Here is a 52,084-nt window from a genome sequence, read left to right as displayed (position 1 = left end):
AGGAAGGTCTGCGCCCGACCATCGAGCGCGTGCGCCAGAAGATCGGCAGCGGCTCGCCCAACACCGTGAGCCCCATGCTGGAGCGCTGGTTCGCCACGCTCGGCAAGCGCCTGGACAGCCATGGCGCCAACATGGCCGATGGCGAGGCGCATCAGTTCCCGCTGGCCATCGTCCAGGCCGCCAAGCAGTTCTGGGACGCCGCCCGACGTGAGGCCGACCAGGTGCAGGTCCAGAAGACAGAGGCCGCACGGCGCGAGTTCGAGCTGCAGCGCAGCGACCTGGCCCAGAAGGAAGCCGATCTGCAACAGCGCGAAAGCTCTTTCGAGCAGGCACGCATCGCGCTCGACGAAGCCCTGGCCTCTTCGCGCCAAGCGGTCGCGGCCATCGAGACCCAGATGCACACGCAGCAGCAGGAATCTGCTCGCCTGCTCGGCGACACTGAAGCCGAGGTGCGGCGCCTGCGAAAGGCCTTCGACGAGGCCGTGGCCAGCAAGGAAGCCCTGCGCGAGAAGGCAGCGATGGAACTCGGCGCCAAGCAGCGCGCCGCAGAAGAAACCGAGGAGCGTCATCTCGCCCACGAACGTCGCCTCCTCTCGGAGGTTGATCGAGAGCGCATGGCCACGCGCCAAGCCAGCGCCGAACTCGCCAAGGTGCAAAAGGCCCATGCGGCCGATGCCGAGACAGCTCGCTCCGCTCTGGGCGCTGCGCAGCAGGCGCTACTGCACGAAAAGACCGCACACATCGACGCTGCAGCGGCCTGGTCGCTCCAGCACCAAGCGGCTCAGGTTGAATTGGCCACTCTGCGCGAGCGCGCCGCCGGCGCCGAACAGCGGGCAACCGACCTCGCCTCACAGCTTCAGCGTCTGCAGATGCAGTCGGAGCGCGAAATCGCCCAACTCCGAGAGAGCCATGCTTCGACGACGGCCGCGCTGCGCCAAGTAGAGGCAAAACTCGTACAAGGCGAAGAAGAACCACGCGGCCGCGGCAAGAAATCTTCCAAGTAGCCGTCTTGACCAACGGGCCCCTTCGCCTATCGAGCGAGCACGGTATCCAGCAAGCCGTCATCGCCAGGCCGCCAGGAACTGCGCCACATGCCGCGTCGGCGAATCGCTGCGCCACACGGCCGATAGCTCGGAGCGAGGCGCGCTGATCAGCCGCGCGTAGCACACGTCGTCTGCGCGCAGCCGGCGCAGGTGTTCGGGCAACACACAGACGCCTTCGCCCGCGGCGCACAGGCCCAGGCCGGCCTGAATCTGCGTCACCTCGATGTAGTTCAGCGTGCGCGTGTTGCCACGGTCAAGAAATGATCGGTACCACTGGTGTAGCCGGGGCGAGAGGCGCAGGTCGGGCAGGATCAGCGTCTCGCCCGCCAGTTCGTCGATGTGCACCTTGGTACGGCCGGCGAGCGGATGCTCCAGGTTGAAAGCCACGTACTGGACGCGGCTCGACACCACGCGGGCCCTCAGCAGATCGTCCGAGGGCGGAAAGTAGGTGAACCCCACCTGCACGCTGTCGTCGGCCACGCGCTGCGCGAGCGAGGCTTCGTCCACCTCCACCAGTTGGTACACGATGTCGGGGAAACGCTTGCGCGCCGCGCGGATGCGGCCAGGCAGATCCTCGTAGAGCACACCAGCCATCCCGCCGATGACGAAGCGGCCGGCCGAACCGGAGCGCACGGCCAGGGCCTGGCGCGCGATCCAGTCGTACTCGGCCACGATGCGGTTCGCGCTGGGCAACAGGCGCCGGCCATTCTCGGTGAGCGTGGTGGCGTGCGTGGTGCGGCTGAACAGCGCGGCGCCAGTTTCACGCTCCAGTTGCTGGATCAGCCGCGTGAGCTTGGCTGGCGCGATGTTGAGCCGCTCGGACGTTCGCCCGAAATGCAGCAACTGCGCCAAGGTGACGAAGGCACGCAGCATGGCGGTGTCGAGGTTCATGGCGAGAGTATTGCAGTTTCTGAAATACCAGTGCGAATTCTGGAATACCGAGTTTCCCCGGAGCGGATTTAATTGCCCCGTTGCAACGACGCTTCGCAGGAAAACGCATGAAGGCTCTTATCGTAGGTGGTGGCATCGGAGGCCTGACGGCGGCTTTAGCGCTACACGCCCAAGGGTTGCAGGTTCAGGTGGTGGAGGCTGTGCCCGAGCTCAAGCCGCTGGGCGTGGGCATCAATGTGTTGCCGCACGCCGTGGGTGTGCTGAGCGGCCTGGGGCTGGGCCATGCATTGGCCTCCACAGCGATCCAGACCAAGGAGGTCGCCCTCTTCAATCGCCACGGTCAGGCCGTTTGGCGCGATGGGCGCGGCTTGGAAGCCGGCTACCCGTTCCCGCAATACTCGATCCACCGCGGCGAATTGCAGATGCTCCTCTACCGCGCGGCCTGCGATCGTCTGCCCGAGGGCGCGCTTCGCCTGGGCCAGACGCTGACCGGCTTCACGCAGACCGAGGATCAGGTCACTGCCATCTTCAAGGATCGCGAAGGCGGCACGCAATCGGTTGGCGCCGACATCTTGCTGGGCGTGGACGGCATCCACTCGGCCGTGCGTCGACAACTCTACCCCAACGAGGGAAAGCCCAAGTGGAGTCGCATGATTCTCTACCGCGGCACCAGCATCACGCCGCAATTCCTTTCGGGCCGTTCCATGGTGCAGATGGGCTACAAGGATCTCAAGTTCGTCTGCTACCCGGTGAAGCGCGACCACTACGAGCGGGGCGAGTCCTTCACCAACTGGATCGCTGATGTACGCGTGCCAGACGACGAGGAACTCCGACCCGAAGACTGGAACGGCCGCGCGGCGTCTGAAAAGTTCGCCTCGCTGTACTCCACCTGGAAGTTCCCATGGCTCGACGTGCCCTCCATCATCGCCACAGCCACGGATATCTTTGAGTTCCCGATGATCGACCGGGACCCGCTTCCGAAATGGAATCACGGCCGAGTCTCACTGATGGGCGACGCCGCGCATCCGATGTACCCGATCGGCTCCAACGGAGCTACCCAAGCCATCATGGACGCCAAGTCGCTGTCCGAGGCCTTCGTCCGCCATGGCGCTAGCAACTGGCCGATGGTGTTCGCCGACTATGAAAAGGAGCGCCTGGCCGCTACCACGGCGCTCGTGATGGCGAACCGCCAGGAAGGCGGCCTCGATGGCCTGCTGGATCTGGTGGACGAGCGAGCGCCCCATGGCTTCCAGAAGATCGAGGACGTCGTTTCCGAAGAGGAAATCAAACGCATCGTGTTCGGCTACAAGGCCATCGCAGGTCACCAGAACGTGCCGGGCGTTTCTCGATGAGCACCCTGCCATCTTCCCTTCTCTGCGCGCTGATCGACGCCCTGGGCACCGACGGGGTGTACACCGGCGACGCTATCGCCCCGCGCCACCACACCGACTGGAGCGGTACCGAGCCCAGGCGCCCGCTGGCCCTGCTGCGCCCGAGCCACACCGCGCAGGTCGCCCAGGCGCTGCGCCTGTGCCATGTCCACGGCGTGCCCGTGGTCCCCCAGGGCGGCATGACCGGCTTGGCAGGCGGCGCCGTACCCACGTTCGGCGCAGTGGCGCTATCACTCGAACGCATGAACGCTATCGAAAGCCTGGACGCCACGGCAGGCACCCTTGTGTGCCAGGCTGGCGCGACGCTGCAGGCGGTCCAGGAAGCGGCCAAGGCAGCAGGCTGCGTCTTTGGGGTGGACCTGGGCGCTCGCGGCTCCTGTCAGATCGGCGGCAATCTCGCCACGAACGCGGGCGGCAACGGCGTCGTGCAGTTCGGCATGATGCGTGAGCAGGCGTTGGGGCTCGAAGTGGTGCTGGCCGATGGCACCGTGCTCGACATGATGCGGCCCATGCTCAAGAACAACACGGGCTACGACCTCAAGCATTGGTTCATCGGCTCCGAGGGGACGCTGGGCGTCATCACTCGCGCGCTGCTGCAACTGCACCCGGAGCCCCGCGCACGCGCCACCGTGCTCGCCGCACTGGCCGACTATGCGAGTGCGATGACCTTGCTGACCCGCCTCAAGGCTTGCTTTCCCGGCACGCTGGCCGCCTTCGAACTGATGTGGGAGGACTTCCAACGCTTCGCGTTCGACGCAACTGGCACGCCGAGTCCCTTCACTCAAAGCCATCCATTCACGGTGCTCGCCGAGGTCAGCGGAAGCGACAACGAAACGGTGCAGGACGCGCTGCAACATGTGCTGGAAGTGGCGATGGAAGATGGCTTGGTGCTGGATGCTGCGCTGGCTCAGTCCGAGGCGCAGGCGGCGGCGCTGTGGCGCATACGCGAGGCCACTGCGGAAATTCCCTCGCGCATGCAGTCCATCAATTTCGACATCAGCTTGCCGTTGCAGGCCATGGGCGACTTCGCCGAGCGCTGCGTGCAGCGCCTGTCCGAGCGCTGGCCCAGCCAGCGCTCGGTGCGCTTCGGCCATCTGGGCGACGGCAACCTTCACCTGAGCACCGATGCCCGCTCGCTGGGTGGCCTGCCTTTCAAAGAAGCCGAGCGCGAGGTCGAGGCTCTGGTGTACGGGCTGGTCGCTCAGGCGAATGGCAGCGTGTCGGCCGAGCACGGCATCGGACTCCACAAGAAGCCTTACCTGGGTGTCAGCCGCAGCCCGGCTGAACTCGCGGCCATGCGCGCCATCAAGCATGCACTCGACCCACTGGACCTGCTGAATCCCGGCAAGGTGTTCGACCCCGCCTGAGTGTCGGTCCAGCTATCGCACCGATTTTTTCCCAATTCCATTTAGGAGATCCTTCATGAGCATCATTCACGCGCAGCCTCTCACCGGCCCCGCCGTCTGGAAAGGCCCCGATTTCGATGGCGATGATTCCTGGATTCACCGGCTCACACCGGAAGCAATTTCGATGCTCGATGCCGCGCTCACGCAGCTCAAGTCGCGAGGGCTGAGCTTCCCGAACTTTGCCAAGGACGACTTTCCGATCCACGCACTGGCCGCAGACTTTCAGCGCTACGCGGATGAACTGGAGAACGGCCGGGGCTTCCTCCTGCTGCGTGGCCTGCCCGTGGACCGCTACACCGAGGAAGAACTCAACTGCATCTACTACGGTCTCGGGCTGCACATTGGCACGCCCGTGCGACAGAACCCGAGGGGAGAGCTGCTCGGCATCGTCATGAGCGTGGGCGATGTGACCAAGAAGACGACACGGGTCTACGAAACCAACCTGTACCTGCCCTATCACGCCGACCCCTCGGATGTCGTAGGCCTGCTCTGCGTGCGCAAGGCCATACACGGCGGCCTGAGCAGCTTGGTGAGCGTCGCCGCCATCTACAACGAGGTCCTCGTCCGCCGCCGCGAGCTCTTGGGGCTGTACTACCGCCCCATGTACTTCGCGCACCTGTGCGAAGACCAGCCCAGCCTCTCGCCAATATTCAGCTACCACAACGGCAAGCTCAGCTGTCGCTACCTTCGCCAGTACCTGGAGCTGGGGCACGAGATCCGCAACCAGCCGTTGTCTCGCGTCGAGGTCGATGCGCTCGACCTGTTTGACGAAATCATGCATGACCCGAGCATTCGTCTCGACATGATGCTGGAGCCCGGCGACATTCAGTTCGCCAACAACTACGCAGTGCTGCATTCGCGCACCGAGTTCGAGGACGACCCCCAGATCGCGCATCGCCGCAAGATGATCCGACTCTGGCTCAAGATGGCCAATGCGCGCGAACTGGCTCCCGAGTTTCCCGGCCGCAACGGGTTTCCCGCCCCCGCCGATGCGAATGCATGACGACCCCTTGAGAAAGCTGCCATGACGATGACTCCTCCCCGCGCGCTCCGCCGCGCCTGCTCTCGCACCCTTCTCGCCCTGGCCGCCGCCGCGCCATTGTTCGCGTTGGCGCAGGACGCGACCCCCATCAAACTGCTGGTCGGCTTCCCGGCCGGTGGCAGTACCGACGCAATCGCGCGCAATCTCGCCTTGGGCATGGAGCGAGAGCTCGGCCGGCCCGTCGTAGTGGAAAACCGCGCCGGTGCCGGCGGCCAGATCGCAGCCCAGGTACTCAAAAGCGCGAAGCCCGACGGCGCCACGATATTCCTCACGAACAGCCACACGATCACGATGATCCCGAACACAATGAAGAATCCGGGATACAACGTGGCCAAGGACTTCGCACCGATCAGCCTGGTGGCCACCAATCCCGACGTATTCGCGATCAGCGTGGCTGCCACTGGCACCCCGCCGGCGGGCTTGAGGGAGTTCAACACCTGGGCCCAACGAAACCCAGGACGAGGCAACATCGGGGTGCCTGCGCCAGCCAGCATGCCGGACTTCGTCGTGAACATGCTGGGCAAATCGCTGGCGAGCGATCTGAAGGCGGTGCCTTACCGCGGCGATGGGCCGGTGGCACAGGACCTGATGGCCGGCCAGATCGTCGGCGGAATTGGCTCCGTCGGCGTCATGCTCCCTCATGTCGTCGCCGGCAAGATCAAGATCCTCGCGGTCAATGGAACGCAGCGCGTTGCTTCCATTCCGAACGTGCCGACTTATGCCGAACTGGGCCTCGTGGGCATTGATGACCAGATTTTCACCGCCGTCATCGCACCGGCTGGCACGACCCCGGACATCGTCCGTCGCTACAACGCCGCCATCAACAAGGTCGTGGGAAGCGTGGAAATGCGAGAGAAGCTGAGCAGCCTCGGCATCACTCTGACGGGCAGCACACCGGAAGCGTTGAGCCAGCGCATCGAGGCCTCCACCAAGGCCGCTGCCGAAATCGTCAAGAACGTGGGATTCACTGTCCAATAATGATGACGGCTCGGGACGAGGGGCGATGCCCCTTCAGTCTGATCGACTTCCAAACAAATCCTCGAAACGATGGATGTGTTGGTTGGAGAGGTAGGCCAACCACCCCATGGTGAGCGTAGCACCGACTCCATCCATATGCCCGCATCACCATCTTTTCGTCCGGATCGACACGCTCAGACCAGATCATTTCGCTTCAGACACTGAGAGGAATTGCCGGCACCAGCGTAGCCTACTTCCACACCTCCACACCTCCACACCTCCACACCTCCACAACTTCACACCTTCACGCCGCCGCCGTTCAGATCGTTCGGCGTGGATTTGTTCTTCGTCATCAGCGGTTTCGTGATGCACATGATCGTGCAGCAGAGCTAGTGGACAGCATCGAGGTGCACCGGCACGCCCGGCGGGCCAAGACCGACCGGCTCGATGGCGACAAGCTGTTGGCGATGCTGCTGCCAGCATCGCGGCGAGCATGTGTGCTTAGTGGTGCATGAGCCCACTCCCGAGGATGAAGATGCCCGCCGCACGCACCGCGAGTGCAGAAGATCTTCGAAGGAATCACCAACCAGTTCTACGTGCTCAGCCATCCCAAGGCGCTAGGCAACGTGAAGAGCCGGATGGTGGTCATCGTCTCGATCGGCATTTCGGCAGTTAACCCATCCCGTCATCGCAACTCTCGCAACCCTCGCCCTGGCAATGACTCCCGATGCCCGTCCGAGATCCTGGCGAATGGGTCATCTCTCCGCCCAAAGTGGACAGTGCCCTACGCATCGGGCACACGCACCACAGGAGGCTGCCGGTGCAGTCGTCGGCCGAGTTCCGCGTACCAAGGCCCGCCCATCCGCGCTACTGGCACGAAGCGGGTGGACTCCAACTTGCCGTCTACCATATGAGGCGATCAACGAAGGGGGCGAAGGCGTGGCGGCCTTCGCAGTATCGGGTTGCGTGGGTGGCGAGCCGGTGGCTGTTTCGGTGGCCGGCCCTACCGATCGAATGCTTGAGCACCGCGACCGATATTTGGAAGTTCTGCGACAAGTTCAGGCCAGTTGGCTGCAGTAACGCGGCCCACCAGGGCCGTGCTGAGCAGTTCGATGGCTTCCTTGCCTTCAACGAGCAAAGCCTGTGCGCTGGGTGCAGGGGGCGCCAGACGTGGAGCGAGCGCAGCTGCGTCCAGATTCACATAGTCGGCGGATCATTTTTCGGGTCGGCGTGGCCGACGTCGGCCTTTTCTCCTTAGGTCATGGTGGGTCCGATAGCGGCTGCGGATTCAACCGGTCGATGCAACACACTGATGCCGGCACGCCCTGCACAAGGCTTGCCTGCGGGTGTTCGACGACCGCCGGCTCTACTCGCGCTACGACACCCGGTCGACCGCAGCCGATAGCATGCAGGCGACCTTCGAGGCCGAGGCCGCGGCGGTGGTCATGGGCCACTACATGAAGCACAAGCGAACCATCAAGGGGAACTACGCCGGCGCGGATCGCGCCTTTCGTCGCGCCGGTCGATTCGCACCTGGACCTGGCCGACACCCAGAATCGGCGCGACCAGGCGAGGACCGATCCACAGATCACACCGGCCCGGCGGATGTGGACGGCTCAGGCGAAGCACCCTCTGCTCCGACTGGCGAGGCGCCGACGGCCGGATGACTCTTGCCGCCGGGCACGAGGCCGCTCGCCTGGCTGCCGGCGCGGCGGTCCGGGGACCTCATGGAACCAGACCGGCTCGGACCGACCCTAACCATGACCGCTTCTCCAAGGTCGACCACCGACCTCTTTCGCCGTCCCGTTCTCCGGTGGGTGATGCCAGATTCGTCGCGACCTCCTGGTCGTCACGACACTAAATGTCACGCGACACCAATCCTTCAATTCGCTCATGAGACGCGACAGGAGCTTACGCGGCTTCAGTGACGCAGGTGATTGCGATAGCATTTGTCCGCTCAGCCTGGGTTTGCGACACTCAAAGCGCCTTGAGCTCCCTACCCGAAGGTTGGATGCCCTCGCGCCTCGCCGCGCGAAGTCCGCCGGGCGTGTCCCCTTCGCCCTTGTCGACCTACAGAGACAGCCGTCGGCGCGCGTACTGGAACTTGCTGGCCAAGCGGTGCCTGGTTGCGGACTGAAAGCTCGCCATACGCCGTAGGCGTTGTAGCGCCTACGCCGGCGCAGCCGCCCACGCTGCTACCTGCGGAGACTGCGCGACGCAGGCCAGTCGCCGCAGCTTCTGCAATTCGGAATCCTGAAACTGGGAGGACTGCATACATCCGAAGGCCTTGGCTTCATCGGCAAACCGGTCGGCCGCATCCGGCAGCGCGTCGCGACCTTCGAGGCGAAACGAAACCGGCGCAAGCGGCCCGAACAAAAGGGCACGCCGAAGCTGAGGCCAGCGCCGCGGATCGGGCTCCACGCCCGCGGCACGCGCAAACAGCAAGGCCATCAGGTTCATCTTGGTTTTCTGTGGCTCGCCACTCGCGCGGCACTTGGCAACGCCCACGTGCATCTCTTCAAGCGTCGGCGCTGCGATGGCGCCGCTCCACACATAGGCAATCCACCGGGCCTGCAACTCGATCGGCGGAAACATCGGGCCCGACTGATCCCAGATGCCCACGAATGCAAGCCCGGGCAGCTGTGGATGGAAGGTGTGCTGGAAGAGATCTAGCCGCTGCGCGTCGAGGTTGAGCGTGCGGCGGATCGGTTCACCGAGGAAGGGCATTTTCAGGTTGAAGCCAGTGCCGAACAAAATGCCGTCGAAGGTCTCCGCGCGCCCGTCGCTGAAGCTGACCCGCGTGCCTTCGACCCTGTCGAACCACGGCCGCACCTCGATGCGACCCTCGGCAACCAGCGGAAGAAAATGCTGGCTCAATGTCAGGCCCGCATCGAGAATGCTGTCGGCTGGCTTCGGCGCACCGAACTGTTCCGGACTGCCGCCCCAGCCCACCACCAGTTCTTTCAGCATCTCGCCGAATTCGCTGCGCGACAGCGACTCCTCCGCCAGCGCCTGGAAGCGCGTGAACACGCGATGGTCCGAGGGCACCCCGGCCACGAGCTTCGGCAACACATAGCGCTGCCGACGATGGCACACGACCACCCTTGCCGCGCCGAGCATGCAAAGATCGCTGGCAATCTCGAGGGCACTGATCGCGCAGCCCGCGACGAGCACGCGCTTGCCGCGGTACCGCTCGGGATGCTTGTAGGCGTTGGTATGCGCCACGCCATCGTTGCCCGAGAACGACGCCAGCCCCGGCACCTCGGGAATCCGCGAATGCTGGAAGCGGCCACAGGCGACCACGGCTTTCTCGAAGATCTCTTCGTCGTGCGCGTCATGGCGCACGGCCCATCCCCCGGGCACCGCCACAACCTCGCGCACCTTGGTGCGCAGACGTATCTGCTCGGACAGGCCGAATCGGTCCGCATAGCGCTGCAGGTAGTCGCCGATCTCGCGATTGGATGGATAGACCGCGAGGCCCGGCGCATGCGGCAGGTCGCTGAATTGTGTGAGCACGCGGCTGGTGTTGGTGCGCATCGATGGCCATACGCCACTGCAGATCGCGTCGCCGCTCCACTGGCCGCCGGGCAATGGCGCCTGCTCGAACAACACGGGCTCGAAGCCTTCAGATTGCAGGTAGCGCGCAGCGATCAGGCCGCCCGGCCCGGACCCGATGATGGCGACTCTTGGCATCGTTGGAACCTCCATCCTGATCGGGATCGGCACGCGTGCCGAGCGTTTCAGGGGGTTTGGCCTTCGCCTTCCTCACCCCATACGAACTGCCGCCCACTCGCCCGAATTGCGGGGCCGTCGACATGATAAATCTCTTTACCCTCGTTCATCCGAGCGCCGCCGTCGAACTCGGATCTCCCTCGACGATGACGGCGAAGGTCACGTCTGACTCCGGCCATTCGTTTCCCGCCGACGACCACGGACGGACGATCCAGTGGAGTCGTTCGCGCCCGGCGCGCCGGAGCTCAGGTCAATGAGCATGCCTACCTCGACCCCTCCGACAGCACGGGACGCGCGCGTCCTCGTCATCCTTGTACCTGCCGAAAGGCCGAGCGATCGGACTCGTGCTGGACCCATTCGCGCAGACCGCGCCGAGATCGGCACGAGCGCCAGGGCTTCGTCAACGCTTCGCTCGGCGAGCAGGCGCTGCAGCGGATTGCTGTGCTGTACGCAATTGAAGCCAGAGCCCACTGATCAGCGAAGGTGCGCGCCCGGCATGTCGCGCTCGCTAGTCACCAAGTCGTAGTCGGCATCTTCCGGAATGGCCGGCACGGTGCTCACCCACTTCCGGTAGGCGGAACGCATGGCATCGAGCCGGGCCGGCTCGTCCACCGCGCGATTGGCGCGCTCACGCTCGTCGTCGGCAAGGTCGAACAGGTACTCGTTGTCCTCGATGCGCAGGTACTTCCAGGTACCAACGCGCACAGCCTCCTGGGCCCGGTACTTCATGCGCCAGAACAGCGGGCGTTCCCGGAGTCCGGACGCCTCGCCGTCGAACAGCGGGAGCAGGCTGACACCATCCATCGCGTGCCCAGACGCTTCGGGCACGCCGGCTGCGGCCAGCATGGTGCGCGTCCAGTCCATCGTGATGACGGGTGCGTCGCTCACCACGCCGGGCCGAATCCGCCGCGGCCAGCGGGCGATGTACGGCACCCGGATGCCGCCTTCGGTCAGGTCCATCTTCCCGCCGATGAGCGGCCAGTTGTCAGAAAAGCGTTCGCCGCCGTTGCGCAACCACCTGTCCAGCATCTTCCTCGATGAATACGAGGCCATGCTCGGACTCGAGGCAGACATTCTGGTATCGCATGAGGCACGGCGGCGGCGCCGAGCCATGCCATCAACAATCGGCGAACAGGTGCATTCCTCCTTCAATGGCCGGACCGGGCCCGAGAGCCCGGCAGTGCTGCAAGGAGGATGCAGGTCAGGGATCGTCGGACCAGCCTGCACGGGGAGCATCCGGTTGAATTCGATGGAACGCACTCGCTGGTTCACGATGCACCTCCTCCGACGGCTCAGGCATCGCTAGCGACGAACCCCCTCATTCACGCTAGCACTTGGCCGAGAGCGCTTCTTCCTCAACTTTGATGACGGTGGTGTCGGATTCGTGAGCCCGGGAGGCGCGCTATGGCATCACGAATATGGCTGCTTTGCGTCGCAAGTCGCCTCTCGCGGCTTGCTTTGGAAAGCTGCGGAGGCTACTCTTCCGACCAAAGGACTCGGCGCGGCCAAGGTGGCGGACTGAGGGCAAAGAAGCACCAACTGGAGGAGTCGATGATGGGTTCATCTCGGGCGGCTTTGACGGCCGCGGTTCTTTCTTGCGTGGCGTTTTCAGTGTGCGCCGAATTCGAGCTTCCGCCGGACAGTGATCCTGGATACAGCAATGGCCAAGCATGGGTCGACGTGAACGGCGACGGCCGCCGCGATTTCTGCCGAATCATCGGCAAAGACGGTCGAGACGGGATTCTTGCCTGCACGCTCGATGACGGCGCTGGTCGTGCCGGCCCGACCCCAATGTCGCCGGAGTTCGATGCGGGAGCGCGCGGGGAAGATCGTCTCATCGTCGATCGCTACCGCGGCGACAAGCTCATGGAGTTCTGTCGAACGATCGGCGAAGGCGGTGTCTGGCGCGAGGTGTGCACGGAATTCAAGCCGGTCCAGAAAGACAACCAGTGGTCCATTGTCTTTGGGGGCTCCTGGGAGCCCTATGGGATTTCATTCCTCAAGGTTTCCAGCCAGGACCTCCCTCGCGTTCTTCCCGGGGAATGGATTGACGCCCGAGGGATTGAGTTTCGCGCGGAAGCCACCGTCGCGCCATGCGAAACGGCGCGCCTCGAGGTCGAGATCGTCCCGGCAACCCACGACTTCACAGGCCAAGCCAGTCACGTGGGGAAAATGAAAACCTGCGGCACTTCAGCCTGTTTACCAGCCGAGCTTCCGCCGGTGTATTTCGGGCCGGTGGCGGGGCGCTCCTACCATGCGAAGGTCCGGATGTATCTGTCTCGACAGACGCACGACCTGGACAACGGGACCGTGTCTTGTAAGGGTGTACCAAGGGCTCGGGAGACGCCTTGGCTCCCATACACGGACTTCATACCTGAAGCGAAGGGGCAGTATCCGTTCATCAATGTGCGCAGCGAGTGGTTGGCGCCGAGTGACTATCCCCGAGACGGACGCGTCGAAAAGGGCTCATCTTCGGACGAGATGTTCAATCTTTCGCAGGAGGACGGACTCTGGTACGCCGTCAAGAGCACAACGACCGCGCCCTACGAGGTGGAATGGTTCACCTCGCTCACGATCGCCGACATCGACAATGTGGCCGACGGCACGCTGGCCATTCGATCCAGGAGCACCGGGGCCGCGTGTCATCAGAAGAAGTTGGGCAATCGCACGGCCTTAACCAGAGACAGTGGATTGTTGTGAACGAGGAGATCGTGGCCGCGACGGCGGCTTCGAAACTGGTTCCGATCCACGCCGACCTGCGAGGATTGCTCTTTCCGTGGATTCAGTCGCGCCAGCGACCTGGCAGTCTCGGTCTGAGGGTCACCTGCACGGGCGGCGCGCCGTTTGTTCACGGATTCGATGTCTTTCGCTTCGGCTATCGAGTGCTGAGTGGTGCAAGGACCAAACTCAATGCGTTTGATGAAGGCATAGGCAATGCCTCCGGCGCAGAAGTGAAACGGTAGCCGGCGGGCCCGAAGGGCCGGAAGGGTTCCGAACGCCCTGCCGAGCCAGGCATTGGTGGCTCGTCTGCCTGATCGGAGTCATTACCGAGGTGAGCTCTGCGAACGGCAGGATATTTCGCAACGCCTCCGACATCGGCGGGCGCATCATCGGCGCGACCCCGCCACCCAGGCGCGACCAGGCGGGCTACGGGCATGCGCGGCGCGAAGGTGAAATCTGCGAATGGCTCACCGCGAACGGCGGCGTCGACCAACCATGGGTGGCACTTGACGATGCTGAGTGGCAGTTTGACCGACACATCGGCCGCCTGGTCGCATGCAGCTCGTTCATTGGCTTCGACGATGAAGCGTACGCCGCGCTGCGCGCGCACTTTGAACGATCGCTCCACCGAGAAAAATCCGGCCTCTGCCTTGCGCGATTCGACTGCAGTTCCCCATACTGTTTTCATCACCTCGCATCGAAGTTACACCGTGAATCAAACACCTACTGCCGCAGAGGACGACTCCAGTGAAGCCGCCCTCCCTGAACTCCTCTCCGCGGAGCAATGGCGCGCCGAAGCCTCCCGCCTGTTCGGGCCAGATGCCCTGAAATGGCGCTTCGTGTGCCCGAGCTGCGGCCACGTCGCGGCTGTCGAGGATTGGAGGAACGCTGGCGCTATGGACACGCAAGCCGCGTTCTCCTGGGTCGGCCGCTACATCGGCGCCGACGATTCCCATACCTTCAAGAAGAACGAAGGGCCGTGCAACTACGCCGGCGGCGGCCTGATCGGCTTGAACCCGGTCTCGGTGCGTGGCGACAGTGGGGCTGTGACCCGCGTGTTCGCATTCGCAGACGCCCCCGCTGCCACCGCCTGAACGACAGTCGACTATGTCCCTCGCCATCCCCAAGAAGCTGATCGAGGCCTCGACCTCTGAAGGCCTGGCCAAGTTCCGCGAAGACGCGATGAAGCGCACCTACGGCGATGACACGCTTGTCGACGTCCGGCTCCTTCGGGCCGAAGACCTGCTCGACCCCAAGAGTCTGGCCGAATCCTCTGGCGAGCGAAAGACGGCCCGCGCCATCGATGCGATCCTGACCGCTCGAGGCGGTCAGTTCGGCAAGCCGCTGCCCAACTTCGGCGCCGCCAAGGGAGTGCTCGATCTGTTCCTTCGCAAGGACATCATTGACGGATGGATCTACGTCGTAGCCGCCGACGGCAAGGCCTACCCGGAGCTCATCACTGCTGTAACGTTCGACGACGGCAAGGCCCAACGTGGGAACGGCACGCCGAGGTCACGATCTGCACGGCCTTTGCTGGCATGCAGTATCGGTCCGGCCATGGCGGCTCGGGTCTGCAAACCGACACGCACACGTTTTCCCCCCAGGAACTGACGAACCGCCGGATYGGAGACGCGCTCGCGGCGCGCGGCATCTTCAAGGAGACGCACGAGCTGCGGGAGACCTACGTGACCGCGCTCGAGCGGCACAACAAGATCATCCGTCCGGGTTTCGCCAAGCAGTTCCGCTTCACCGGCATGCCGGCGCGCTTCGAACTCGAGAACTACCGGCGGCGCGACGAGACAACGCCGTTTTGAACGCCTTCTGCGAAGTCGTCCGGGTTCAGAATGTTGTTCGCATCAACGAAGGAAAGTTGTTCTGACCTTGGCCTGTGATTCGAGAGATCGATCCCTTTAGGGAAGTACTGCCTGAGCAAGCCATTCGTGTTCTCGTTCGTTCCGCGCTGCCAAGGATTGTGCGGATCGCAGAAGTAGACTTGGATGTCGGTCGCCAGGGTGAATCGCTTGTGAGCCGCCATCTCCTTGCTTCGATCCCAGGTCAGCGATTTGTACAGCTCCTGCGGCAGCTTGCGAGCGTTCTTGATCAGCGCATTGACGACGGTCTCTGTGTCCGTGCCCCCAAGTTTCACCAGCATGACGTAGCGTGTTTGACGCTCGACCAGGGTGGCAACCAGTTCACTCCGCAATGCCTCTGATGCCGCGCGCGTCTCCGTCAGCGCCTCCTCGATGGCAGCGTTTGTTGCTACCCGTTGTTCTTCCCGCCTCGCTTGAACCGCGGAAAGCTGCGCCTTGCCCTGCTCCAGCGCCGTGCGCTCTTCCAGCAACGCCTCGTTCGCTAAGGTGCGCGCCTCATGTTTGGCGTGGTTCCACGCGTTGCGCAGGTTGGGAGGAAGGTCGTCTTCGGTCGGCACGGCGACGCCCGCGACACGGGCGGAGAGCCGCTCGAACCAGACGTCCAGCATGGGGCTGATGGTGTTGGGCGAGCCGTCTCCCAGATGCTGGCGCACGCGCTCGATGGTCGGCTTGAGCCCTCGACCAAGCAACGCGTCGGCTGCCTCGACAACTTCCTCCAACTGTACACCGCGCGGCCCTCGCCGCCGGACCGGGATCCGAGATTCGGGCGCCGTGGCGCCCATGGTGCCAGGATTCATCGACAGCCTCCGAGCCCTCCCGTCTGCCGACCCGCGGGCGATGCAGATGCCGCCGCTGCCCGGCACCTCTGCAGAATCTCGAGCCGAACTTGAGTCAGCGGCTGCGGAAGCTCGTGCAGGCATCGCCCGCGACGGCGACGGCGCTATCGTCGACCTCCGCGGCGCCGCCCACCTGACGTCCGCCTCGCCCGAACTGCAGCGTGACTCCGACAAGCTCGCCATCTACGTGGGCGAGGGCCGTCTGGTCACTTTGGAGTGATGTCGCACATTGGAGTTGATGCCGAATCAGGACTCGTCCACTCGGTAGTTGTGACGGCGGCCAACATCAACGACGCGACCCAGGTCGGCGCGATGTCGCACGGCGCGACGGTGTCGCCGAGCACCGCCGCTGAACTCGACACGTGCCGTTCTTCCCAATCATGAAGGGCGCAGGATATCTGGTAGCGAAATCGTTGAAAGTTATGCATGACCGAGAGCCAGCAGCCGCGGTCGAAGAAAGCCGAGAAGGCGGAGCGGATCAGCGCCGGGTCGGGGCCGGGGTCGAGGTCGAGGAGGTCGTCCAGCGTCCGTCGCTCGAAGCGTCGTAGGGACGCTCTGCATAGTTCCTTCTTTCCGTCATCGCAATGGCCCAGCAGGAGCTGCAGCGATCAGATGCAATGCGAGCATCGTGGGCAATTTGGCCGATGAGCGGGTGACAAAGGCAATCGCTACCGCTGATCACCTAGTCACAAGTCCAGTACCATGCGATCGGAGCGGCAGCGTGAAACGCATACCATCATCGACTTCTGCGCCGCCTTTTGCGCGCCGCTGAGCACGCTGTCGCGGTGTTCCGCCTCGCCTTCCAGAATACGGGTCTCGCAGGCCCCGCACACGCCCTCTTCGCAACTGAACTCGATGTCCACTCCGGCATCCAGGAAGGCCTGCAGTGCGGGTTTGTTTTTTGGTATCTCCATGGTCACTCCGCTCTTGCGCAGTTCCACGGTGCAATGACCCGTCAACGCCAGTTTCGGACTGGCGGGTAGCTCGGCCTTGAAGCGCTCGACGTGTACATTGGCAAATCCCAGCTCCGCGCAAGTGGACTCAAAGTTCGTGAGCATGGGTGACGGGCCGCAGCAATAGAAGTGATCGTGCTGCTGGTGTACCGCCAAGAGCGAGCGAAGGGACGGCGGGGCGCCTGCTTCATCGTCGAAGTGCAAGTGCAAGGTGATGCCTTGGCTCGTCAAACGCGTCAGCTCATCCAGAAATGGTGCACTGCTGCGACTGCGCGCGCACAGAATGACATGGGCGCCGCGCCCCAGTTGCACCAGTCTGCGTACCATCGACAGAATAGGCGTGACACCAATGCCGCCTGCCACAAATACTGAGTGTGCGGGTTGCTGCTCGTTCAACGCGAAGAGATTGCGCGGCGCGGAAATCAGGATGTGATCGCCCGCGCGCAGATGTTCGTGAATCCAGCGCGATCCGCCTCGACTGGCGCTGTCGTTGAGTACGCCAATGACGTAGCGGTTCTTCTCGCCGGGCGCGTTGTGCAGAGAGTAGGTGCGCACCATCCCGCCTTGCAAATGCAGGTCGATATGCGCGCCCGCCTCAAATGCCGGGAACGACTCTCCCACCGCAGCGGGACACAGCTCGATGCTGACCACGCCAGAGCAGACAGCGCTCACCGCATTCACCAGTGCCGTGCAACGCCCTGGTTGGGGCTTCGTTGGAGGAGACGCAGCGGCGGCGGGCGAGAGTTGGCCGGTGGAGTTCAGCGCCTCAATGGTGTGTTCTTGTGCGACCGAATGCATGGTCATGATGGTTTCTCCTGGGCCGTCGCAGGCAGCAATATGCGACGACCCGGTCATGGATCAGTGATGAGGGTGAATATCTGTATGCGTCACTGGCGCTTCTTCGGAAAACGCCGTTGCGCGATGCGCCTCAGAAGATGCGGTGCAAGCTCAGTCTTGCGGCACTTCCAGCATGATTTTTCCGATATGCGTGGACGACTCCATCAGCACATGTGCCGCACTGGCATCAGCCAGCGCGAACACCTTGTGGATGACGGGGCGCGCCTGGCCTCTGGCAAGCAGCGGCCACACTTTGTGCTGCAGCGCCTGTACGGTGCGCGCCTTGTCCTGGGGGGAGCGAGGGCGAAGCGTGGAACCGGTGTAGGTGAGCCTGCGCGTCATCAACGACAACCAATCCACATCTACCTTGGAGCCTTGCAGGAAGGCGATCTGCACCAGCCGACCGTCCAAGGCCAGGGTGGCGATGTTGCGGGCGATGTAATCGCCGCCCACCATGTCAAGAATCAGATTCACACCCCGCCCATCTGTCAATTCGGCAACAGCTTTGGCAAAGTCCTGCTCTCGGTAGTTGATGGCCATATCGGCCCCGACAAGCTCGCAGGCGCGCGCCTTCTCTGCATTGCCCACGGTGGTGTAGACCGTTGCCCCGCGCGCCTTGGCGAGTTGAATCGCTGTCAATCCAATGCCCGATGAGCCACCATGCACCAGGACAGTCTCGCCCTGGGCGAGCTGACCGCGCTCAACCACGTTGCTCCAGACGGTGATGTAGTTCTCTGGCAGCGCAGCGGCCTCCAGCATCGACATACCCTCGGGCACTGGCAGCACCTGACCTGCAGGAGCCGCCACATACTGCGCATAGCCGCCACCGTTGGTCAACGCGCATACGGCATCGCCCACACTCCATTGACTCACCTCTGAGCCGACGGCAGCAATCACACCGGAAACTTCCAGACCTAGACCCGGCGCAGCGCCTGGCGGAGGTGGATAGGAGCCGCTGCGCTGCAACACATCGGGCCGGTTCACACCCGCGTACTGCACGCGGATCAGGACTTCATCGGCCTTGATGGTGGGTGTGGGCCCGTTCCTCAACTGCATCACGGTGGGTAGGCCACCGTCTGCATGGCAGATGCGGCGCATGGTTGCGGGCGTGGACATCAAATTCTCCTTGAGCGAATTTCAAGATCCAAAGCGCCGTGTCAATTCAAGTTGCACCTAGTCATGCGATGCGGCGCTCTGGGTGTGTCGTGATCAGGATTGCGTGATCGCGACGCGAGTAGGCCGCAGCGCCCGCCGTTGCGTCAACACCTCGCGCCAAACATCCACATGGTGAGACCTGCACTCCGTTCACTGCATCACGGGAGCCATCAACCGCTGGCCCACATGCTCCTGCAACCATTGGCCTTGATGCAGCAACGCATCATCCGTTCCGCGCGCAGCCACCACTTGCAGGCTCACCGGCAAACCATCGATGAGCCCGGTTGGTATCGACAAGGCGGGCACCCCCACGAGCGAGAACGGCAACGTCTGCCCCAGCACCGCTTCGCGTACCGTCATGGTGCCGCTCTCCACCTGCACCTGGGTCTGGCCGCGCAAGGGAGGAACGACGGCTGCTGTCGGCAGCAGCATGGCATCGCAGCCGGCCAGAATGGCATCGAGTTCAGCGGCGATGGCAGCGCGCGTATTCAACGCACCGATATAGTCACCCGCATTCAATGTCTGCCCACGCAGAAGAGGAGGCATCACCACCTCGGAGAACCCCACGCCACCGTGCCCCAGCGCATCGCGATGCACCCATGCAGCCTCGGCCTGCACGATGTCGGTGAAGCACTGCGATGCGCGCGGCAACTGCGGCGTGGCAACCTCCACCAACCCCGCCCCCAACGCAGCCAGGTGCTTGAGGGTCTGCTCGAAATGCGCGCGCACTTCAACGGACAGCCGACCGCGCAGCCAAGTCGCCGGCACTGCAAAACGCGGTGCTCTGGCTATGCGTTTCATCTCCACGCGGCGCGCAGCCAATACCTCGAACAAGAGAGCGCAATCGGCCACGCTGTGCGCCAGAGGGCCTGCGTGATCGCAAGTCCAGGAAAGGTGCAAGGCGCCCTCCAGCGGAATCGCTCCATGCGTGGGCTTGAAGCCTGTCACACCACTAAAATTAGCGGGAATGCGCACCGAGCCACCCGTGTCGCTGCCAATGCTCGCCACACCCACCCCTGTGGCCACTGCCACGCCCGATCCACTGGACGATCCACCTGCTTGACGCAGCGGATCAAAAGGGTTCTTCACATCGCCTGTCCAAGCGTTTTCGCCGGTTGATCCCAGCGCGATTTCGTGCATGTTGGTTTTGCCGAAAATGATCGCACCCGCAGCACGCAAACGGCCGACCAGTACGGCTTCGTTGGTTCCTGTGGGCATGACATTGGAGGGCAATGCGGCGCGGGTTCCGGCCCTGGTTGGCATGCCGAGAACCGGGTACAAATCCTTGATCGAAATGGGAATCCCCCTCAAGACACCGCGTGTATTTCCTGCGGCCATGGCCGCATCGCGCTGCACGGCCAACGCATGGGCGGCGTCCCAATCCACATAGGCCAAAGCGTTCAAATCAGCCGATCGAGTAGCTTGTTCCTGTGCGTTTTTCAGGAGCGAAACCGCGGTGGTGGTGCGTTCGTCTAGCTGGCGCACGAGTTCAGAAATGGAGTTCATGTAGGGCGTCCGAAAAAAAGCGGCGCACACGTTATCACGCGAGTTGAACGTCTCATGATGTGGGCAATTTCACGTGCCGCTTTGCGCTGACGAGGGGCTGTGAAAGACTCCGCTCGCCTTCAAATACAGGAACTGCCTAGATGCTTCGCCCCATGTTTATCAAGCTTTCCGCCAAGCTCTGCCTGGCGTTCTCGTTCGCGGTTTCCGCGCAGTTCGCGACAGCTCAGACCTACCCCAACAAACCCGTGAAGATCGTTGTCGGGTATTCCCCAGGTGGCCCCGTCGACATCCTGGGTCGCGTGCTCGCGCAGCGACTCTCCACTACGATGGGCCAGTCCTTCATCGTCGAGAACAAGGGCGGCGCTGCCGGAGCGATCGGAGCGGAGCAGGTGGCGCGCTCGCCCGCCGATGGCTACACGCTGTTGACCACCGTGCCCAGCGTGTTCACCATCGTGCCGCACACCTTCGACAAGGCGCGCGTGAAGGCTGAAGACTTCGCACCGGTGATCCAATTCGCGGAATCGCCGCTTGTGCTAGCTGTGAATCCCTCCGTTCCGGCCAACAACCTGAACGAGTTGATCGCGCTGCTCAACAAGCAAGGCTCCAGTCTGTCCTACGCATCGGCGGGTGATGGCACATTGCCTCATCTGGCCATGGAATTGCTGCTATCGCGCACCGGCGGTCGACCCGTGCACGTGCCCTACAAGGGAAGCGGGCCGGCGGTGCAGGATCTCGTGGGTGGTCAAGTGGATATCGCGCTCGAAGTGCTGCCCACCATTCTCCCTATGATCAAGGCGGGCCGCGTGAAGGCGTTGGCAGTGACATCCCGCACGCGAGTGGTTGAACTACCTAACGTGCCCACCGTGTCGGAAGCGGGTGTAAATGGGTATGAGGCGGTGAACTGGTTCGGCGTGTACGCGCCCGCCGCTACGCCCAAGCCCATCATCGAGCAGTTGCGCTCGAACGTGGAGAAAGTGGTGACCGACAAGGAAATGCAGCAACGCTTCAGCGAACTCGGAGCCGTCGTTGCCGTGCAAGGCCCTGCTGAAACGGTCGAGCGCCTCAAGCGCGAATCGCAGCAGTGGGGATCGTTGATCCAGAAGCTTGGACCCAAGTCGAAGCCGTGATGTCGCGATCGTTATCCCGGTCACAATAGCGCCGTCGATCGGCCTTGCCCTCTCATGGAGATCCCTATGTCGTTCTCGCAAAAAGACCCCCAGGCTGGAACACAGAGCTTTCGACGCACCGTGCAGCTTCTGCGCGAGCTTGCCCGGGCGGGTGAACATGGTGTCAGCGCCGGTGAGTTGGCCGAACGTTGCGAATTGACGCGCGCAACTGCGTATCGATTGCTCGGTGCGCTGGCCAACGAAGGCCTGGCCGTCCACGCGATGGGCGTTCGACGCTATTTTCTCGGCCCCTTCGCGTACGAGCTAGGGCTCAGGGCGTTCCCGCGCCTGGGCCTGCGCGAGCTGTGCGCAGGTACGGTGAGCAACCTGGCCGAGAAGACCGGCGAGTGCGTCTTTCTAGTGATGCGCAGCGGGCTCGATACGGTATGCCTTGACAAGCAGTCGGGCGAATTTGCGGTAGAGGAGATGCCAGTGGACATCGGCTCACGGCGACCGCTGGGCGTGGGTTTGAGCAGCATTGCCATACTGGGTGCGCTGCCTGAATCCGAGCGCGAGGCCATCATGCGTGCCAACGGCATGCGTTACCGAGAAACCGGCTTGCTGGCTGCAGAACGCATCCGCCTGATGGTCAAGCGCACTGCGAAGGACCGCTTTGCCTTCACCGCCAGCGATTACATCGACAACGTGGGCGGCTTTGCGCTGCCCATCCGAAATCCTGTCGATGGCGTGGCGTTTGCCGCGTTCAGCATCGCATCGGGCGTGCAGCGCATGACTCCGCAGCGCGGCAAGGAAATCGTCCCGTTGCTGGAGACAGCGGTACGCACGATCGAATGTCGACTGTGAACATAAATCACACCCGACTGCGCCCGCACCTGTAGGTGCCTGGCCCATGGTGTGTGAATCCCACGCCGAACTCCACACATTCCAACATTCCCAAACGCGCTCGCAGACTCTGTCGTCCAGCGCACCGGATGCACTCGCCCCCATGAAATGAAGCGCATATGAGGGGGCGGCGCACGACTCATCGAGGCACCTCATGGAAACCCAACAGAACAACGCCCCCCAGACCCTAACGTCCTTCTATGCACACGCTTGGGAAGATCTGCTCTCCAACTGCACGCGCTGCGGCAAATGCGTGGAGGTCTGCCCGGTGGTCCCCTTCGATGCCACGTTGTCCGCCGCCAAACCGGTGGACGTCGTCACCGGTGTGCTCGATTTCATGCAAGACAGCAGCCAGCCGATGCGCGAAGATTCGGCGTTGTGGACCTACCAATGCAATGGCTGCTACGAGTGCATTTCCTCGTGCCCGGTCGACATCAACCCACGCCGCATGCTCATGCTGGCCAATGCGCAGGTGTCTGCAAAGACACACCCCACACCGCACATGTTCCATAAAATGGCACGCGCCATCCGCATTCTGGTGGCGATGCAACTGGTTCCGGAAGACGCCGCACGCCTGCTCAAACTGAAGAAGCCCAAGGACGTGGACGTGGTGTTCTTCACCGGATGCAACCCTGTGCGTACTCCACAGCTGCTGTTCAACGCCATGAGCGTGCTCGAGGCACTGGGCGTGAACTACGAGGTGATGGGGGGCCCTGCTTCATGTTGCGGCGTCATTCACAGCAAGTGGGAAGGCGACCTGCAGCGCGGCGGAAAAGTGAGCGAGCAGACGCTGCACCGTTTTGGTACCTTCAACCCGAAGAAGGTGCTGAACTGGTGCCCCTCCTGCAGTATCCACCTGACCGAGACGATCAAGGACTACCGCTCTGTCAGTTTCGATTTCGACCACATCACCAAGTTCCTGATCGAGCGCGAAGATGAGCTGCACAAACTCTTCACCACGCCCGTCAACATGCGTGTGGTCGTCCACACGCACCACGGCATGCACGATGTGGGGCAGAACGTGATGCGCCTGATGCGAGCGATTCCGGGCCTCACCATCGTCGATGAAATCGAAGAGCCCGGCTACATGTGTGGCGTATCGAGCGCAGAGCGCGCGCCTGCGTTGAAAGAGCATGTCCGCGCACAGACCATCGAGCGCTGCAAGCAGGGCGATGTGGATGCACTGGTGTCGCTCTATCACGCCTGCCACCGGCAGCTCGCGTCGGACGGCAAAACGCATGACTTTCAGGTGCTCAACTATGCGGATTTGCTGGTTCGAGCGCTGGGCATGGAGCCCTATGCCGACACGCTGGAGCAGTTCCGCGGCCGTACCGACTATCGAGAAATGGTGCGCGAAGCAGCCCCGCTGCTAGAGGCCAACGGCATCGACATGGACCCCGATGAACTGGCCAAGGTGCTGCCGGAAATTTTCGCCATGGCGGAGTGGCGTGGCGGCTTGTGCAGCTTCTCTCCGGAGGAGTGAACGCACGATCCAAGCGGCAGCAGAGGCACGACAATGGTCGCGCGTTTCGTCTCGCAGACACAAACGGTTTGTCCCAATAGCGGTGCGGGGCCCGATGAAGCCCGGCAGCAGGCTGCCGCTAAACAAGGCCAATGAATTCTGACTCCCTCGCAGACGCACAAAGGACGCGAGCCAAGGCCCCCGCCCTCCCCTCTATGGCGAGCGCAGCCATCTAGGCATCCCCGTCGCTTGCCCACCCGGCCACGGGCACACCGAACTCGCCGCGGAACCAGCGCGTGAACGACTGAGGGGCACCGAAACCCAACAGCATCGCCAGTTCGTTGCGCGAGCGCGGCGGCCCGACAAGATAGCGAACAGCGAGCTCATGCCGGACCTCACGCATGAGGGCATTGAAGGAGGTCGCCTCGCGATCCAGATGCCGGCGGACGGTCCTCTCGTCCATGCCGAGTTGCGTGGCGATGGCGTCCAGGGAGCAGTGCCCGTTTCCCAGCGCAGCCAGGATCAAATGGCGCACTTGGGCCGTGGTCGTTTGGGGCGCGCCCGCGCTGAGCGCCTGCACATAGTCATGCGCATAGCGGCCGAGCTGGGAGCTGGTCGACAACGGCCGCTCCAGGTCCTTGCGCTTGAACACGATGCCGTTGATGGCTTCCTTGTAGCTCGCCCTGCCTGAGAACACGCGCCGGATGTTCCGCAGATCGCGCGGCGCCTCGTTCATGAAGCAGACGCGCTCAGGCTCCCACCCCTCAGGCAGCGCCTGCTTGAGGAAGCGGTACACCACGGTGATCGACAGACCGAGAGACTGGCGCGTGGGCGAACTGCGCCCCACGTGGTCGAAGCACAGGCGAGCCTGCTGCCCTTCTTCTTCCAGCCAGAGCTGAAGGGATTCGTTGTGCAGGTGCATGTACCTGGAGAGCAACTGCAATGACGTACGCACGTTGCCTTGTTCGCGCACCAGAAAGGCCAGCGGGCCCAGCACGAGGAATGCCCTGGACTCGGCCAGCCGCACACCGAAATCCTGCCAACCGGAACGCTCGGCCGAGTTCTCCAGCAACTGGCCGATGGCCTCGGAAGGCACCTTGAGGTCGGGGTCGTTCAGACAGTCGGGATCGATCCCGACTTCGCGCAGCATCTCCAGGGGGTCGAGCCCGGCGGCCCGGGCCATGGCAGCGTAGTTGGTCAATGAGGCGCTGCGCGAGAGGGGTTTCATGGTTTACCCGTGCTGACCGAATTTGTTCAATGTATGTCCGTTTATGTTCACCCTGCGAGGGTGAAATCCCTATGCTTGAACCCGTTCACAAGCAAGCAAGAAAGAGCGACGGCGATGACCTTCAGCGAACACCCCTACCCACACGCCAGCGCCTGGCGAGGCGATGCCATGAGCCGGTCCAGCGAGTGGATCGTGACGTTGGACCCGCAGGACAACGAGGTGCTGTATCGCGCGGTGTGCGATGCACGATCCCTCGGACTCGGCATTCCACGGCTGAGCCGCGCGGACTTGGACCTGGGGCCGCTGGGCGCCAAGCTGCAAGCCGTACGACGCGAGGTCTTGCAGGGCCGCGGCTTCGTCCTGCTGCGCGGCTTCGACATCGACCGCTATGCGCTGGAGGACGCGGCGCTGGCCTACTGGTGCATCGGCGCCCACCTGGGGCAAGGCGTCGCGCAGAACGCGCAGGGTGATGTCCTGGGCCATGTGACAAACCTGGGCGTGGACTACCGAACTGATCCGCGTGCACGCGGCTATCAGACGCGCCAGAGCCTGCCCTACCACAACGACGCCATGGACATCGTCGGCCTGCTGTGCATCCATCCCGCCCGCGCGGGGGGCGTGTCCCGCATCGTCAGCTCCACGGCGATCCACAACGAACTGCTCAAGCAGCGCCCGGACCTGCTGCGCCTGGCCTATGCGGACTTCTTCTTCGACCGCCGCGGCGAAGCGCCCGAAGGAAAGCCGCCGTACTACGCGGGTCCGCTTTTCTCGCGCATCGGCGAACAAGTATTCGGCCGGTACAACCGTGCCTACATCGAGTCCGCACAGCGCTTTGCCGATGTTCCGCGATTGAGCCGTGCGCAGATCGAACTGCTCGATGAGATGGACCGCCTGTGCAACGACGAGACGATGCACCTGTCGATGGAACTGGCGCGTGGCGACATGCAGTTCATTTCGAACTACACCACGCTGCATTCGCGCACGGACTATGACGACGATCCAGACCCCCGCCTGCGACGCCATCTCTTGAGGCTATGGCTGAACACCGGATTCTTCCAGGAGCTTCCGCCTTCGTACGAGGACCGCTACGAGGACATGGTCGCCTGGCAGAAGAATCCGCGGCCTCCGATCTTCGATGTTTCGGCCGCGCAGGCGGAGTTGGCCCACTAGCCTCTCAACCAACGCCGCGAGTCGGAGCGCGGCGCAACCCTTGAACATTGTTGCGAACGGAAGACCCATGCAGAAGCTCGAACTGGAACCCCGTCCCGTCGGAGTGGGCAAAAGCCTCTCGCGCCGCAGCGTGCTGGCGGCGGGGGCGGCTGCGATGACATTGATGGCTTCGCGCGCCTGGTCCGCGGATGCAGCGTCCTGGCCCACGAAGCCCCTGCGGCTGATCGTCCCGGCGCCCGCCGGCGGTGTCTCCGACGCGATCGCTCGCCTTCTGGCGGAGCCGATGAGCGCCAACCTGAAGCAGCCCGTGATCGTGGAAAACATGCCCGGAGGAAGTGGCGTCATCGGCTGTCGTGCCGTGCTGTCCGCACCAGCCGACGGACACACGATGCTGGTCATCACCAGTTCCATCCTTGTCGAGGTTCCGCATGTGGTGAAACTTCCCTACGACCCGGTGAAGGATTTCGTGCAAGTGGCCGATATGGTCCGCATGCCGCTGGTGCTGGTCGGCAACGCGGCCTTCCCCGCCAAGAACTACGACGAGCTGATTGACGTGCTGAAGGCCCACCCGGGAAAGTACAGCGTCGCGTCGTACAGCACGGGCACGCGTGCGCACTACGCGGCCGTCGTCTTCAATCATCGCGCTGGGGTGGACCTCCAGCATGTGCCCTACAAGGGATCGGCCCCCGCCGTGAGCGATCTGGTGGCTGGCCACGTGCCCCTCGCCTTCGAGGCGTTGCCCAATGTTCTGCGCCACATCCAGAGCGGAAAGCTCCGGGCGTACGGGATCCTGGGGCCGACACTGCCGGAACTTCTGCCCGGTGTGCCCAGCCTCGTCGAGAAAGGCCTGTCGGAGCTGGCGCTGCCGGGCTGGCAAGGAGTCTGGCTTTCGTCGGCGACGCCCGCACCATTGACGCAGCGCATCCACGAGGAGGTCGTCAAGGCCTTCGAGGCGTCACGCGCACGCCAACAGCTGGCGGGCCAGGGCTACGAGTTCTCGCCGCCGGCCGATCTGGCCACGCAGAAGAAGGCCTTCACCGAGGCCTTCGAGCGCAACGCCAAGATCGTCCAGAAGTTTTCAATCCGAGCCGACTGAACCCGCGGCGATTCAAACGCGCGTCAGATCGAAGGCGCCGACCGGACGCTGCCCGGCCAAGGCCTGCAGCAGGTTGGTGGTGGCCAGTGCCGCCATCGCATGCCGGGTCTCATGGGTGGCCGACCCGATGTGCGGCAGCGCGGTCACCCGCGGATGCGTGCGCAGCGGAGATTCGAACGGCAGGGGCTCGATGGCGAAGACGTCCAGGCCGGCCGCGCGCAGCCGGCCGCTGTCGAGCGCCGCAAGCAGGTCAGGCTCGACCACGGTGCGTCCGCGCCCGCCATTGATGAAGATGGCGCCGTGCTTCATGGCGGCGAACACCTTCGCGTCGATCAGGCCGTGGGTGGCCCCGGACAGCGGCAGCATCGCCACGACGAAGTCGGCGCGCGGCAGCAGCTCGGCCAGCGGCGCCTGTTCGGCCTTGCCGCGCAGGTCGGGCGCCTGGGCCGCGAGATCGACCGGATGGCGCGCGTGGTAGAGCACCGGCATGCCGAAGCCCAGCGCGGCGCGCCGCGCGATGGCCTGACCGATGCGGCCGAAGCCGATCAGGCCCAGCGTCTTGCCATGCACGTCGAAGCCGTAGAGCTCCTCCGGGAAGTCCTTGGGCCAACGCCCTTCGCGCACCATGTTCGACAGCTCGACGAAGCGCCGGCTGGTCGCCAGCAGCAGGCCGAAGACTGTGTCGGCGACTGTGTCGTCCAGCACGCCGGGCGTGTGGCACAGCAGCACGCCGCGGCGGCGCAATTCGGCCAGATCGTAGTTGTCGACCCCGACCGAAGCGCTCGAAATGACCTCCAATTGCGGCGCTTCGGCAAGCAGGGCGGCGTCGATCGGGTAGCTCGACCCGATCAATCCGTGGGCGCTCGCCAGCGCGGCCCGGAACGCAGCCGGTGCCTGCTCGGCGTTGGCCACGGTGACATGGTGCTCGGACTTGATGCGGTCCAGCTGGTCGGCGGGAATTTCCTTGAAGACGACGACGTGTTTCACGCTCGAGAAGTCCTTGCCTGGGGGGCGCCGTATCAGGAGCCGGACAGTGCCGGCAGGTCGGTGCCGATCCACTTCTGGTAGAGCTTGTTCAGCTCGCCGTTGGCGCGATTGCGAGCGATGAAGTCGTCCAGCGTCTTCTTCAGCTCGGCTTGGCCGGGCCGCATCGCCACAGCCATGACCTGTTCGCGAATCACCAGCTTCTGCTCGTAAGTGTTGGCCGGCGCCCGCTTGGCGATCTGGGCCGCGACCGTGGTCGAGCAGCCGATCGCATCGACCTGGCCGGACAGCAGCGCCTGCATCGCGGATGCGTCGTCGTCGAAGCGGCGGATCTCGGTGCCCGCCGGCGACATGGCGGTCAGCGCGACGTCCTGCGTGCTGGCACGCGCCACGCCGATGCGCTTGCCCTTGAAGTCGGCGGCCGACTTGATGTCGGCCTTGGTGGCGCCGTAGAGCACCACCGATGCGGCGGCGTAGGGCACCGAAAAGTCCACCTGCTTGGCCCGCTCGGGCGTGATCGCCAGCGATGCGATCAGCAGATCGACCTTGTTGGTAAGCAGGAAGGGCACGCGGTTGGGGCCGGTCACCGGAACCAGGTTCAGCTTGACGCCGAGATCCTTGGCCAGCAGCCGGGCCACGTCGGCGTCGTAGCCGTCGGGCTGGTTCTGGGCATTGGTGGTGCCGTAGGGCGGGAAGTCGACCAGCATGCCGACGCTGATTTCGCCCTTCTTCTTGATGTCGGCAATGCTTTGCGCCGAGGCTGAAACAGCGCCGCAGCCGAGGGCGGCGGCCAAGCCGAGTGCGAGCAACTGGCGGCGTGATGGAAGACCGAACATGGAAAAGACTCCTTGAGTTGAGAAGAAAAGATCGGGCGGCTGCAAGCCGCTACCTGGGCATCGAGCGCAGCGACGACGGCCCGCCGGCCACCGGGATGCGGTGGCCGGTATCCACCAGCCGGCCGCTTCCGACCGCGTAGACCGCCAGTTGCCGCTCGACATTGAACTGGGCCAGGATGTACTGGCTGTCCGCGCTGAAGACGACGCCCTGGCCGGCTTCGCCCGCAGGAAGGTCGCCCGCCGGATGCGCGCGCCCGCCGCGAATCTCGAACAGCACCAGGCGGCCGTGCGCACGTCGCCCCGGGTTGTCGGCCGGCAGGTTCGAGCCGTCCATGGTCAGCGCCGCGATCCATCGGCCGTCGGGCGAGATGGCCACGCCTTCCGGCAGGGAGGGCACCGACAGATGCTGCACGGCACGGTAGGGGCGCGTGCCGAGGTCGATCAGCGTCACGGTGTCGGCGTCGCCCGCCAGCTGCGCGCCCTGGCCGGGCAGTCCGGCCAAGCCGACGTTGCCGACCACGGCCCAGCGACCGTCGCTGCAGACATCCACCGCGTAGGGTGCCACGCCGGTCGAGACGCGTTCGCGGCTCAGGCGGACCGCATCGCCGTCGACGTCGAGCACCGCGACGCCCTGCTCGTCGCGCAGCAGCACCAGCGCGGCGCTGCCGTCGGGCGTGAAGACAATGCCGGACAGGCGGCCGCTCGAGACCGCCAGCTCCGCGCGCGGATGCAGGCGCGTGCCTTCGATGCCGAAGACCGCCACCGTTCCGCCCACCGTGGCGGCCAGCAGGAGATTGCCTTGCCGGTTGATGGCGATGCCCTGCGGATGGTGCGAAGTCGCGCAGGTCGCGACCACCCGGGGCGGCGTCGCGTGCAGATCCACGACCTGCAGGTAGTTGTCGAACAGGCAGTGCCCCAGCGTCGGGTCATAGCGATTCGGCGCCGACACGATGGCCAGCCGGCCGTCCGGCGAGATCGCCACCGCCTGCGGCGGTCCGACGATGGTCGCGGCCACCGCGAGCGACGCCACCACCCGGGGCGGGAAGGAGGTCGCGTCGATGAGGTCGAGCGAGTCCGCGGGCGGATCGGCCGGAAAGGTGTCACGTCCTTCCACGCGCCGGTACTTCGCATCGTTGGTCGACACGATCAGGTCGCGCCGGCCGGCGCCCGGCAAGGGGCCGGGTGCTGCGGTCAGGATGAAATCGCTCGGCATCGACGGCCTCAATGACTTTCGCGAGGCACCGCGTGGCCTCGGCAACCCACCAGAAAATCGAGGTCGGCGCCGCGGTCGGCCTGCAGCGTGCGCTCGACATAGAGCGCCTGGTAGCCGCCCTTCATGGCCGGTTCGGGCGCGGTCCAGAGGCTGCGCCGGCGCGCCAGCTCGGACTCGGACACCCGCAGCTCGAGCCGCCGCGCCGCGACGTCCAGTTCGATCTCGTCGCCATCCTGCACCAGGGCCAGAGGGCCGCCGACCGCCGCTTCGGGCGCCGCGTGGAGCACCACCGTGCCGAAGGCGGTGCCGGACATGCGCGCGTCGGACAGCCGCACCATGTCACGCACACCGCGTTCCAGAAGCTTGCGCGGCAGCGCCATGTTGCCCACCTCGGCCATCCCCGGATAGCCCTTGGGGCCGCAGTTGCGCAGCACCATGACGCAGTGCTCGTCGATGTCGAGCAAGGGGTCGTCGATGCGCCGCTTGTAGTCCTCGATCGTGTCGAACACCACGGCGCGGCCGCGATGGCGCAGCAAGGCCGGCGAGGCCGCGGAAGGCTTGATGATCGCGCCGTCTGGCGCCAGGTTGCCGCGCAGCACCGCGATGCCGCCCTGTGCCGTCAGCGGCGCGCTCAGGGGCCGGATCACGTCGGTGTTGAAGTTCTCGGCCGTGGCGATGTTGTCGCGCACGGTGGTTCCGGTGACGGTGAGCGCATCCAGGTCGAGCAGGCCCTGGATCTCCTTCATCAGCGCCGGCAGGCCGCCGGCATAGCAGAAGTCCTCCATCAGGTAGCGGCCGGAGGGCATCAGGTTGAGCAGGGTCGGCACGTCCTGGCCCCAGCGGTCCCAGTCCTCGAGCGACAGCGCGGTGCCGATCCGGCCGGCGATCGCCAGCAGGTGCACCACCGCATTGGTGGAGCCGCCGATCGCGCCATTGACGCGGATCGCGTTGGCGAAGGCGGCGCGGGTCAGTATCTTCGACAGGCGCAGGTCCTCGCGCACCATGGCCACGATGCGGCGGCCGGTCAGCCGCGCCAGGCGCGCCCGGCGCGCGTCCACCGCGGGGTAGGCCGCGTTGCCGGGCAGCGCGACGCCCAGCGCCTCGACCATGCTGGCCATCGTGGAGGCCGTGCCCATCGTCATGCAATGGCCGGGCGAACGCGACATCGCGCTCTCGGCGGCCATGAAATCCGCGCGGCTCATCGTGCCGGCGCGCACCTCTTCGGAAAAGCGCCAGACGTCGGTGCCCGAGCCGATGTCCTGGCCGCGGAACTTGCCGTTGAGCATCGGGCCACCGGAAATCACGATACTCGGCAGGTCGCAGCTGGAGGCGCCCATCAGCAGCGACGGTGTGGTCTTGTCGCAGCCTGCCATGAGCACGACGCCGTCCATCGGGTTGCCGCGAATCGCTTCCTCGACATCCATCGACGCGAGGTTGCGAAACAGCATCGCGGTCGGCCGCAGGTTCGACTCGCCGCAGGAGAAGACCGGAAACTCGAGCGGCACGCCGCCGGCGTCGAGCACGCCGCGCTTGATGTGCTCGATCAGCTCCCGGAAGTGGCCGTTGCACGGCGTGAATTCCGAGAAGGTGTTGCAGATGCCGATGATCGGCCGGCCATCGAAGCTGTCGTCGGGCAGCCCGGCGTTCTTCATCCAGCTGCGGTGGATGAAGGCGTCCTTGTCGTCGCCGGCGAACCAGGCCGCGGAGCGGAGGGTGTGTGTCATGCGGTGAATTCCATCGGGAAGCTGCGCGCGGCCTGGCGCAGGGCGGTGCGGACGCACCGCCCCGGCGAGGCCACGGCGTGCGGCGCCGGACCGACCTACATCACGCCGAAGTGGTTGAAGGCCTCGACCGTGCTCATGCCGTTCTGGATCGCGGTGCGCACCGCGCTCTCGGTGCTGACCTTCTCCAGTGCGCGGCTGAAGGCTTCGACCTCCGCCTCGCGCGGCACGATCAGCACGCCGTCCTGGTCGCCGAAGACCACATCGCCCGGACGCACCCGGACGCCCTGGATCTCCACCGGAACCCGGTAGTCGACCACCTTGCCGCGCGGCCCCTGGTCCTGCGAGTAGCCGCCCAGCGAGAAGACCGGCAGGCCCAGTTCCAGCACCTCGCTGGTGTCGCGCGAGTAGCCGTCGAGCACCGCGCCCGCCGCCTTCAGATGCAGTGCGCGGGTGGTCATCAGTCCACCCCATAGCGCGAACTGCGGCGCGCAGCCGGTGGCGACATAGACCTCGTGGGGTTTCAGGTCGTCGAGCGCGTGGAACAACAGGCCGAACGGCTGCTGGCTCAGCGCCGTCTTGCCTTCAGGCTCGGCGCGCGAGAAGCAATTGGTTTCCAGCACCGGCATCGCGCGGCCCGCGATCACCATCGACCGCGCGACCGGCCGGATGGCCGGCGGCAGGAACTGCCGCGTCAGGCCCATGGTGTCGAGGATGTCCCCCACCACCGCCGGAAACAGGCGGGTCTTCATGAGCTTGAACAGCTCGTCGTCGTCTTTCCACATGGCTTGTCCCTTTCTGAACGATCGGCCGATTGAATCGGCGCGAGCGTCAGACCACAACCTTTAAACCTATATGATAGGTACGCCACTTTCGGCGAATCACATGCATTCACATCCTTTTGTCCTGGGCAAGCTCGACCGCACCTCATTGACCGAGCAGGCCGTGCAGAGCCTGCTTCGGCACATCGAGCAAGAGCAGCTCGGGCCTGGCGCGGCCCTGCCCGGCGAGGCCCGGCTGGCCGAGGTGCTCGGCGTCAGCCGGCCCGTGGTGCGCGAAGCCTTGCGCACGCTCAAGGGCATGGGCGTGGTGGAGATCGCCAACGGCAAGAGTCCCATGATTCGCCGCGACCTGGACGCGTCCGCGTTGAATGTCTATTTTTCGCGGGCGCTGCAGGTGCTCGAGAACTCCACCGAGGATCTGATGGATGTGCGGGCCAGCCTGGAAAGCCGGGCGGCCACTCTCGCGGCGCGACGCCGGACGCCCGAACACATGGAACGCATGTCTGCGCTGGTGGTGCAGATGCAGGCCCGGCTGCGCGACCCTGCCGCCTACGCGGCGCTCGACACCGAACTCCACATCGAGATCGCCCGCGCCAGCGGCAACCTCCTGCTCTGGCAGATGATCGGCTCGATTCGCAGCTCGCTCGAATCGCAGTCGCGCCAGGGCATGGAGCAGCGCAAGACCGAGGCGAGCCTGCAACGAGTCCAGGACGGCCATGCGGAATTGGTCGCGATGATCTGCGATGGCGACGACCGCGGCGCGGAAGAGTCGATGCGCGCGCACGTGAACGCTGCCCTCCAGGTGCTGGCCGGATCGAAGCGCGGGCGCAGGGGCTGAGCCTGGCCGTGCGGATCGCCAAAGGTGAATTCACCGAGGTCGCGCACAACGCCGTTCTGGTCGGTGGACCGGGCGTCTGCACGCCCCGCCGTTTGAGTGCCCCGACGGTCCTACTCGCCACGAAAAATCGGTCGACGCTTTTCGACGAATGCAGCAACACCCTCCCGAGCATCGCGACTGGCACGCATCTCCTGTTGAACCTCCAGTTCGCGGCGGAACTGACCTTCGAAGTCCCGGGAATCGCCCTCGTCCACCATCATCCGAGTCGCGGCCAAGGCACGTGTCGGGCCTGCTGCAAGCTTCGAGGCAAGGGCATGTGCCGTCGGGAGCAGCCTGTCGTCTTCGAGACATTCAGCGACCAAACCCCAAGAATGAGCCACCTCGGCCGACAGCGGTTCGCCCGTCAGCATCATCTTGAGCGCACGAGCTCGGCCGATCGCGCGAGGAAGGAGGTATGTGGAGCCCAGATCCGGTATGAGCCCCACGCCGCTGAACAGTTGGATGAACTTGGCCGAACGCGAGGCGAGAACGACGTCCCCCGCCAGGGCCAAGGAAAATCCGGCCCCCGCTGCTACCCCATTGATGGCCATGATCACCGGCACGCGACAACGTCGGATGCCCATGATGGGCCGAAAGAACGACGCCATGTACACCTGGATGAGATCGGCGTCCGGCGCCGCGCGGCTTCGCAGATCCTGCCCGGAACAGAACCCTCTCCCGGCGCCTGTGATGATCAAGGCGCGAATGTTCCGATCTGCTTCCACCTGCGTGAGGGCGTCCTGAACCTCACGCATCATGTCGAACGTCAGTGCATTCAGCGTCTCCGGTCGATTCAGCGTCAGCACCGACACGGGCCCGGTGCTCTCGAAAAGAATGCTCTTGAATTCGCTCATGGATGGTCGACCGGCAAAGTGAGTTGAAACCCGCATCGGGACACGTCGGCCACCTCAGGAGCCGATGGCGTAGCCACCATTCACGGACAGGTGCTGCCCCGTGATGTAGCTGGCGGCAGGAGACAGGAGAAAGCCGACCGGACGCGAGACCTCCTCCGGACTGGCGAAGCGCCCCATCGGCACCTGCGCAATGAGTCGGTCCCGGAACTTCTCGGAACGAACGGTTTCGGTCATTTCGGTTTCCACCACGCCGAAACACACCGAGTTCACGCGGATCCCCTTCGACGCCCACTCGCGCGCCGCGCTCATGGTGATGCCCAGGACACCCGCTTTGGCCGCGCCATAGTTGACTTGTCCGATCGTCCCGCGACGGCCTGCGTCCGACGAGATGTTGACGATGGCGGCGGGACCCTTGTCGCCAGCCTCTGCCCGGTCCAGCATGTGTTGCCCGACGGCCTGCAGGCAATAGAAGACGCCGGAAAGGTTGACGTCGATCACCTGTTGCCAGGTTTCGATCGACATCTTGCGAATCATGGCGGCTCGAACGATGCCCGCGTTGTTCACCAGCCCATGCACAGCGCCGTGGCTGGCCACCACCTTGGCCACCATGTCCTGGACAAAACCTGGATCGGCGACCGACCCGGCATGGGCCTGCGCATGTGCGGCGCCAAGCTCCGTCGACAGGGCTCTCACCTTTTCGCCTTGGGCGTCCACCAGGATGGCCTTGCCTCCCAGTGCAACGACAAGGCGTGCGATGGCTTCGCCGATACCCTGGCCGGCGCCCGTGACAATGACGTTCTGCCCTTCGAGGCTCATGGGATTCTTCATTTCTTGTTCCTGTTGAAACGGCTTGGATTCATTCGAGGGATGCTCGCGCTCACGACGCGCAAGCCTCAGCGGGTGCGATGCTGACCCTGGACTGGAGCAATTTCTCGATCCGGGCCGCCGGGTAACCCGCCTCGGTCAGAATCTCGACGCTTTGCTCGCCCAGCCGTGGCGGAGTCCGTCGGATCGACGAAGGTGATGCGCTGAAGCGGATGGGTGGGTCGGTCATCCGCAACATCCCTTCTGACGGATGCTCGACCATCTTCCAGAAGCCGGTGGCCTGGAGCTGCTCGCTCTCCAGCAGCATCTCTTTCGTGTTGACCCGCATCGCGGGGATCTGCGCCGCGTCGAGTTCGCGCTGCCAATCGGCGGCAGCGCGGGTAGCGATGATCTGCTCCAGGCGGGCGTAGATCTCGCTGGAATGCGCCACGCGGGACGCGATGGTCGCGAAAATGGGGTCGTCGTTGAGCTCCTTCCGACCTGCAACCCGGAAGAAGTCGCGCCAGTTCTGATCGGTGTAGGGCAGCACCGCCAGGTAGTGGCCATCCAGGGTCCGGTACGGCTTTCTCTCGGTGGTGAGGATGCGGGCATAGCCCATGCGATCGATCGGGGGCTCGAAGCAGGCGCCGTAGAGGTGCTCCACCATCACAAAGTCCACCAGGCTTTCGAACATCGGGACTTCGATGGCCTGTCCGCCGCCCGCCTGCGCGCGCCGGAGCAGGCCCGCGAGAACCGCCGAGACCACGTTGTAGGCCGTGATCTTGTCGGCCATGACGGTGGGCACGTAGCGCGGCTGGTCGGAGACGGCGGCCTGCAGGTCCGCCAGCCCGCTGGCGGCCTGGATCACATCGTCGTAGGCCGGCTTGTCCGCCATGGGGCCATCGGCCCGGAATCCGTAGGTCGCGCAGTAGATCAGGTCGGGCTGGTCCTGGGCGAAGCGTTCGTACTCAAGGCCGAGCCGGGCGCACACTCGGGGGCGCAGGTTGTGGATGAAAACGTCCGCGGTCCTGACGATAGCCCGCAGCGCTTCCAGGCCCTCGGGCTGGTTGAGGTCCAGTGCGATGCTGCGCTTGTTCCGGTTGGTCGCCAGATAGAGGGCGGCCATGCCTTCACTGCGGTAGGGCCCGAGCTTGCGCGTGATGTCGCCGTCAAGTGTCTCGACCTTGATCACGTCCGCGCCCATGTCACCCAGCATCTGGGTCGCCCACGGGCCGAGGATGACCGTGGTCAGGTCGACCACGCGAATGCCGTCGAGCGCGCCCTTCATGGGTTCAACGCAAGGCATGGATCTTCTCCGCCAGCGCGAGCAGGTTGCGCGCCTGTTTCAGGTGCGGCATGTCCAGCATGACACCATCGAGCCCGACGGTGCCCAGGCCCGGGTCTTTCTCGAACAGGTCGACGACCCGCCGAGCATGCACCATCTCCTCGGGCGAGGGGGTGAACGCGCGGTTGATGATCTCGCACTGGTCGGGGTGGATGGCGACCTTGCCGATGAAGCCCGCTCGCCGGTCGCGCAGGCAGTCGGCTTCCAGCCCGGCGTGATCGCGGAAGTTGAGGTGGACCACTCCGACCGGCTGGACGTCGATCGCACGCGCCGTGGCCAGGCATAGAGACTTCGCCATCAGAAAAGGATGGTCGTATTCACCGTTCGCGGGGTTGCGGTTGTCGCTTGCGCCGAGCGCGGCCGCGAGGTCTTCGCCGCCCCAGGTCATGGCCGCCAGGCGCGGGGAGACGCCATCGAGGTAGGTGTGGAAGGTCAGCAGAGAGGCCGCAGTTTCCGTCGCCACGCAGAGGATCCGGGTGGCGCCCTGGGGCAGGCCCTCGCGGGCCTCCAGCGCGCACAGGTAGTTCGCCAGCGTGTTGACCTCCGCCGCGGACTTCACCTTGGGCAGGCATATGCCATCAGGCGCACCCGGCATCACCGCAGCCAGATCGAGCAGCGCCGCGTCCGTGTCGAGCGGATTGATGCGCACATACAACTGCTGGCGGGTCCGGTCCGCGTGAGCTTTGAGATGCGCACGCACCATCTCGCGAGCGACCGCCTGCCGCTCATGGGCCACCGAATCCTCCAAATCCAGGATCAGCACATCGGCAGGGTTGTCGCTCCCCTTCGCCAGCTTGCGCTCGGAGTCACCCGGAACAAACAACCAGGAGCGCGCGATCATGATGGGCGCTTCCGCATCAGGCCGGCGCGAACGCAGTAGCAGATTTCCTTGTCGTGCTGGTTGAATCCAAAGTGCTCGAAGGTCACGATACCCGCGTTCGGGCGTGACTTGCTCTCTCGCATGTCCTTGATGCGCGTCACCACGTGAACGGTGTCGCCGTGAAACAAGGGATTGACGAAGCGAATATCCGTCATTCCGAGATTGCCGATGGTCGTGCCGAGCGTGGTTTCGGTGACCGTCACCCCGATCACGAGGCCCAGGGTAAAGAGGCTGTTCACGATACGCTTCCCATACTCGGTCTTCTTGGAGAACTCCTCGTCCAGGTGCAGAGGCTGGGAGTTGTGCGTCATCGCGCAGAAGAGGATGTTGTCCATTTCGGTCAGCGTTCGAGTCAGCGCGTGCTGGAACTCCATGCCTACCTTGAATTCTTCGTAATACAAACCTGCCATGAGTCGATCCTTCGGGTTGTCAATTCTCTGAATGCGGGGTCGCACCAGCCATCGTTGCCGTCACGCCGCTTTCAATCAGAGCGGCGATCCGATCCTCGGCATATCCGGCCTCCTGCAATACTTCCACGCTGTGTTCGCCCAGACGCGGAACATGGCGTGAACACGCCGGCTGCGAAGCCGACCAGGTGCTGGGATAGGACATCTGCCGAATCCGTCCTTCGCTCGGGTGCTCGCCAAAGGTGAAGAACCCCGTGGCCTCGAGATGCGGATCCCGCACGAGCGAATCCGGGGTGTGCAATGGCATCGCCGGGATGTCGGCCTGGTTCAGAAGGTCGAGCCATTCGCTGGTGGTTCGCGTCAGCAGGAGCTGCGCGAGCTCCGCATACAGCGCGACGATGTTCTCGGTTCGACTGGTCATGCTGTGATAGCGGGGATCCCTGTCGTAGTCGTCTTCACGCCCGAGCGCCTTGAGAAATGACCTCCAATGTCGATCGGTGTAAATCATCACGCACACGAATCCATCCTTCGTCGGGTACGGACGTCGGTCGGCATTCATCATCCGGGGGTAGCCCATGGCCCCTAGGGGTGGTTCGAACGCATGTCCCGCAAGATGGTCGCCCAGCACGAAGCTCGCCATCATCTCGAACATCGGAATATCGATCTGCTGGCCTTGTCCGGTGCGTGTCTGGTGAAAAAGGGCAGCCGATATCTGGCCGACCGCCCAGAGTGCGACACCTCGATCCACAATGGCAGTGGGTGCATAACGGGGCTCACCGCCGTCGGCCATGCGGGACAGCGAAGGCACAGCCACCGCCCCCTGGATCAAATCGTCGAACGCCGGTTTCGCCGCATAGGGGCCGTCCTGGCCATAGCCGAAGAGACCGGCGAAAATGATCCGCGGGTTGACCTCCGACACCGTGGCGTAGCTGAGGCCGAGACGGGCCATCGACTGCGGGCGCAGGTTATAGATCAGCACATCGGCTTGCCGAAGCAGATCGGACAACACTTCAGCGCCTTCAGCCCGCTTCAGGTCCAGCACGATGCTGCGCTTGCTGCGGTTGACATTAAGAAACAAGGACCCCATTCCGGGATGGCGGAAGGGTCCGATCCCGCGAACGGGATCACCCTGGGGCGATTCGACCTTGATGACGTCGGCCCCCATGTCGCCAAGGATCTGCGTGGCGTACGGCGCCATCAGCATTGTCGAGACGTCAATCACCTTGACGCCTGCGAGTGGTCCGCTCATGGCGCCCTCCCGATCGGGGCTTCGGTCTCCGCTGACCGTAGCGGACGGAAGACGGGCACTGCGTGAGCGCCTTCGGTAGACCGGAACGCCAATGCGACGCGCTGCCCGATCGCAATATCCGCGAACGCACAGTCGACGATATGGGTCATCATGGTCACGCCTTCATCCAGCGTGACGTAGGCGATGGCATACGGCGGCTCCGCGCGGCGCATGATCGAGAACGAATAGATCCTGCCGTATCCACAGGCCGGATACCAGGCCGTATCACTGCTGAGGCAATGGGGACAGACTGCTCGCGGATAGTAGTGCGTCTCCCCGCAGACATTGCATTTCTTGAGGTACAGAACGCCCTCCTTGCATCCGTCCCAATAGGCTTTGGTTTCCAGGTTGACGATCGGATCGGGATACGTCCATTCCTGCGGTTTCATGCATCGCTCCTTCCGAGGATGACGGTGGCACTGCCCATCCTCGTGCCGATCGATCCGCCCGTGCCGTGTGCCAATGCCAGCGTGCAGTTCGGCACCTGGACCTTGGGATGGGCTTCGCCGCGCAACTGTCGAACCGCCTCGATCACCTTGGTCATGCCACCTCGGTTGTTGGGATGGCTGTTGCAGAGCCCACCCCCATCGGTGTTGAAGGGCAGCTTGCCAATCCCGGATATCAGGTTGCCATCGGCCACGAACCTCCCGCCCTGCCCCTTCTCGCAAAACCCCAGGTCCTCCAGTGTCATGAGCACCGTGATCGTGAAGCTGTCGTAGATGGATGCGTAGTCGATATCTGCCGGTTTCAGGCGAGCCTCGGCGAAAGCAAGGGCACCAGACTTCACCGCACCGGTATGCGTCAGCTCCACCTTGCCGCCATCGAGATGCTTGATCGCCTCGCCATGGCCGAGAATCTTGACGCAACGCGACCCGATCTCCCTGGCCTTGTCAGGACCGACGATGACCAGGGCACCACCGCCATCGGTGACGACGCAGCAATCCAATCGGTGCAGAGGGTCGGCGACCATGGGCGAATTGATGACATCCTCGATCGTCACCACATCGCGAAGCAACGCGCGCTCGTTGTATTGGGCGTGATGCGAGGCAGACACCTTGACCGCGGCGAGTTGTTCGCTCGTCGTCCCGTACTCGTGCATGTGGCGCTTTGCCGCCATGGCATAGAGATTCACAACGACCGGACCATAGGGTTGCTCGAACCCTAGGTCGGGCGCTCCACGGCCGTAGTCACGTGCCCCCACGGTGGCCATGCCCTCCGCGCGCGGGCGGCCGGCCAGCGTGATGAGCGCGACCGAACACCGGCCCGAGGCAATGGCTTCGACGGCGTGTCCGACATGCACCACATAAGACGAGCCACCGGTCTCCGTGGTATCGATGTGCCTGAGCTTCAGCCCCATGTACTCGGCCATGGACAACCCGCCCAATCCGGGCGCATCGCCGGCACAGAAATAGCCATCGACGTCGCGGCTTTCCAGTCCGGCGTCTCGAAGCGCTCCAAGCGCGACCTCGGCATGCAGTTGGGGGATGGTCTTGTCAACGGCCTTGCGCGTTGGATGCTCGAATGCTCCGGCGATATAGGCCTTGCAGGGACGACTCATGACTTCTTCTCTCCTATGGGTCGATGTGCCCATCGACGTCTGATGTGCCGAGCGAGTTCGGTGCTCATCTACCTTGGCGCCCAGGCGGCACCCCGAACACCTTCTCTGGTGTTCGAGCCGCTCCGCTCAGGGCCGCGCTCGCCAGGCGAGGTGCGGCATTGCAGATGCGGGACTGCTACTTTTTCTCGTCGGGAAGGCGGATATCGAAGCGCTTCAAGGTCACAGCCAGGCGCTCGCTCTCTGAGCGCCACTCGGCTTGGTCTTGCGCGGCAGTGCCGGTGGCCTTCACGGTCAATCCAGCCTGCGCAATCTTCGACTTGAACGAATCGGTCTGGGCGACCTGGACAATCGCTCGATTGATGGTGTTCACGATCGCATCGGGCGTCTTGCCCGGGGCCGCCACCGCAATCCATGGCAGCCAGTTGTTGACCGCATTGAATTCTGGAAAGCCGGCTTCGATCATGGTCGGCGTGTCGGGCAATTGAGGCAGCCGTTGCGGAGAGGCGACCGCGAGCGCGCGCACTTTTCCATTCTGGATATGCTGCAAGCCTCCAGCCAGCGTGTAGACGCCGAAAGTCACTCGTCCGGCGATCAAGTCCATGGTGCCTGGCACCTGACCGCCGTAGTTGACTTCCCGAGCGGTGCCATTGACCAGTTTTGAGAAGATCAGATAAGCAAGCCCGGACGGCGTCAGTTGCGCCTGGCCGATGGAGGCATACGTCACGTCACTGTTCTTGTCCTGCATCTTCGATGCAAGCTCTTTGATCGACTTCACGCCGGACGACGCGCCGGTCATGAAGATAACCTCGTAGTTCGTGAAGATGGAGATCATCCGAAAGTCTTCGAACGGCTTGTAGGTGACGGACTTGTCGAGCATGGGCAGAACGACGAACTGCGGCGTACCACCCACCAGCAAGGTGTGGCCATCCGGCTCCGCGCGCGCGACGATTTCAGCGGCGATCTTGCCTGTCGCTCCAGGTCGATTCTCGACAATGACAGGCAGTCCGAGGACGGGAGTGATTGCCTCTGCCAGGATGCGCGTCGCCAGATCTGCCGGACCTCCGGTGGTGTACGGCACCACCAGGCGTATCGGGCGATTCGACAAGGTCTGCGCGCTGGCGGGCAGAACCAGGCTTGCGAGGGATGCCCCTCCAATCAACATGCTGGCCAACCGGCGTCGTGTGAGTCGCGTGAGCTTCATGGGTTCCTTGTCATGGTCATAGATGCGTGTATCCCGCACATCCGCCGGGGCTCGGGTTTGCCGAGCATCACGATTGTTCGTTAATGCGCACAGTATACGAATATAGGAAGTCTATGCAAGTCCTATCTGCGGCAGATGAGCAGCAATCGCGAGCGCCGTTCCAAGCCCGCCGACAGCCCCTGAAGAAAGAAGATGCAGCGCAGCCCATGGCTCGTCACGTGCGACGACGCTCGATGCCCAAGCGATGGGACCACCTATGCCATGGATTCGGTGTAGTTCGTATAATGGCAATGCCTACCAATATTCGTACATCCAAGCTTCGATGATGAATTGTCATTCCTGGCTGCGCAATCACGGCGCATGACCCGCCCTCATCGAAGCAAGGCCCATGCAGGAGATTTCATGACGACTCGATTGCTTCTCAAAGGCGCGCCTGGCTCGCCCTATACCCGCAAGATGCTGGCCGTTCTGCGCTATCGACGCATCCCATACAACGTGGCGATCCCAGGCTCGCCACACTTGGCCGGCTTGCCGACCCCGAAAGTGGAACTGCAACCCACCTTCTATCTTCCGAATGCCGCGGGCGACATTGAAGCCGTGACGGATTCGACCCCATTGATCCGACGCTTCGAATCCGAATACCTGGGTCGCGAAGCGCGTCCACGCGATCCCGTGATCGGCTTCATTGACAGCTTCCTCGAAGACTATGCGGACGAGTGGTTGACCAAAGCCATGTTTCACTACCGTTGGCATTTCAAGGCCGACATTCGCAAGGCAGCTGACATCCTCCCGCGCTGGCGCAGGCTGACCGCGACCGAGGAAGAGATCGCACAGCTGTCGGCCCAGTTCTCACGCCGGCAGATCGATCGCCTGCGCTTCGTAGGGTCGAATCCGACCACGGCGGAAGTGATCGAGAGCAGCTATCGACGGTTCTTGGCATGCTTCGAGGCCCATCTGGGAACCTGGCCATTCCTGATGGGCGCACGCCCCGGCTCGTCCGACTTCGGCGTCTACGGGCAACTGAGCCAGTTGGCGCATTTCGACCCGACTTCTGCCGCCATCGCGCTGGAGCTCGCGCCTCGTGCCTGCGCCTGGGTCGGCCTGGTCGACGACCTTTCAGGCCATGAGCCCGCGGACAACCAGTGGATCACCCGGAGTGCAGTCCCCCCGACGCTGATGCAGTTGCTCGCCGAAGCAGGACGCACCTACGTTCCCGCGATGATTGCCAACGCGCGCGCCCTCAAATCCAAATCCAATCAGGTCGAGGCGGAGGTCGATGGACGGCCATGGATCCAGGGAGCCTTCCCCTACCAGGGCAAATGTCTGTCTTGGCTGCGAGAAGAGTTCTCCGCCCTGTCATCCGGCGACCAGGCTGGCGTGACTCGACTTCTTGAAGAAGCGGGCAGCACGGCATTGGTGCACGAACCGCTGTAGAGGATTTCGCCAGGCAGGGTCGCTACACCCGCGAGCCGCTCCTGGCGGCATTCATCCCGGCTTTCCCGGGATCAGCGGCACCCCGCCGGCCAGACGGGTACATTCCGCCGCCGCCTGCAGAAGAAGCTTCTCGTTGTGTTTGGCATCGGCTTGCATTCGCCCGACCGGCCCCGCAATCATCAGTGCCGCGACGACCGAACCGTCGCTCGCGAAGATCGGCGACGCCAAAGCGCCCACCCCGGGAATACGCTCTTCGGTGCTGCGAGCGATGCCCTCGCGCCGAACGCATGCGATCTCCGAGAGCAGCGGCTCCACGCTGGTGATCGTATGCGGGGTGAACTTCTTTCGAGGGGTCGATTTCAAATACCTCTTCAGGCGTGCAGGCTCGAAGTAAGCCAGAAGGGCCTTGCCCATCGCTGTGCAGTACAGCTCACGCCGTTCTCCCACTGTCACCGCGTAGCGCAACGGACTCGAGCTTTCCACCTTGTCCAGGTACACCGCGACCTCCGCATCATCGGCCAGCCCGCAGAGCACGACCGTCTCCCCGGTCGCCTCGGAGAGAGCAACGAGAACCGGCCGGACAAGCTCGCTGAGTTGACGTCCCGCCAGAGCCTGCATCGCCAGGGTGTGAATACGCCCCCCCAGGAAGTACCGTCCCGCCTCGTCGCGCACCAAGCAGCCTTCTGCGGTCAAGCCTGCAAGCAACCCGACCAGGCTCGTCTTGGGTGAGCTCGTGATCCTCGCAAGCTCTGACAATGAAGCACCAGCGCGGGCACTCGCGACCGAATCCAGGATCGCAAAAATCCGCCCCACCGATTGAGGGCCGGCACGCTGACTATCCGGTGTGTGYGGCTGATCAGCCGTCGATGTACGCATGCGGGCTCTCAGGGAAGCGGGAAGCTAAAAGGTAAAAAACTCAACTGACCTCGGAGAACTGTCGACGCGAGTAGGGAGCCCACTTGCTGGACGCCTTCAAACACACCCATGCGCGAGATCTTCGTGGCGCTCTCGAAGTGGATACGGAGTTTACGCGAATGCCCAAACCTTGCTGGTTCAGGCATGCGCCTGCCCAGGTAATCCAGTGGAGAATCGCACCCCGGACGACTACGCATTATGGTACATTGTACCAATATAAGAATTCAAGACCGGGGAGTGAATTTCACTTGCGAAGGAGCACCATGCTCGACTATGCGAAGGTTCGAACTTGGGAGTCTGGAGATATCCGGCACACTTGCACCCCTCAAAGTGCCATGCTGTACGCGCTCGGCGTGGGCATGGCACAGGATCCGCTTGATCGAAACGAGATCCGCTATGTCACGGAAAAGAACCTGCGTGTTCTGCCCAGCATGGCCGCGGTCCTTGCTCATCCGGGGTTCTGGATGCGCGACCGACCCGAGATGGGGATCGACTACGTACGAATGGTCCATGGCGAGCAGTCCATTCACCTGCATCGGCCACTCCCCTCGGAGGGGACCGTGGTCGGCCGAAGCCGGGTCACGCGTGTGGTGGACAAGGGGGAGGGAAAAGGCGCACTCGTATATGTAGAGAAACGCCTTTTCGGGACAGACTCGGACGAACTCCTTGCAGTTTGCAACTCCATCGTCTTCTGCCGCGCAGACGGCGGATTCTCCGTCATTGGCGGCGGCGATCCACCAAGCGAGTCTCCGAGGGCCACGCCCCAGACACCGCCCGATGTTGTCGTGGACCTTCAAACTCGGCCCGAATCAGCACTGATCTATCGACTTTCGGGAGACTTCAATCCGCTGCACTCTGATCCTGACGTCGCGACCGAAGCTGGCTTCCCGCGTCCGATCCTGCATGGACTTGGGACCTATGGAGCGGCATGCCACGGCCTGGTGAAAGGATTCTGTGACTACGATCCAGCACGCCTGAAATCGATGAGCGCCCGCTTTTCAGCTCCTACCTTTCCAGGTGATCTTATTCAGCTCGAAGGCTGGAAGACCGCAGACGGCATTGCGTTCCGTGCCCGAGTACCGGCTCGAGATGTCACCGTGCTGAGCCATGGTCACGCCGTCTGCATTGGCGCTTGAAAACAACAGGCCCGAAGATTCTGTAGCCATACCTCGATTGACGTCGTGGGCGCGGATCCTTCGTATTTTGGTCCTTCGGACTTCTCAGTCGGTGAACCGTGGCGGCCAGAGGTTCAGTCCGCCGCAGTGGAAGTACACGGCAATCTTGAATCGCTCGGGGTTGCGATAGCCGCAGGCGCGCTTCTGGATCGCGGCAACCTTCGAGTTCAGTCCTTCGGCGACGGCGTTGGTGATGCGGTGCTTGAAGTACGTCAGCACGTTGGGCAAGTGCCGCGCGATCAGCTTGGCCGCCTCCACGATCGGCGGCAATTGGCAGTGTGTCGCCCAGAAGTACCAGCGCCGCCAGAACCTCTCAGCCCAGGCTTGGCGGGTGAAGTGCCACAGTTCACGCAGCGATTCCTTCAGCGCCAACGCGCTCGGCGCTCTTGAGGGCGTCGAAAGCGTTCGCGTGACTTGTCCGGCACGTTCTCGCGCTGTACAGCCACAGGTACTTGCTCTTGCTCAGTGTGGCGTCGCCCTCGGCCAGCAGCGTCTTGTGCTCGCGCTTACGCACCATGTCCCACCGCGTCGATGACGTGGCGCATGATGTGAAAGCGATCGAACACGATCTTTCCTTCGGCGCCGGGGATCTTCTCCAAGCAGGCGTTGATGTAGGGCGGCTACATGCCCATGCTGACGTCGCCGCCTTCTTCACGTCGGTGGCCAGCAGCACGGCGATGGCCAGCGCCTCGAACAGGTTCGTGAAGCGTCCGCCGGGCTCGGCCCACGGCAGCTTGGCGCGCAGCACGCCGTGCTCAGGACATTGCACGCGCGGCGGTCGCGCGTGCAGCAGTGTCTGGAAGTGACAGCTGTCCAGATGCCGCCAGCTGCGCTCCTCGGCGTGGTCGTAGACGCTGAGCTCAACGCCGCACTCGGGGCACGCGAGGCGAGCTCCGGTTGCGTGAGCCAGGTGAACGTCCACCCGCAGGTGCGCGACGTCCATGTGGGGTTGTCGCAAGCGCACGTCGCGCACGAGTTCGATCACCATGTCGGTACGAGCACAACGTTGCTGTTGATGCTGCAGTTGCTGGTAGTAAGCCTGGCGGCTGACGCCCCAAAAGCGACAAGCCCTCGACACGCTCAGCCCCCGGGAGGAGCTTTTGCGAGAGAACTTGCCCAACGGCTTTTTTTACGACATGCACCCCGTAGTCCTGCTTCAGGATATCGAGCACAGCCTCGAACAGCCGGGCCTTCTCATTGGCCTCCTGAAACTACGCTTCAAGCACCTTGCTCTTCTGTTCGGGGGTGAGCGGCACAGTTGGTGTGCCGGACGATTTCTTGGTCGGAACTGGCATGCGCAGCCGTGATGATGCCGAACCCCAGCTCTGGCGGCCATGCCTGCGCAGCCACACCAGCACGGTCGATCGGCCCTGGATGCCGTAGCGCTGCTGGGCCTGCTTGTAGGTGAGCTCGCCTTTTTTCTACCTGCTCCACCACCGAGAGCTTGAAAGCCAGCGTGTAGTCGCGCAGGGTGCGTTTGACGCCCGTTTCCATTGACTCRCCCGTTCTGAAGGAAAATGTGTCAACCCAGGTCAAGACGGGCCAGAGRCGCAAGAAAAGGCCGCAACCGYGGCCTTTTTTGTGCCCGGGCAGGCGGCGTGCACCCGACCATCCGCGGATTTCGCCTCGGACATTGACATTCATCAATTGAGCGCCCGGCGTCTCCCTTAAGGTCAATGCCCCCAGATCGGGGACTTCGACATCTCCGAAGTCGGGCTGCATGGATTCGCCGAGAGGCGTTGAACCGGCCGATTCATGTCGCACGGGATCGTGAGTGACTCTTGCCACATGCATTTTCCTGGAGGTACTACCATGAAACTCGCCCTCGCCGCGATGGCCATCGCAGTCTCTGGGTGCGCCAGCCGACCCGCATCACCGCCCCCATCACCATTGCCGGCAGACGCCCGTCCCGTCGGCCAAAGCCAGCTTGAACCAAAGGCGGCGGCCTTTTGCATCGCGCAGAAATGGGCGAATAGCATGGGGCAGACAGCCTATGTCCAGTACGTCTTTGCAAACGACACGGCCTTCGATGTCTACCCTCCAGGCCAGCAACCGCCCAGCGGCTCGGCCGCCCTTGTACGGCCGGCCCCATCCGGCACAGGCTCGGCGGTGGGTTTCCGCGGTCCCGAGTCCACGATCGGCGGCGTTGTCGGCCAATGCGCGTGACGTCTGGCCTGCTGCGAAGCCCAACGCATCCGACTGTCGTCGCTGCGCGAATCGCGATCGATCAGTGCATCGCGTGCCGCGTCGGCATCGTATGACAGGCGCAAGCTGCAATCCGCTTGCTGGTGCACGTCGACGGTGACGGCGGCGTGCCCGCTACGCGTTCTTGAGGGCGGGGAAATGACAATCAGCCGGGCGCGCACCACGCTTGCGCAGGTGCTCTACCAGCGCTGCTTCTACCTCTTCGTCGCGATGCTCGCGCTCATCATGGCGATGATGCTGTTGGAGCCCACGCCGCGCGGACGGGTCATGCTCAACGGCGGCAATCTCCTCGTCGTGATCGCAGCGGTCGCCGCGATAGGGCGTACCCAGCTGGCGTTCGTGATCGCGCTCCTGCTCGCAACGCCGGCCCTGTTCTTCCAATGGCTCGCGGTGGACGGCGGCGACTCGCGGCTCCTCCTCCACTCCTGGACCTTCGGCGCCGCGCTTTACGCGGCAACGATCGGATACCTGTTGCGCTACGTCTTTCGAAATGACGTCATGACGGCCGACAAGCTCTACGGCGCCGCGGCCGCCTACCTCATGCTCGGCGCCCTGTGGGCCTATCTCTACGCGATCGCAAATCAATTGCAGCCGGGGTCGTTCACGTTCGGCGGTGCGGTCGTTTCGCCGCCAATAGACGACTTGCTCTACTTCAGTTTCACCTCGCTGACCAGTACGGGCTTCGGGGACGCCGTGCCGGTGAGACGGTATGCGCGCGCGCTGTGCGTGCTCGAGCAGTTGGTGGGCGGGCTCTTCCTGGCGATACTGATCGCCCGGCTGGCGGGCGTCTACCCGCCGCGCAAAGATGTCGGCGGCAGCGACGACCGATAGCGCCCCCGGGGGCGCTCCGCAGCATCACGCCGGGCAGCCAATGGCGCACAATGGCGGCGCTCGCTCAAAAGGACTTCGACATGAAACGTCTCGCCTCAATGATGTTGCTGCTGCCCTTCCTGATGGCGGCCTGCGCCTCGGGGTCCAAAGACGTCGAAAAGTCGGTACAGCCCACGCTGGCGGCGGCAGAGGTCCCCAAGGTCAAGGCGCAGATTCTCGCCATGCGCGACAAGACGCTCGACGAGCTGTTTGCAAAGAAGCCCGAGGCCCGCGAGGAGCTGAGCAAGGCGGTCGGCTACGCGGTGTTCGACTCCTCGCAGATCAACGTCGTGCTCTTCGTCGGCGCGCGAGGCACAGGTGTGCTGGTCGACAACGCGACGCAGGCGCCCACCTTCATGCTGGCAACGCGCGCCGGTACCGGTCCGGGCATCGGCTACAAGGATTTCCGCCAGGTCTTGATCTTCAAGAACAAGGAAGTGTTCGACCAGTTCCGCAAGCTCGGCGCTGACGTCGCTGCGTCGGCCGACGCCACCATGAAGTTGCGTTCCGAGGGAGCTTCCGCGGACCTGTCGACCTCCTTCAATCCCTTCATCTCCACTTACCAGTTCACCGATCAGGGCCTCTTGCTTCAGGCCAACTGGGGCGGCGCCGCCTTCGTGCCCTACGCGCAGTTGAATCAGCCGCAATGAACCGCCAGCCTTTGGTGCGAAGGGACCGCGAGGACACTCCACTGCGCGTGCTGGTGGCGTTCGACTGCATCGACTGCGAAGGCGGCTGATTCGGTGGCGGTGATGAACTAGTTGCGGAACAGGTCAAGAATCCGGCTGCGCTCGTCCGACGGCGGCTCAGGCTTCGTTGGCGAGGCAGCCTCTACGGGTATCGGCGCGGACACTCCCCATGGGTTGGCGAGACCACTCCCCGGCGCATAGTCATCGTAGTACCACTCGCTGCCGACATGAACCACGCCGTCCGGCGGCTGCAGTTCGGTCACGGGTACACCCTTGAGCGCGGTCTCCATGTAGCTGATCCAGATCGGCAGGCTCAGGCTGCTGCCCGTCTCTTTGTCGCCCAGGCTGCGAGGCGCGTCGTACCCCATCCACGCGAGGGCGGTAATCGTCGGCTGGAAGCCCGCGAACCATGTGTCGATCGAGTCGTTGGTGGTTCCGGTCTTGCCATAGAGATCGTCGCGCTTGAACGCCTGATAGGCCTTCGCACCGGTACCGCCCTTGACGACGCTCTGCAGCAGCGTGTCCATGATGAAGGCGTTGCGTCGCGGAATGGCGCGCATTGTTTCGTTGAGCAGCGGCGGCTGGGGCGCGACCAGTATCTTGTCCTTGTGATCCGTGATGCGGGTGATCAGGTAAGGATTGACTCGATAGCCGCCATTGGCAAATACCGAGTAGGCGGTTGCCATCTGCATCGGCGTGACCGCACCGGCGCCCAACGCCATGGGCAGGTAGGCAGGGTGCTTCTCGCGGTCGAAGCCGAAATTGGTGATCCAGTCCTGCGCGTAACGGATACCGATCGATTGCGTGACGCGGAGCGTCACCATGTTGACGGACTTCATGAGCGCAGTTCGAAGCGGGATCGGTCCCGAGAAGGTACCCCCATAGTTCTTCGGCTCCCATGGCTGACCGCCTGTGGTGGCCGCATCGAAGTAGAGCGGGCCATCGTTGACGACAGTGGCTGGCGTGAAGCCTTTTTCAAGCGCCGCCGAGTAGATGAACGGCTTGAAACTCGAGCCTGGCTGACGCCACGCTTGCGTGACATGATTGAACTTGCTTTTGTTGAAATCGAAGCCGCCCACCATCGCCTTGATGGCGCCGTCGCGCGGATCCATTGCAACGAACGCTCCCTCGACCTCGGGCAGTTGAGTCATTCCCCACGCGTCTTTCGGGGTCTTCGCAAGGCGAACTACCGACCCTCGGCGGATCATGATGTTGGGTGGCGCCTTGTCCGCCAATCCCGACTGCACGGGACGCAGCCCGTCGCCGACGATGTGCAAGATCTCGCCGTTCGCACGCACGGCCGTCACCTCCTTGGCACTGGCCTTGAGCACCACCGCGGCGATCAGCTCGCCGTAGTCGGGGTGCTCTGCCAGCACGTCGTCGATCACGCCGGCGCGCTTGTTCGGATCGTCGGGAAGATCCACGAAGCCTTCCGGTCCACGGTACATCTGGGTCCGCTCGTAGCCCATGATTCCGTCTCGCAAGGCCTTGGAGGCGGCCGACTGGTCGATTGCAGAGATCGATGTGTAGACCTTGAGTCCGCGGGTGTAAGTGGCATCGCCATACTGCGCGTAGATCAACTGGCGCACGGTTTCGGCTACATATTCAGCGCGCAGAAGCGCGGGGCCGGGAGGATCGCGCAGCCGAAGCTTCTCTTGCCGGGCCGCCGTCGCGTCCTCGGGCGTGATGAAACCGTTCTCCTGCATTCGGTCAATCACATAGAGCTGGCGTTCTCGTGCCCGCACGGAATTGTTGACCGGGTTGTTGGCGCCAGGCGCTTTGGGCAGCCCCGCCAGCATGGCAGCCTGCGCGATCGAGATGTCCTGGAGCGGCTTGCCGAAATAGGCCTCCGAGGCCGCAGCGAAGCCGTACGCCCGCTTGCCGAGAAACACCTGATTCAGATAGATCTCGAGGATCTGATCCTTGGTGAGCAGCTGCTCCAGCTTGAAAGTGAGCAGGACCTCGTAGACCTTGCGGGTCACAGTTTTTTCGGAAGTCAGGTACGCGTTGCGTGCCACCTGCATCGTGATGGTCGAGCCACCTTGGCTCTTCGCTCGGTTCAGGTTTGCGTACCCCGCGCGCGCCATACTCTTGAAGTCGACTCCATTGTGGTCATAGAAGCGCGCGTCCTCCGCGGCCAGCACGGCGTCTTTCATCAACTTGGGAATTGTCGAGATCGGCGTGAAATCGCGGCGCTCTTCACCATATTCGCCGATCAGAATGCCCTCCGAGGAAAATACCCGCAACGGCAGCTTCGGTCGATAGTCCTGAAGCTCGGCAACATTCGGCAGGTTCGGATAGGCGACCACGAGTGCAATCAAGACGACGAACAACAAGCCCAGTGCCCCGGCCAAGGCCAGCCCTGTGAACCAGAACACGGCGCGCAGGAGCCAAGATCGCCAGGATCTGGAAACCGGCTTGTCGGCGTGTCCCGAAAGATGCGATCGGTCGGCCATGGCAGCAAGCAAGATGCTCGACGGCCAAGTGTCGCCGAAATGCCGCTGAACCGCCTGCAGTTTCGACGAGGACCACTCCAACCCGGATGGGTTGAGCGTGGTCTTCTGGCAGGACTAGGGAATGAACCTAGCCCGCCTGCTCGCCCGCGGCGCGGATCTCCACGCGGCGGTTCGGCTCGAAGCAGGCAATGAGCGCGGTGCGGTTCCTGGCCTTGCCCTGGGCCCTGCAGTCGGCCTCAGTGATCTTGAGGTCCGCCGGGCCGCGGCCTTCGGTCTGGATGATG

47 protein-coding genes and 5 pseudogenes are annotated in these 52,084 nt (G+C 63.7%); 24 read left to right on the top strand and 28 right to left on the bottom strand.

Translation table 11 applies throughout. The features are described 5' to 3' along the window. Positions 1-1,004, top strand: a 1,004-nt coding sequence (locus AB4Z46_RS31325; RefSeq protein WP_442287462.1) for a DNA-binding protein, incomplete at its 5' end; no start/stop codon positions are given. Positions 1,005-1,061: 57 nt separating this feature from the next. Here the strand turns inward: AB4Z46_RS31325 and AB4Z46_RS31320 are convergent. Next, on the bottom strand, positions 1,062-1,934 hold the full coding sequence (locus AB4Z46_RS31320; protein ID WP_442287461.1) for a LysR family transcriptional regulator: 873 nt from the start codon (positions 1,932-1,934) through the stop codon (positions 1,062-1,064). Positions 1,935-2,041: 107 nt separating this feature from the next. Here AB4Z46_RS31320 and AB4Z46_RS31315 point away from each other — a divergent pair, with 107 nt between their 5' ends. The 5 genes and pseudogenes from AB4Z46_RS31315 to AB4Z46_RS31295 all read left to right on the top strand — a co-directional run. Then, complete coding sequence (locus AB4Z46_RS31315; RefSeq protein ID WP_442287460.1) at positions 2,042-3,286, top strand: flavin-dependent oxidoreductase; 1,245 nt, start codon at positions 2,042-2,044, stop codon at positions 3,284-3,286. Next, positions 3,283-4,692, top strand: coding sequence for an FAD-binding oxidoreductase (locus AB4Z46_RS31310; protein ID WP_442287459.1), 1,410 nt, complete (start codon positions 3,283-3,285; stop codon positions 4,690-4,692). The genes AB4Z46_RS31315 and AB4Z46_RS31310 overlap by 4 nt, the downstream gene beginning before the upstream one ends. A gap of 55 nt (positions 4,693-4,747) precedes the next feature. Next, positions 4,748-5,734, top strand: a complete 987-nt coding sequence (locus tag AB4Z46_RS31305) for a TauD/TfdA family dioxygenase (RefSeq protein ID WP_442287458.1) — start codon at positions 4,748-4,750, stop codon at positions 5,732-5,734. 21 nt (positions 5,735-5,755) lie between these two features. Continuing rightward, positions 5,756-6,751, top strand: a complete 996-nt coding sequence (locus AB4Z46_RS31300; RefSeq protein ID WP_442287457.1) for a tripartite tricarboxylate transporter substrate-binding protein — start codon at positions 5,756-5,758, stop codon at positions 6,749-6,751. A 377-nt stretch (positions 6,752-7,128) separates the two neighbouring features. Further along, positions 7,129-7,309, top strand: a pseudogene (locus AB4Z46_RS31295) (IS110 family transposase); the annotation flags it as partial. A 1,590-nt stretch (positions 7,310-8,899) separates the two neighbouring features. On the opposite strand, the gene AB4Z46_RS31290 reads toward AB4Z46_RS31295, so the two are convergent. Then, the gene (locus AB4Z46_RS31290) at positions 8,900-10,423 is read right to left on the bottom strand and encodes a flavin-containing monooxygenase (RefSeq protein WP_442287456.1); all 1,524 of its coding nucleotides are present in this window, start codon (positions 10,421-10,423) and stop codon (positions 8,900-8,902) included. 513 nt (positions 10,424-10,936) lie between these two features. After that, on the bottom strand, positions 10,937-11,491 hold the full coding sequence (locus AB4Z46_RS31285) for a sulfatase/phosphatase domain-containing protein (RefSeq protein ID WP_442287455.1): 555 nt from the start codon (positions 11,489-11,491) through the stop codon (positions 10,937-10,939). Between the two features lie 522 nt (positions 11,492-12,013). On the opposite strand from AB4Z46_RS31285, the gene AB4Z46_RS31280 reads away from it, so the two are divergent. From AB4Z46_RS31280 to AB4Z46_RS31255, 6 genes are all read left to right on the top strand, one after another. Beyond that, positions 12,014-13,162 carry a hypothetical protein gene (locus tag AB4Z46_RS31280; protein WP_442287454.1) on the top strand — a complete coding sequence of 383 codons (1,149 nt, stop codon included), beginning with the start codon at positions 12,014-12,016 and terminating at the stop codon, positions 13,160-13,162. Further along, positions 13,159-13,425, top strand: coding sequence for a hypothetical protein (locus AB4Z46_RS31275; RefSeq protein WP_442287453.1), 267 nt, complete (start codon positions 13,159-13,161; stop codon positions 13,423-13,425). The genes AB4Z46_RS31280 and AB4Z46_RS31275 overlap by 4 nt, the downstream gene beginning before the upstream one ends. Positions 13,426-13,514: 89 nt before the next feature. Next, positions 13,515-13,934, top strand: coding sequence for an HAD domain-containing protein (locus AB4Z46_RS31270; protein WP_442287452.1), 420 nt, complete (start codon positions 13,515-13,517; stop codon positions 13,932-13,934). Continuing rightward, a complete protein-coding gene (locus tag AB4Z46_RS31265) occupies positions 13,894-14,277 on the top strand; it encodes a VVA0879 family protein (RefSeq protein ID WP_442287451.1) in 384 nt (127 codons plus the stop codon). Before AB4Z46_RS31270 ends, AB4Z46_RS31265 begins: the two co-directional genes overlap by 41 nt. A 13-nt stretch (positions 14,278-14,290) precedes the next feature. Next, positions 14,291-14,794 (top strand): hypothetical protein, encoded by a 504-nt coding sequence (locus AB4Z46_RS31260; RefSeq protein ID WP_442287450.1) that lies wholly within the window; start codon positions 14,291-14,293, stop codon positions 14,792-14,794. Next, positions 14,722-14,997, top strand: coding sequence for a hypothetical protein (locus AB4Z46_RS31255; RefSeq protein WP_442287449.1), 276 nt, complete (start codon positions 14,722-14,724; stop codon positions 14,995-14,997). Before AB4Z46_RS31260 ends, AB4Z46_RS31255 begins: the two co-directional genes overlap by 73 nt. 74 nt (positions 14,998-15,071) lie before the next feature. Here the strand turns inward: AB4Z46_RS31255 and AB4Z46_RS31250 are convergent. Next, a pseudogene (locus tag AB4Z46_RS31250) lies at positions 15,072-15,371 on the bottom strand (IS30 family transposase); the annotation flags it as partial. Positions 15,372-15,428: 57 nt separating this feature from the next. Then, a pseudogene (locus AB4Z46_RS31245) lies at positions 15,429-15,836 on the bottom strand (DNA-binding protein); the annotation flags it as partial. Between the two features lie 55 nt (positions 15,837-15,891). Here AB4Z46_RS31245 and AB4Z46_RS31240 point away from each other — a divergent pair. Continuing rightward, positions 15,892-16,110, top strand: coding sequence for a hypothetical protein (locus AB4Z46_RS31240; protein ID WP_442287448.1), 219 nt, complete (start codon positions 15,892-15,894; stop codon positions 16,108-16,110). Next, positions 16,092-16,214 (top strand): annotated as a pseudogene (locus AB4Z46_RS31235) (transposase); the annotation flags it as partial. The gene AB4Z46_RS31240 and the pseudogene AB4Z46_RS31235, both read left to right, overlap by 19 nt. A 362-nt stretch (positions 16,215-16,576) precedes the next feature. Here the strand turns inward: AB4Z46_RS31235 and AB4Z46_RS31230 are convergent. The 3 genes from AB4Z46_RS31230 to AB4Z46_RS31220 form a co-directional block, all read right to left on the bottom strand. After that, a complete protein-coding gene (locus tag AB4Z46_RS31230) occupies positions 16,577-17,647 on the bottom strand; it encodes a PDR/VanB family oxidoreductase (protein ID WP_442287447.1) in 1,071 nt (356 codons plus the stop codon). A 144-nt stretch (positions 17,648-17,791) separates the two neighbouring features. Continuing rightward, the gene (locus tag AB4Z46_RS31225) at positions 17,792-18,778 is read right to left on the bottom strand and encodes an NAD(P)H-quinone oxidoreductase (protein ID WP_442287463.1); all 987 of its coding nucleotides are present in this window, start codon (positions 18,776-18,778) and stop codon (positions 17,792-17,794) included. Positions 18,779-18,985: 207 nt separating this feature from the next. After that, entirely contained in the window at positions 18,986-20,341 is a 1,356-nt protein-coding gene (locus AB4Z46_RS31220) for an amidase (RefSeq protein WP_442287446.1), read from the bottom strand. Positions 20,342-20,493: 152 nt separating this feature from the next. On the opposite strand from AB4Z46_RS31220, the gene AB4Z46_RS31215 reads away from it, so the two are divergent. From AB4Z46_RS31215 to AB4Z46_RS31205, 3 genes are all read left to right on the top strand, one after another. Then, on the top strand, positions 20,494-21,468 hold the full coding sequence (locus AB4Z46_RS31215; protein WP_442287445.1) for a Bug family tripartite tricarboxylate transporter substrate binding protein: 975 nt from the start codon (positions 20,494-20,496) through the stop codon (positions 21,466-21,468). A 66-nt stretch (positions 21,469-21,534) separates the two neighbouring features. After that, entirely contained in the window at positions 21,535-22,311 is a 777-nt protein-coding gene (locus AB4Z46_RS31210; RefSeq protein WP_442287444.1) for an IclR family transcriptional regulator, read from the top strand. 193 nt (positions 22,312-22,504) lie between these two features. Then, a complete protein-coding gene (locus AB4Z46_RS31205; RefSeq protein WP_442287443.1) occupies positions 22,505-23,833 on the top strand; it encodes a (Fe-S)-binding protein in 1,329 nt (442 codons plus the stop codon). A gap of 211 nt (positions 23,834-24,044) precedes the next feature. Here AB4Z46_RS31205 and AB4Z46_RS31200 read toward each other — a convergent pair whose 3' ends face one another. Beyond that, positions 24,045-24,995, bottom strand: a complete 951-nt coding sequence (locus AB4Z46_RS31200; protein ID WP_442287442.1) for an AraC family transcriptional regulator ligand-binding domain-containing protein — start codon at positions 24,993-24,995, stop codon at positions 24,045-24,047. 159 nt (positions 24,996-25,154) lie between these two features. Between AB4Z46_RS31200 and AB4Z46_RS31195 the strand changes: the two genes are divergently transcribed. Both AB4Z46_RS31195 and AB4Z46_RS31190 read left to right on the top strand, forming a co-directional pair. Continuing rightward, positions 25,155-26,210: a TauD/TfdA family dioxygenase gene (locus AB4Z46_RS31195; protein ID WP_442287441.1), complete on the top strand. Its 1,056-nt coding sequence runs from the start codon at positions 25,155-25,157 to the stop codon at positions 26,208-26,210. 67 nt (positions 26,211-26,277) lie between these two features. Further along, entirely contained in the window at positions 26,278-27,306 is a 1,029-nt protein-coding gene (locus tag AB4Z46_RS31190) for a Bug family tripartite tricarboxylate transporter substrate binding protein (RefSeq protein WP_442287440.1), read from the top strand. A gap of 12 nt (positions 27,307-27,318) precedes the next feature. On the opposite strand, the gene AB4Z46_RS31185 is transcribed toward AB4Z46_RS31190, so the two are convergent. The 5 genes from AB4Z46_RS31185 to AB4Z46_RS31165 all read right to left on the bottom strand — a co-directional run bounded on the left by AB4Z46_RS31185 (position 27,319) and on the right by AB4Z46_RS31165 (position 32,845). After that, positions 27,319-28,293 (bottom strand): 2-hydroxyacid dehydrogenase, encoded by a 975-nt coding sequence (locus AB4Z46_RS31185; RefSeq protein ID WP_442287439.1) that lies wholly within the window; start codon positions 28,291-28,293, stop codon positions 27,319-27,321. 32 nt (positions 28,294-28,325) lie between these two features. After that, on the bottom strand, positions 28,326-29,126 hold the full coding sequence (locus AB4Z46_RS31180) for a transporter substrate-binding domain-containing protein (protein WP_442287438.1): 801 nt from the start codon (positions 29,124-29,126) through the stop codon (positions 28,326-28,328). Positions 29,127-29,175: 49 nt separating this feature from the next. Then, positions 29,176-30,339 (bottom strand): YncE family protein, encoded by a 1,164-nt coding sequence (locus AB4Z46_RS31175; RefSeq protein WP_442287437.1) that lies wholly within the window; start codon positions 30,337-30,339, stop codon positions 29,176-29,178. Between the two features lie 8 nt (positions 30,340-30,347). Further along, positions 30,348-32,063, bottom strand: coding sequence for an IlvD/Edd family dehydratase (locus AB4Z46_RS31170; protein ID WP_442287436.1), 1,716 nt, complete (start codon positions 32,061-32,063; stop codon positions 30,348-30,350). Positions 32,064-32,158: 95 nt separating this feature from the next. After that, entirely contained in the window at positions 32,159-32,845 is a 687-nt protein-coding gene (locus AB4Z46_RS31165) for an RraA family protein (protein WP_442287435.1), read from the bottom strand. Between the two features lie 100 nt (positions 32,846-32,945). On the opposite strand from AB4Z46_RS31165, the gene AB4Z46_RS31160 reads away from it, so the two are divergent. Further along, positions 32,946-33,680, top strand: coding sequence for a FadR/GntR family transcriptional regulator (locus AB4Z46_RS31160; protein ID WP_442287434.1), 735 nt, complete (start codon positions 32,946-32,948; stop codon positions 33,678-33,680). 110 nt (positions 33,681-33,790) lie between these two features. Here AB4Z46_RS31160 and AB4Z46_RS31155 read toward each other — a convergent pair whose 3' ends face one another. From AB4Z46_RS31155 to AB4Z46_RS31115, 9 genes are all read right to left on the bottom strand, one after another. Further along, positions 33,791-34,573, bottom strand: coding sequence for an enoyl-CoA hydratase-related protein (locus tag AB4Z46_RS31155; RefSeq protein WP_442287433.1), 783 nt, complete (start codon positions 34,571-34,573; stop codon positions 33,791-33,793). Between the two features lie 54 nt (positions 34,574-34,627). After that, complete coding sequence (locus tag AB4Z46_RS31150; protein WP_442287432.1) at positions 34,628-35,401, bottom strand: SDR family NAD(P)-dependent oxidoreductase; 774 nt, start codon at positions 35,399-35,401, stop codon at positions 34,628-34,630. 49 nt (positions 35,402-35,450) lie between these two features. Next, on the bottom strand, positions 35,451-36,683 hold the full coding sequence (locus tag AB4Z46_RS31145; protein ID WP_442287431.1) for a CaiB/BaiF CoA transferase family protein: 1,233 nt from the start codon (positions 36,681-36,683) through the stop codon (positions 35,451-35,453). Then, positions 36,670-37,563, bottom strand: coding sequence for an HpcH/HpaI aldolase/citrate lyase family protein (locus tag AB4Z46_RS31140; protein WP_442287430.1), 894 nt, complete (start codon positions 37,561-37,563; stop codon positions 36,670-36,672). Before AB4Z46_RS31140 ends, AB4Z46_RS31145 begins: the two co-directional genes overlap by 14 nt. Beyond that, a complete protein-coding gene (locus AB4Z46_RS31135; RefSeq protein WP_442287429.1) occupies positions 37,560-38,012 on the bottom strand; it encodes a MaoC family dehydratase in 453 nt (150 codons plus the stop codon). The genes AB4Z46_RS31140 and AB4Z46_RS31135 overlap by 4 nt, the downstream gene beginning before the upstream one ends. 19 nt (positions 38,013-38,031) lie before the next feature. Then, complete coding sequence (locus tag AB4Z46_RS31130; RefSeq protein WP_442287428.1) at positions 38,032-39,258, bottom strand: CaiB/BaiF CoA transferase family protein; 1,227 nt, start codon at positions 39,256-39,258, stop codon at positions 38,032-38,034. Continuing rightward, a complete protein-coding gene (locus AB4Z46_RS31125) occupies positions 39,255-39,686 on the bottom strand; it encodes a Zn-ribbon domain-containing OB-fold protein (protein WP_442287427.1) in 432 nt (143 codons plus the stop codon). Before AB4Z46_RS31125 ends, AB4Z46_RS31130 begins: the two co-directional genes overlap by 4 nt. Next, positions 39,683-40,855 carry a thiolase domain-containing protein gene (locus tag AB4Z46_RS31120; RefSeq protein WP_442287426.1) on the bottom strand — a complete coding sequence of 391 codons (1,173 nt, stop codon included), beginning with the start codon at positions 40,853-40,855 and terminating at the stop codon, positions 39,683-39,685. Before AB4Z46_RS31120 ends, AB4Z46_RS31125 begins: the two co-directional genes overlap by 4 nt. A gap of 175 nt (positions 40,856-41,030) precedes the next feature. Beyond that, a complete protein-coding gene (locus tag AB4Z46_RS31115; RefSeq protein ID WP_442287425.1) occupies positions 41,031-42,056 on the bottom strand; it encodes a Bug family tripartite tricarboxylate transporter substrate binding protein in 1,026 nt (341 codons plus the stop codon). Between the two features lie 402 nt (positions 42,057-42,458). On the opposite strand from AB4Z46_RS31115, the gene AB4Z46_RS31110 reads away from it, so the two are divergent. Then, entirely contained in the window at positions 42,459-43,490 is a 1,032-nt protein-coding gene (locus AB4Z46_RS31110) for a glutathione S-transferase N-terminal domain-containing protein (RefSeq protein WP_442287424.1), read from the top strand. 51 nt (positions 43,491-43,541) lie between these two features. On the opposite strand, the gene AB4Z46_RS31105 is transcribed toward AB4Z46_RS31110, so the two are convergent. After that, complete coding sequence (locus tag AB4Z46_RS31105) at positions 43,542-44,366, bottom strand: IclR family transcriptional regulator (protein WP_442287423.1); 825 nt, start codon at positions 44,364-44,366, stop codon at positions 43,542-43,544. A 302-nt stretch (positions 44,367-44,668) separates the two neighbouring features. Between AB4Z46_RS31105 and AB4Z46_RS31100 the strand changes: the two genes are divergently transcribed. After that, positions 44,669-45,541, top strand: a complete 873-nt coding sequence (locus AB4Z46_RS31100) for a MaoC/PaaZ C-terminal domain-containing protein (RefSeq protein WP_442287422.1) — start codon at positions 44,669-44,671, stop codon at positions 45,539-45,541. Positions 45,542-45,625: 84 nt separating this feature from the next. Here the strand turns inward: AB4Z46_RS31100 and AB4Z46_RS31095 are convergent, their stop codons facing one another. From AB4Z46_RS31095 to AB4Z46_RS31085, 3 genes and pseudogenes are all read right to left on the bottom strand, one after another. Continuing rightward, complete coding sequence (locus AB4Z46_RS31095; RefSeq protein ID WP_442287421.1) at positions 45,626-45,952, bottom strand: ISL3 family transposase; 327 nt, start codon at positions 45,950-45,952, stop codon at positions 45,626-45,628. After that, entirely contained in the window at positions 45,927-46,568 is a 642-nt protein-coding gene (locus AB4Z46_RS31090) for a transposase family protein (protein ID WP_442287420.1), read from the bottom strand. The genes AB4Z46_RS31095 and AB4Z46_RS31090 overlap by 26 nt, the downstream gene beginning before the upstream one ends. Before the next feature lie 330 nt (positions 46,569-46,898). Then, positions 46,899-47,074: pseudogene (locus tag AB4Z46_RS31085) on the bottom strand (IS3 family transposase); the annotation flags it as partial. Between the two features lie 849 nt (positions 47,075-47,923). On the opposite strand from AB4Z46_RS31085, the gene AB4Z46_RS31080 reads away from it, so the two are divergent. Both AB4Z46_RS31080 and AB4Z46_RS31075 read left to right on the top strand, forming a co-directional pair. Then, the gene (locus AB4Z46_RS31080; protein ID WP_442287419.1) at positions 47,924-48,616 is read left to right on the top strand and encodes a potassium channel family protein; all 693 of its coding nucleotides are present in this window, start codon (positions 47,924-47,926) and stop codon (positions 48,614-48,616) included. A gap of 80 nt (positions 48,617-48,696) precedes the next feature. Then, positions 48,697-49,305 carry a hypothetical protein gene (locus AB4Z46_RS31075; protein ID WP_442287418.1) on the top strand — a complete coding sequence of 203 codons (609 nt, stop codon included), beginning with the start codon at positions 48,697-48,699 and terminating at the stop codon, positions 49,303-49,305. A 107-nt stretch (positions 49,306-49,412) separates the two neighbouring features. On the opposite strand, the gene AB4Z46_RS31070 is transcribed toward AB4Z46_RS31075, so the two are convergent. Further along, positions 49,413-51,800 carry a penicillin-binding protein 1A gene (locus AB4Z46_RS31070; RefSeq protein ID WP_442287417.1) on the bottom strand — a complete coding sequence of 796 codons (2,388 nt, stop codon included), beginning with the start codon at positions 51,798-51,800 and terminating at the stop codon, positions 49,413-49,415. Positions 51,801-52,084 lie beyond the last annotated feature (284 nt).

It is taken from the genome of Variovorax sp. M-6 (genome assembly GCF_052114385.1).
GTDB lineage: Bacteria > Pseudomonadota > Gammaproteobacteria > Burkholderiales > Burkholderiaceae_C > Variovorax.
Note: the sequence above shows the minus strand (reverse complement) of the source record. Positions and strands in the feature narration are given on the sequence as shown.

Bases quoted from the DNA above. Each gene is read 5' to 3' on its own strand.
- AB4Z46_RS31320 (WP_442287461.1), bottom strand. From the start codon at position 1,934: ATGAACCTCGACACCGCCATGCTGCGTGCCTTCGTCACCTTGGCGCAG.
- AB4Z46_RS31315 (WP_442287460.1), top strand. From the start codon at position 2,042: ATGAAGGCTCTTATCGTAGGTGGTGGCATCGGAGGCCTGACGGCGGCT.
- AB4Z46_RS31310 (WP_442287459.1), top strand. From the start codon at position 3,283: ATGAGCACCCTGCCATCTTCCCTTCTCTGCGCGCTGATCGACGCCCTG.
- AB4Z46_RS31305 (WP_442287458.1), top strand. From the start codon at position 4,748: ATGAGCATCATTCACGCGCAGCCTCTCACCGGCCCCGCCGTCTGGAAA.
- AB4Z46_RS31300 (WP_442287457.1), top strand. From the start codon at position 5,756: ATGACGATGACTCCTCCCCGCGCGCTCCGCCGCGCCTGCTCTCGCACC.
- AB4Z46_RS31290 (WP_442287456.1), bottom strand. From the start codon at position 10,423: ATGCCAAGAGTCGCCATCATCGGGTCCGGGCCGGGCGGCCTGATCGCT.
- AB4Z46_RS31285 (WP_442287455.1), bottom strand. From the start codon at position 11,491: ATGCTGGACAGGTGGTTGCGCAACGGCGGCGAACGCTTTTCTGACAAC.
- AB4Z46_RS31280 (WP_442287454.1), top strand. From the start codon at position 12,014: ATGATGGGTTCATCTCGGGCGGCTTTGACGGCCGCGGTTCTTTCTTGC.
- AB4Z46_RS31260 (WP_442287450.1), top strand. From the start codon at position 14,291: ATGTCCCTCGCCATCCCCAAGAAGCTGATCGAGGCCTCGACCTCTGAA.
- AB4Z46_RS31240 (WP_442287448.1), top strand. From the start codon at position 15,892: ATGCAGATGCCGCCGCTGCCCGGCACCTCTGCAGAATCTCGAGCCGAA.
- AB4Z46_RS31230 (WP_442287447.1), bottom strand. From the start codon at position 17,647: ATGACCATGCATTCGGTCGCACAAGAACACACCATTGAGGCGCTGAAC.
- AB4Z46_RS31225 (WP_442287463.1), bottom strand. From the start codon at position 18,778: ATGCGCCGCATCTGCCATGCAGACGGTGGCCTACCCACCGTGATGCAG.
- AB4Z46_RS31220 (WP_442287446.1), bottom strand. From the start codon at position 20,341: ATGAACTCCATTTCTGAACTCGTGCGCCAGCTAGACGAACGCACCACC.
- AB4Z46_RS31215 (WP_442287445.1), top strand. From the start codon at position 20,494: ATGTTTATCAAGCTTTCCGCCAAGCTCTGCCTGGCGTTCTCGTTCGCG.
- AB4Z46_RS31210 (WP_442287444.1), top strand. From the start codon at position 21,535: ATGTCGTTCTCGCAAAAAGACCCCCAGGCTGGAACACAGAGCTTTCGA.
- AB4Z46_RS31205 (WP_442287443.1), top strand. From the start codon at position 22,505: ATGGAAACCCAACAGAACAACGCCCCCCAGACCCTAACGTCCTTCTAT.
- AB4Z46_RS31200 (WP_442287442.1), bottom strand. From the start codon at position 24,995: ATGGCCCGGGCCGCCGGGCTCGACCCCCTGGAGATGCTGCGCGAAGTC.
- AB4Z46_RS31195 (WP_442287441.1), top strand. From the start codon at position 25,155: ATGACCTTCAGCGAACACCCCTACCCACACGCCAGCGCCTGGCGAGGC.
- AB4Z46_RS31190 (WP_442287440.1), top strand. From the start codon at position 26,278: ATGCAGAAGCTCGAACTGGAACCCCGTCCCGTCGGAGTGGGCAAAAGC.
- AB4Z46_RS31180 (WP_442287438.1), bottom strand. From the start codon at position 29,126: ATGTTCGGTCTTCCATCACGCCGCCAGTTGCTCGCACTCGGCTTGGCC.
- AB4Z46_RS31175 (WP_442287437.1), bottom strand. From the start codon at position 30,339: ATGCCGAGCGATTTCATCCTGACCGCAGCACCCGGCCCCTTGCCGGGC.
- AB4Z46_RS31170 (WP_442287436.1), bottom strand. From the start codon at position 32,063: ATGACACACACCCTCCGCTCCGCGGCCTGGTTCGCCGGCGACGACAAG.
- AB4Z46_RS31165 (WP_442287435.1), bottom strand. From the start codon at position 32,845: ATGTGGAAAGACGACGACGAGCTGTTCAAGCTCATGAAGACCCGCCTG.
- AB4Z46_RS31160 (WP_442287434.1), top strand. From the start codon at position 32,946: ATGCATTCACATCCTTTTGTCCTGGGCAAGCTCGACCGCACCTCATTG.
- AB4Z46_RS31155 (WP_442287433.1), bottom strand. From the start codon at position 34,573: ATGAGCGAATTCAAGAGCATTCTTTTCGAGAGCACCGGGCCCGTGTCG.
- AB4Z46_RS31150 (WP_442287432.1), bottom strand. From the start codon at position 35,401: ATGAAGAATCCCATGAGCCTCGAAGGGCAGAACGTCATTGTCACGGGC.
- AB4Z46_RS31145 (WP_442287431.1), bottom strand. From the start codon at position 36,683: ATGCCTTGCGTTGAACCCATGAAGGGCGCGCTCGACGGCATTCGCGTG.
- AB4Z46_RS31140 (WP_442287430.1), bottom strand. From the start codon at position 37,563: ATGATCGCGCGCTCCTGGTTGTTTGTTCCGGGTGACTCCGAGCGCAAG.
- AB4Z46_RS31135 (WP_442287429.1), bottom strand. From the start codon at position 38,012: ATGGCAGGTTTGTATTACGAAGAATTCAAGGTAGGCATGGAGTTCCAG.
- AB4Z46_RS31130 (WP_442287428.1), bottom strand. From the start codon at position 39,258: ATGAGCGGACCACTCGCAGGCGTCAAGGTGATTGACGTCTCGACAATG.
- AB4Z46_RS31125 (WP_442287427.1), bottom strand. From the start codon at position 39,686: ATGAAACCGCAGGAATGGACGTATCCCGATCCGATCGTCAACCTGGAA.
- AB4Z46_RS31120 (WP_442287426.1), bottom strand. From the start codon at position 40,855: ATGAGTCGTCCCTGCAAGGCCTATATCGCCGGAGCATTCGAGCATCCA.
- AB4Z46_RS31115 (WP_442287425.1), bottom strand. From the start codon at position 42,056: ATGAAGCTCACGCGACTCACACGACGCCGGTTGGCCAGCATGTTGATT.
- AB4Z46_RS31110 (WP_442287424.1), top strand. From the start codon at position 42,459: ATGACGACTCGATTGCTTCTCAAAGGCGCGCCTGGCTCGCCCTATACC.
- AB4Z46_RS31100 (WP_442287422.1), top strand. From the start codon at position 44,669: ATGCTCGACTATGCGAAGGTTCGAACTTGGGAGTCTGGAGATATCCGG.
- AB4Z46_RS31090 (WP_442287420.1), bottom strand. From the start codon at position 46,568: ATGGTGATCGAACTCGTGCGCGACGTGCGCTTGCGACAACCCCACATG.
- AB4Z46_RS31080 (WP_442287419.1), top strand. From the start codon at position 47,924: ATGACAATCAGCCGGGCGCGCACCACGCTTGCGCAGGTGCTCTACCAG.
- AB4Z46_RS31075 (WP_442287418.1), top strand. From the start codon at position 48,697: ATGAAACGTCTCGCCTCAATGATGTTGCTGCTGCCCTTCCTGATGGCG.
- AB4Z46_RS31070 (WP_442287417.1), bottom strand. From the start codon at position 51,800: ATGGCCGACCGATCGCATCTTTCGGGACACGCCGACAAGCCGGTTTCC.